Annotated in this window: 47 protein-coding genes and 1 pseudogene (2 of these 48 cut by a window edge); 30 read left to right on the top strand and 18 right to left on the bottom strand. The window is 61.8% G+C overall.

The window, feature by feature from the left end:
* The 8 genes from TX23_RS13335 to glnE form a co-directional block, all read right to left on the bottom strand.
* Positions 1-222: the 5' portion of a lipopolysaccharide kinase InaA family protein gene (locus tag TX23_RS13335; protein ID WP_057702545.1), read on the bottom strand. 1,236 nt of this gene lie to the left of the window's left edge; the window shows 222 of its 1,458 coding nt (coding positions 1-222); its start codon is at positions 220-222; its stop codon lies beyond the left edge, outside the window.
* The gene (locus TX23_RS13330) at positions 222-974 is read right to left on the bottom strand and encodes a lipopolysaccharide kinase InaA family protein (RefSeq protein WP_057702544.1); all 753 of its coding nucleotides are present in this window, start codon (positions 972-974) and stop codon (positions 222-224) included. Before TX23_RS13330 ends, TX23_RS13335 begins: the two co-directional genes overlap by 1 nt.
* Complete coding sequence (locus TX23_RS13325) at positions 971-1,705, bottom strand: lipopolysaccharide kinase InaA family protein (RefSeq protein WP_057702543.1); 735 nt, start codon at positions 1,703-1,705, stop codon at positions 971-973. Before TX23_RS13325 ends, TX23_RS13330 begins: the two co-directional genes overlap by 4 nt.
* Complete coding sequence (gene rfaP, locus TX23_RS13320; protein ID WP_057702542.1) at positions 1,705-2,511, bottom strand: lipopolysaccharide core heptose(I) kinase RfaP; 807 nt, start codon at positions 2,509-2,511, stop codon at positions 1,705-1,707. Before rfaP ends, TX23_RS13325 begins: the two co-directional genes overlap by 1 nt.
* Positions 2,508-3,632 (bottom strand): glycosyltransferase family 4 protein, encoded by a 1,125-nt coding sequence (locus tag TX23_RS13315; protein WP_057702541.1) that lies wholly within the window; start codon positions 3,630-3,632, stop codon positions 2,508-2,510. Before TX23_RS13315 ends, rfaP begins: the two co-directional genes overlap by 4 nt.
* On the bottom strand, positions 3,632-4,693 hold the full coding sequence (gene waaC, locus TX23_RS13310; protein WP_057702540.1) for a lipopolysaccharide heptosyltransferase I: 1,062 nt from the start codon (positions 4,691-4,693) through the stop codon (positions 3,632-3,634). The genes TX23_RS13315 and waaC overlap by 1 nt, the downstream gene beginning before the upstream one ends.
* Before the next feature lies 1 nt (position 4,694).
* Positions 4,695-5,729, bottom strand: a complete 1,035-nt coding sequence (waaF, locus tag TX23_RS13305) for a lipopolysaccharide heptosyltransferase II (protein ID WP_057702539.1) — start codon at positions 5,727-5,729, stop codon at positions 4,695-4,697.
* A 222-nt stretch (positions 5,730-5,951) separates the two neighbouring features.
* The gene (gene glnE / locus TX23_RS13300; RefSeq protein ID WP_057702538.1) at positions 5,952-8,891 is read right to left on the bottom strand and encodes a bifunctional [glutamate--ammonia ligase]-adenylyl-L-tyrosine phosphorylase/[glutamate--ammonia-ligase] adenylyltransferase; all 2,940 of its coding nucleotides are present in this window, start codon (positions 8,889-8,891) and stop codon (positions 5,952-5,954) included.
* Between the two features lie 383 nt (positions 8,892-9,274).
* Between glnE and aceE the strand changes: the two genes are divergently transcribed.
* The 4 genes from aceE (at position 9,275) to msrA (ending at position 17,400) form a co-directional block, all read left to right on the top strand.
* Entirely contained in the window at positions 9,275-11,920 is a 2,646-nt protein-coding gene (gene aceE / locus TX23_RS13295; RefSeq protein WP_003187985.1) for a pyruvate dehydrogenase (acetyl-transferring), homodimeric type, read from the top strand.
* 11 nt (positions 11,921-11,931) lie between these two features.
* Entirely contained in the window at positions 11,932-13,578 is a 1,647-nt protein-coding gene (aceF, locus tag TX23_RS13290) for a dihydrolipoyllysine-residue acetyltransferase (RefSeq protein ID WP_057702537.1), read from the top strand.
* Between the two features lie 408 nt (positions 13,579-13,986).
* On the top strand, positions 13,987-16,680 hold the full coding sequence (locus TX23_RS13285) for a putative bifunctional diguanylate cyclase/phosphodiesterase (RefSeq protein WP_057702536.1): 2,694 nt from the start codon (positions 13,987-13,989) through the stop codon (positions 16,678-16,680).
* Between the two features lie 72 nt (positions 16,681-16,752).
* Positions 16,753-17,400: a peptide-methionine (S)-S-oxide reductase MsrA gene (gene msrA / locus TX23_RS13280; RefSeq protein ID WP_032893900.1), complete on the top strand. Its 648-nt coding sequence runs from the start codon at positions 16,753-16,755 to the stop codon at positions 17,398-17,400.
* Positions 17,401-17,515: 115 nt separating this feature from the next.
* On the opposite strand, the gene TX23_RS13275 is transcribed toward msrA, so the two are convergent.
* The 4 genes from TX23_RS13275 to putP form a co-directional block, all read right to left on the bottom strand.
* Positions 17,516-18,352 (bottom strand): 23S rRNA (adenine(2030)-N(6))-methyltransferase RlmJ, encoded by an 837-nt coding sequence (locus tag TX23_RS13275; RefSeq protein WP_032893901.1) that lies wholly within the window; start codon positions 18,350-18,352, stop codon positions 17,516-17,518.
* A 97-nt stretch (positions 18,353-18,449) separates the two neighbouring features.
* Entirely contained in the window at positions 18,450-19,175 is a 726-nt protein-coding gene (locus TX23_RS13270; protein WP_057702535.1) for a DUF4123 domain-containing protein, read from the bottom strand.
* Complete coding sequence (locus TX23_RS13265) at positions 19,175-21,196, bottom strand: type VI secretion system Vgr family protein (protein WP_057702534.1); 2,022 nt, start codon at positions 21,194-21,196, stop codon at positions 19,175-19,177. The genes TX23_RS13270 and TX23_RS13265 overlap by 1 nt, the downstream gene beginning before the upstream one ends.
* 213 nt (positions 21,197-21,409) lie before the next feature.
* Positions 21,410-22,894, bottom strand: a complete 1,485-nt coding sequence (putP, locus tag TX23_RS13260) for a sodium/proline symporter PutP (RefSeq protein ID WP_043050728.1) — start codon at positions 22,892-22,894, stop codon at positions 21,410-21,412.
* Positions 22,895-23,356: 462 nt separating this feature from the next.
* Between putP and putA the strand changes: the two genes are divergently transcribed.
* A complete protein-coding gene (putA, locus tag TX23_RS13255) occupies positions 23,357-27,310 on the top strand; it encodes a trifunctional transcriptional regulator/proline dehydrogenase/L-glutamate gamma-semialdehyde dehydrogenase (RefSeq protein WP_057702533.1) in 3,954 nt (1,317 codons plus the stop codon).
* Between the two features lie 226 nt (positions 27,311-27,536).
* Positions 27,537-29,339 (top strand): acyl-CoA dehydrogenase, encoded by a 1,803-nt coding sequence (locus TX23_RS13250; RefSeq protein WP_057702532.1) that lies wholly within the window; start codon positions 27,537-27,539, stop codon positions 29,337-29,339.
* Here the strand turns inward: TX23_RS13250 and TX23_RS13245 are convergent.
* Together TX23_RS13245 and TX23_RS13240 are read right to left on the bottom strand one after the other, a co-directional pair.
* Complete coding sequence (locus TX23_RS13245) at positions 29,336-29,626, bottom strand: cell division protein ZapA (RefSeq protein WP_005784113.1); 291 nt, start codon at positions 29,624-29,626, stop codon at positions 29,336-29,338. The genes TX23_RS13250 and TX23_RS13245 overlap by 4 nt on opposite strands.
* Positions 29,623-29,853 (bottom strand): hypothetical protein, encoded by a 231-nt coding sequence (locus tag TX23_RS13240; protein WP_003187970.1) that lies wholly within the window; start codon positions 29,851-29,853, stop codon positions 29,623-29,625. The genes TX23_RS13245 and TX23_RS13240 overlap by 4 nt, the downstream gene beginning before the upstream one ends.
* 279 nt (positions 29,854-30,132) lie before the next feature.
* Here TX23_RS13240 and TX23_RS28780 point away from each other — a divergent pair.
* The 5 genes and pseudogenes from TX23_RS28780 to selO form a co-directional block, all read left to right on the top strand.
* Positions 30,133-30,855: pseudogene (locus TX23_RS28780) on the top strand (MCP four helix bundle domain-containing protein); the annotation flags it as partial.
* A 30-nt stretch (positions 30,856-30,885) separates the two neighbouring features.
* On the top strand, positions 30,886-31,758 hold the full coding sequence (locus TX23_RS28775; RefSeq protein WP_407071382.1) for a methyl-accepting chemotaxis protein: 873 nt from the start codon (positions 30,886-30,888) through the stop codon (positions 31,756-31,758).
* 240 nt (positions 31,759-31,998) lie between these two features.
* On the top strand, positions 31,999-33,741 hold the full coding sequence (locus TX23_RS13230) for a potassium/proton antiporter (protein ID WP_057702530.1): 1,743 nt from the start codon (positions 31,999-32,001) through the stop codon (positions 33,739-33,741).
* A 49-nt stretch (positions 33,742-33,790) separates the two neighbouring features.
* On the top strand, positions 33,791-37,174 hold the full coding sequence (gene mscK, locus TX23_RS13225) for a mechanosensitive channel MscK (RefSeq protein WP_057702529.1): 3,384 nt from the start codon (positions 33,791-33,793) through the stop codon (positions 37,172-37,174).
* A gap of 48 nt (positions 37,175-37,222) precedes the next feature.
* Positions 37,223-38,686: a protein adenylyltransferase SelO gene (gene selO, locus TX23_RS13220; RefSeq protein WP_057702528.1), complete on the top strand. Its 1,464-nt coding sequence runs from the start codon at positions 37,223-37,225 to the stop codon at positions 38,684-38,686.
* A 4-nt stretch (positions 38,687-38,690) separates the two neighbouring features.
* On the opposite strand, the gene TX23_RS13215 is transcribed toward selO, so the two are convergent.
* Together TX23_RS13215 and TX23_RS13210 are read right to left on the bottom strand one after the other, a co-directional pair.
* Positions 38,691-39,092 carry a helix-turn-helix domain-containing protein gene (locus TX23_RS13215; RefSeq protein WP_057702527.1) on the bottom strand — a complete coding sequence of 134 codons (402 nt, stop codon included), beginning with the start codon at positions 39,090-39,092 and terminating at the stop codon, positions 38,691-38,693.
* Positions 39,089-39,385: a type II toxin-antitoxin system HigB family toxin gene (locus TX23_RS13210; RefSeq protein WP_043047206.1), complete on the bottom strand. Its 297-nt coding sequence runs from the start codon at positions 39,383-39,385 to the stop codon at positions 39,089-39,091. Before TX23_RS13210 ends, TX23_RS13215 begins: the two co-directional genes overlap by 4 nt.
* 223 nt (positions 39,386-39,608) lie before the next feature.
* Between TX23_RS13210 and trxC the strand changes: the two genes are divergently transcribed.
* Positions 39,609-40,043: a thioredoxin TrxC gene (gene trxC / locus TX23_RS13205; RefSeq protein ID WP_057702526.1), complete on the top strand. Its 435-nt coding sequence runs from the start codon at positions 39,609-39,611 to the stop codon at positions 40,041-40,043.
* 130 nt (positions 40,044-40,173) lie between these two features.
* On the opposite strand, the gene TX23_RS13200 is transcribed toward trxC, so the two are convergent.
* Both TX23_RS13200 and TX23_RS13195 read right to left on the bottom strand, forming a co-directional pair.
* Entirely contained in the window at positions 40,174-40,386 is a 213-nt protein-coding gene (locus tag TX23_RS13200) for a DUF6124 family protein (protein WP_032893916.1), read from the bottom strand.
* Positions 40,387-41,212: 826 nt separating this feature from the next.
* Positions 41,213-41,983: a ParA family protein gene (locus TX23_RS13195; RefSeq protein WP_057702525.1), complete on the bottom strand. Its 771-nt coding sequence runs from the start codon at positions 41,981-41,983 to the stop codon at positions 41,213-41,215.
* A gap of 314 nt (positions 41,984-42,297) precedes the next feature.
* Here TX23_RS13195 and TX23_RS13190 point away from each other — a divergent pair, with 314 nt between their 5' ends.
* The 18 genes from TX23_RS13190 to fabG form a co-directional block, all read left to right on the top strand.
* Positions 42,298-43,020 carry a beta-ketoacyl synthase chain length factor gene (locus TX23_RS13190; protein WP_057702524.1) on the top strand — a complete coding sequence of 241 codons (723 nt, stop codon included), beginning with the start codon at positions 42,298-42,300 and terminating at the stop codon, positions 43,018-43,020.
* A complete protein-coding gene (locus tag TX23_RS13185) occupies positions 42,996-43,808 on the top strand; it encodes a lysophospholipid acyltransferase family protein (RefSeq protein ID WP_057702523.1) in 813 nt (270 codons plus the stop codon). The genes TX23_RS13190 and TX23_RS13185 overlap by 25 nt, the downstream gene beginning before the upstream one ends.
* Positions 43,786-44,055 (top strand): phosphopantetheine-binding protein, encoded by a 270-nt coding sequence (locus TX23_RS13180; protein WP_010563239.1) that lies wholly within the window; start codon positions 43,786-43,788, stop codon positions 44,053-44,055. The genes TX23_RS13185 and TX23_RS13180 overlap by 23 nt, the downstream gene beginning before the upstream one ends.
* 9 nt (positions 44,056-44,064) lie before the next feature.
* Entirely contained in the window at positions 44,065-44,319 is a 255-nt protein-coding gene (locus TX23_RS13175; RefSeq protein WP_003187949.1) for an acyl carrier protein, read from the top strand.
* The gene (locus TX23_RS13170; RefSeq protein WP_057702522.1) at positions 44,316-44,861 is read left to right on the top strand and encodes a COG4648 family protein; all 546 of its coding nucleotides are present in this window, start codon (positions 44,316-44,318) and stop codon (positions 44,859-44,861) included. The genes TX23_RS13175 and TX23_RS13170 overlap by 4 nt, the downstream gene beginning before the upstream one ends.
* Positions 44,858-46,528, top strand: coding sequence for an acyl-CoA synthetase family protein (locus TX23_RS13165; protein ID WP_057702521.1), 1,671 nt, complete (start codon positions 44,858-44,860; stop codon positions 46,526-46,528). Before TX23_RS13170 ends, TX23_RS13165 begins: the two co-directional genes overlap by 4 nt.
* 149 nt (positions 46,529-46,677) lie before the next feature.
* Positions 46,678-47,412 carry a glycosyltransferase family 2 protein gene (locus tag TX23_RS13160; RefSeq protein WP_057702520.1) on the top strand — a complete coding sequence of 245 codons (735 nt, stop codon included), beginning with the start codon at positions 46,678-46,680 and terminating at the stop codon, positions 47,410-47,412.
* Complete coding sequence (locus TX23_RS13155; RefSeq protein ID WP_057702519.1) at positions 47,409-48,344, top strand: LpxL/LpxP family acyltransferase; 936 nt, start codon at positions 47,409-47,411, stop codon at positions 48,342-48,344. The genes TX23_RS13160 and TX23_RS13155 overlap by 4 nt, the downstream gene beginning before the upstream one ends.
* Positions 48,328-49,869, top strand: coding sequence for an HAL/PAL/TAL family ammonia-lyase (locus TX23_RS13150; protein ID WP_057702518.1), 1,542 nt, complete (start codon positions 48,328-48,330; stop codon positions 49,867-49,869). The genes TX23_RS13155 and TX23_RS13150 overlap by 17 nt, the downstream gene beginning before the upstream one ends.
* Positions 49,862-50,287: an acyl-CoA thioesterase gene (locus TX23_RS13145; protein WP_047712410.1), complete on the top strand. Its 426-nt coding sequence runs from the start codon at positions 49,862-49,864 to the stop codon at positions 50,285-50,287. The genes TX23_RS13150 and TX23_RS13145 overlap by 8 nt, the downstream gene beginning before the upstream one ends.
* The gene (locus TX23_RS13140) at positions 50,284-50,967 is read left to right on the top strand and encodes an outer membrane lipoprotein carrier protein LolA (protein ID WP_057702517.1); all 684 of its coding nucleotides are present in this window, start codon (positions 50,284-50,286) and stop codon (positions 50,965-50,967) included. The genes TX23_RS13145 and TX23_RS13140 overlap by 4 nt, the downstream gene beginning before the upstream one ends.
* Complete coding sequence (locus TX23_RS13135; RefSeq protein ID WP_057702516.1) at positions 50,939-53,269, top strand: MMPL family transporter; 2,331 nt, start codon at positions 50,939-50,941, stop codon at positions 53,267-53,269. The genes TX23_RS13140 and TX23_RS13135 overlap by 29 nt, the downstream gene beginning before the upstream one ends.
* Before the next feature lie 33 nt (positions 53,270-53,302).
* Positions 53,303-54,550, top strand: coding sequence for an NAD(P)/FAD-dependent oxidoreductase (locus tag TX23_RS13130; protein ID WP_057702515.1), 1,248 nt, complete (start codon positions 53,303-53,305; stop codon positions 54,548-54,550).
* Positions 54,547-55,296: a class I SAM-dependent methyltransferase gene (locus TX23_RS13125; protein ID WP_057702514.1), complete on the top strand. Its 750-nt coding sequence runs from the start codon at positions 54,547-54,549 to the stop codon at positions 55,294-55,296. Before TX23_RS13130 ends, TX23_RS13125 begins: the two co-directional genes overlap by 4 nt.
* Positions 55,293-55,775, top strand: coding sequence for a DUF3261 domain-containing protein (locus tag TX23_RS13120; protein ID WP_057702513.1), 483 nt, complete (start codon positions 55,293-55,295; stop codon positions 55,773-55,775). The genes TX23_RS13125 and TX23_RS13120 overlap by 4 nt, the downstream gene beginning before the upstream one ends.
* Positions 55,772-56,938, top strand: a complete 1,167-nt coding sequence (locus TX23_RS13115; RefSeq protein ID WP_057702512.1) for a beta-ketoacyl-[acyl-carrier-protein] synthase family protein — start codon at positions 55,772-55,774, stop codon at positions 56,936-56,938. Before TX23_RS13120 ends, TX23_RS13115 begins: the two co-directional genes overlap by 4 nt.
* Entirely contained in the window at positions 56,935-57,396 is a 462-nt protein-coding gene (locus TX23_RS13110) for a hotdog family protein (RefSeq protein ID WP_057702511.1), read from the top strand. Before TX23_RS13115 ends, TX23_RS13110 begins: the two co-directional genes overlap by 4 nt.
* Positions 57,393-57,671 carry the 5' portion of a 3-oxoacyl-ACP reductase FabG gene (gene fabG, locus TX23_RS13105; protein ID WP_057702510.1) on the top strand. Its footprint extends 450 nt past the window's final position, so 279 of the gene's 729 nt are visible here — the first part of the coding sequence; it begins with the start codon at positions 57,393-57,395; its stop codon lies off the right edge, out of view. The genes TX23_RS13110 and fabG overlap by 4 nt, the downstream gene beginning before the upstream one ends.

Genomic DNA, 57,671 nt, shown 5'->3' with positions numbered 1-57,671 from the left:
CTTGAGCTCACGCTGAAAGTGCTGCGCGGCCTTGCTGCCGACCAACAATTTTGCCAGCACCGGGCGACCACGCCACACCGCCGCTCCCACGTAACGCTGCCCGGGCAATACCCGCAACAGGCTCAGCAGTTGCAACTGCCCCGAGCCTGCCGCATCCGCCAGATCGACGGTCAACGGCAGGCTGGGGCTACGACCGGCATTTTTCAGCTCGGATAAACGCATCAGCGGTTCTCCTTGTGGCTGCGGCGTGCGGTCAGGCGCTGGTGCCAAGTGGACACCAGGTCACTGTCCTCGGCCTGCTCAAGATACGCCGCCAGCAGTTGGCGCACCTGCGCGTCTGACCATTGCGGCGCGCGACGCAGCAGCGGTTCCAGATCCTTCACCCGGTCACGCCAGCCAAACAGCAACGGGCGGGTTTTTTCCAGATCGATCAGCTGCGCGGCATACCCCTCAGCAGTGGCCTGCAGGAAAATATGCTTGGGGTAAAAACAGCCATGCACCTGGCCGACGCTGTGCAGATGACGCGCCAGCTTGCCGCACGCCAACAGGATCGCACGGTGCTGGGCGGCGCTCAATTGCGGCCACTGCTCCAGCAACGAATCCAGGTCATTCCAACCATCCAGCGCACGGGTAAGCAGCATGGCCCGGCGCTCGCCCTCGACCTTGCGTTCACCGAAGAACGCCGCCTGCAATGCAGGGATTCCGAGCTTTCGATACAGGCTGATATTACGGAATTCGCGAGCAAAACTCGGCTCGCCAAACGGCCGGTGCAAGGTACGCGTCAGGTAGTTGCTCTGGCGCTTGAGGTAGTAGCCCTGGCCTTCAATCTCCAGGCGATACACACTGCTCCAGCCACCGTGACTGGTATTGGGCTCATCCACTGCATCCAGTTGCTTGGCCCACAGGGCATCGAACGTCGTCAGACCGTTGCGCTCAAGCAAGGCGCGGTCTTCGGCCGCCAGGAAGTCACTCATTCGCGTCCCTCAAAAAACTTCACCACGTGACGAATTCGCCGCTTGTCCGACGCCGATAAGTGCGCACTCTGGCGGTATTGAAGGTAGAACCGCAGGCGCTGGGTGGCCGACAGGTGATATTTGGCGACCTTGTCCAGACAGGCCAGGTCCTTGGTGATGCGGTATTTGAGCCAGAAACCGCGCCAGAAATCGCCGTTGGGGCAATCGATCAGGTACAGGGTGCGCTGGTCGTCCACCAGCAGGTTGCGCCACTTCAAGTCGTTATGGGTGAAGCGGTGCTCATGCAGGGTGCGCGTGTATTCGGCGAGCTGGCGACTGATGCTATCGACCCACTGGGGGTCTTTCAGGCGCTCGTCATTGCGCTCGGCCAGCACCGACAAGTCTTCAGTCCTGGGCAGCTCACGGGTAATCATCGCCCCACGGTTATAGGCCAAACCCTTGCGATCCAGGCCCCAGGCGACGACATCAGCCGTAGGGATGCCCCATTTGGCAAAGCGCTTGAGGTTCTGCCATTCGGATTTCACCCGCGGCCTGCCCAGGTAACGGCGCAAGCCTTTGCCGGCACCCACGTAGCGCTTGACGTAATAGTTCACGCCTGCGCGCTCGACCCGGATCACTTCCGACAGCGGATCGCGGGTCAGTTGCTCGCCCTGGAGGGCAAATACCGCGTCCAGGCTTCCAAAGTCATCCGCCAGGGCGGCATAGGCAGGTTCCAGGTTCCAACCCGCCATCAGAGCGCATCCCCGTATCGTTGTTTGCGTGCGTAGAGTTTGTCGGCCTTGGCCTGAAGCCACAGCAACAAAGCACTTTCTTCGGCGAGGATCTGACGCAACGGCTGCTGGAAATAACCTTTGAGAAAGCGCAGTTTGTCGCGGCGGGTCAGGCCAATGTCCAACGCCGAGAAATACAGCGCTGCCAGGTCCTTGTCGCGCCAGCGATGGCTGATCTTGTCGCGGGTCTGGGCGCGATGCAGGTCGATCACCGATAGCTTGAAGTTGTCGGCAGTGACCGGTGTATCGGTGTGCAGCAGGAAGTGGCAGATATAGCAGTCCCGATGATTGACCCCGCCGCGATGCATCATGCCGGTCATGCGCGCCACTTCGGCAATCAGCGCATGTTTGAGGCGCGGCTCGGGCGGCTGCTTGAGCCAGTCGATACTGAAATCTTCCAGGCTGACAGTGGGCGCCAACTCTTCGGTGATGATGAACGAGTGCTGGTCGGCGGGGTTGCTACCGCTTTCACCATAGGCAACAGCGGTCATGGTCGGCACGCCCAGTTCCTGCAAGCGCTGGATTGCCAGCCACTCCTGACCCGCCCCCAGCACCGGCAGCTTGGCGGTGACCAGGTTTTTGACGATCTCGCCCCAGCCAATTCCGCGATGAATCTTCACAAAATAGCCACGCCCCTCCACCTCGGTACGCAACGTGCGACGCGCTTCGAGTTCCCGGTACACCTCGCCTTGCAACCCCTCGACAGCGGCGAACGCATCGCGCCCGGCCCAGAGGGTCTTGAATGGTTCGGCAAGCATCAACTTCATGGTTTTGGCTCCGCCAGAATCACATCCGCAGCGTGCTGCGGCATGCTGTAGAGGTCAGCCGTCTCAGCGAAGGCCAACCCATTGCGGCTCCAGGCCGCGCGCTGTGCAGAATCGGTCAACATCCGCGTCAGGTACTCATTGAGCTGCGATTGTTCATACGGCTCACTCAGGACCAGGCCGCTGTCGGCTTCGGCGATGTAATGGGCATAACCACACACAGCCGAGACCAGTACCGGCAACCCAGCAACCAGGGCTTCGAGCAACACCGTGCCGGTATTTTCGTTATACGCCGGGTGGATCAACAGGTCGGCACCCAGCAGGAAGCGCGGAATATCGCTACGCCCCTTAAGGAACTGCACATTATCGCCCAAGCCCAATGTTGCGCTCTGCAGTTGGAATACCTTGGGGTCGTCCTGGCCGATTACAAACAGACGGGTACGTTTCTTCAGCTCGGACGGCAACGCGGCCAGCGCCTTGAGGCTGCGGTCGACGCCCTTGGTCTTGAAGCCCGAGCCTATTTGCACCACCAGCAAGTCGTCATCAGCCAGGCTGAACTCCTTGCGAAATCCCTCGCGAACCGCGGCCGCATCGGGCGGAGCACGCCGGTCCAGGGCAATACCCGGAGGCAGCAAGTGGAAACGCGTGAGCGGGGTATCGTAGTGCTTGATGAACAGCGGCTGCTGCACCTCGGAGATCATCAGGATTTCGGTCTTGGCGTCCCTGGCGAACACGGCGCGCTCATAGTCGGCAAAGTGTTTGTAGCGACCAAAATAACGGTACAGCGAATGACGCAAGTTTTGCGCCTTGTCTTCAAAACAGCCATCGGCGGCGTAATACACGTCCAGACCCGGCATTTTGTTAAAGCCGATCAGACGGTCCACCGGGCGCTTGGAGAGGTCGGCTTCCATCCAGGCGCTGAGCTTCTCGTTGCGTCGATGGTTGAAGAATGCCTTGACCGGCGCCACCAGCACTTCAAAGCCTTCGGGGATGTCGCCTTCCCAGATCAGCGTATAGACACGAATCTTGTGGCCGCGCTGCTGGCACTCCAGGGCAATGCGCATAAAGTCGCGCTGCAAGCCACCGAAGGGAAAGTACTTGTACAGAACAAAAGCCAATTGCATCAGTGCTGCTCCTCAGCCAGTAACAACGTGCTCAGCCGGCTTGCTACACGCTCAGGATTCAAGCGCGTGAAGCACAGGGGCGACTCACGCTTGATGTCGAACCGCCGCAGGTCGTCGGCGGTAGGTTGATAAGTACACTGCTTTTGCAGGCACGGCGCACACGGCCAGTCGCTGGCCAAATGGATCTGACCCTTGCCGTAAGCGCCCGTAAGGCCCGGATTGGTGGGGCCGAACAGGGAAATGGTGGGTACATCCAGCGCTGCCGCCAGGTGACCGAGGCCGGTGTCTACCGCCACACAGGCACGTGCGCCCGCCAACACGCCGGCGACACCCGCCAGGTTGAGTTTGGGCAGCACTTCGGCGTTGGGCAGGCCCTGGGCCAGGCGCTCGGCCCGCGCCTTTTCGGCGGCGTTGCCCCACGGCAGTTTCACGTCCACGCCCAGGCGGCCCATGCGCTCCGCCAGCTCACGCCAATAGGCTTCGGGCCAGTGCTTGGTGTCCCAGGTGGTGCCGTGCAACAGCAACACAAAGGGTTTTTTCGGTGGCAGGCCAAGCAGCTTTTCGACGCTCAAGCCATAGTCGCCCAAGCCTTTGGGCAGGTCGTAGCCCAGGGCCACGGCGAACAGCTGGCGCAAGCGCTCCACCGCATGTTGCCCACGGGCCACGGCCAAACGCCGTGAATAAAAACGCGCAGCGAGCGGCTCACGGGCCGAGTGTTTATCAAACCCGGCCACCGGGGCACGCACATAGCGGGTCAGCCAGGCGCTTTTCAGCAGACCCTGGGCGTCGATCACCAGGTCATACTTGGTCGACTGCACGGCCTGTTTGAAACGCCGCCATTCGCCACTTTTGATGGTCTGCCAAAGGTTTTTGCGCCAGCGGCGGATCGCCACCGGGATCACCTTGTCCACCGCCGGGTGCCAGGTCGGAATTTCGGCAAAGCCTTCTTCCACCGCCCAATCAAAGCGGATGCCGGGGATCGCCCGTGCCGCATCGGTCAACGCCGGCAAGGCATGGATTACATCGCCCAGGGATGAGGTCTTGACTACCAGTACCCGCAACTCAGCGAACCTCGACCACGTCGCCCTGCAACCGCTGCAAGGCATCGGTTACCGGCTGCGGCAGCAATTGGCGCAGGCAGTTGTAGTGGCCGAAGCGGCAGGTGCGGTCAAAACACGGGCTGCAATCCAGGCCCAGGCGCACCACTTCGACCTTGTCGGCCAACGGCGGGGTGAAGCCTGGGGAGGTGGAGCCGTACACCGCCACCAGCGGGCGGTTCAGCGCCGCCGCCACATGCATCAGGCCGGAGTCGTTGGACACCACCGAGTCGGCGCAGGACAACAAGTCGATGGCCTCAGCCAGGGACGTGTCGCCACTGAGGTTCACCGCCTCTTCGCGCAGGCCGGGAATCAGGCGCTGGCGAATGTCCTCACCCACCGAGTGATCATTCTTGGAGCCGAACAGCCACACCTGCCAACCTTCGCGGATCTTGGTCTCGGCGACTTTGGCATAATGCTCCGACGGCCAGCGCTTGGACTCGCCAAACTCGGCACCCGGGCACAAGGCCAATACCGGCCGATCAAGGCTGAGGCCGAACTTGGCCAGCGCCGCGTCGCGGGTCACCGGGTCGATCTGCAAGCTGGGGCGCGGGTACGGCGTGGGCAATTGAGCACCAGGCTCGTAGGCCAGGGCCATGAAACGCTCGATCATCAGCGGGTAGCGGGTTTTATCCAGGGTGCGTACGTCATTGAGCAGCACGTAGCGAAACTCACCGCGCCAGCCGGTGCGCTTGGGGATGCCGGCAAAAAAAGGCACCAGCGCCGACTTGAGCGAGTTGGGCAACAGGATCGCCTGATCGTACTGGCCGGCCATGGATTTGCCGATGCGTCGACGGGTCGCCAGTTCCAGGGCGCCGTGGCCGAGCGGGAAGCTCAAGGCCTTGCGCACCTCTGGCATACGTTCAAGGATCGGTCGGCTCCACTCAGGGGCGAGCACGTCGATCTGGCAATCTGGATAGCGCTGGCGCAGGCACTGGAACAGTGTCTGTGCCATCACCATGTCACCGACCCAACTGGGCCCAACGATCAGAATATTCATGTAGTTTCCACAAACGATGCGGGGAGGCTTATGCCTCCCCGCCTCGATAATGACTGTAGATCGCGGCGCGCCAGGGAGCATCTTTATGTGGGAGCTGGCTTGCCTGCGATTGCATCACCTCGGTATCACAGATAAACCGAGGCGCCTGCATCGCGGGCAAGCCCGGCTCCCACATTAATCCGCATCCCATATAAAAATTGGCGTCGCCCAATCAGTCGAGTTTCAATTTAAGCCCAGCGCTTGCCAGATTCGCATCACCTGTCGCCGCTCGTCGGCAAATTGGTCCCCGGCGACCGTGCCGGCCTCGTTCTGCAAGGCCTGGCGATGGGCGGCGGAGCGGTAGGCCTTATACACCTCACGCAGCAAATGGGCATCGGCGGCGGGCATCAGCCCGACCTGCTCAAGGCCCTCCAGAATGCGAATATTGTCGGTGTAGCGCAGCAACGATGGATGTTGCGCAGACCACGCCAAAGCCGCGTATTGCACCATAAATTCAATATCTACGATACCTCCGGCGTCCTGCTTGAGGTCGAACACCGCCGTGGCCTCGAAGGCATTGGCGCCCCTGCCGGCCGCCGTGGCCCTGGTACCCAGGTTATCGCGCATCTTGGTGCGCATCTCGCTGACCTCCTGGCGCAGCTTCGCCAAGTCCCGTTCACGCCCCAATACCTTGGCCCGTACCTGCTCGAATGCATGGCCCACATCCTGACTGCCCACCAGCACCCGTGCACGGATGAGCGCCTGATGTTCCCAGGTCCAGGCTTCATTTTGTTGATAGCGATCGAAGGCGCCCAGGGAACTCACCAGCAAACCGGATGCGCCGGAAGGTCGCAGGCGCATATCCACTTCATACAGCTGGCCGGAGTTGGTCTGGGTGGTCAGCAGGTGAATGATGCGCTGGCCCAGGCGCGTGAAGAACTGCGCACCGTCAATCGGCTTGGCCCCATCGGTCTCGGCCTGAGGATCGCCATCGTGGATAAACACCAGATCCAGGTCCGAACCATGCCCCAATTCAATGCCGCCGACTTTCCCATAACCGACAATGATGAACCCAGGATCGCACAAGGTGCCGTCCAGCCTTTGGGGTGAACCGTGCCGGGCGACGGTTTGGCGCCAGGCCAGAGCCAGTACTTGCTCAAGAATGGCTTCAGCCAGCCAGGTGAGGTAGTCGCTGACTTTCATTAACGGCAGGCTGCCGGCGATTTCCGAGGCCGCTACCCGCAGGCGGTGCGCCAACTTGAAATGACGCAGGGCTTCCATTTGTTGTTCAAGGTCGTCCTCGGGGATGCGGGTGAGCCGCTCGCGCAGCTCGGCCGCCAGCTCCGGCGCCAGCGGCGGCTTAAACAGGCGGCCCTCGTTGAGCAGCTCATCGAGCAACAGCGGGAAACGGGTGATCTGTTCGGCGATCCAAGGGCTGGCCGCACACAGGGTCAACAGGCGACGCAGCGCATCGGGGTTTTCGGTGAGCAACACCAAATAGGCCGAGCGGCGGGCCACGGCCTCCACCAACGGCAACACGCGTTCGAGCACCAGATCCGGGTTGGCGTGTTCGACCGCCTGAGCCAGCAGGCGCGGAATAAACGCATCCAGGCGCTCACGTCCCAGCCGCTGCATGGCGCGCAACTGCGGGCTGCCGCGCAGGCCGGCCAGAGCCTTGAGGGCTTTGGGTGCATCGGTGAACCCGCCTTCGGCCAGTTGGCGGCACGCGGCGTCGTCATCCTGGGATTCCTCCCACAGCGGCAACCATTCACCACCGACGACCAATTCACTTTCTTCGCCTTCTTCTTCGTCAGGGTCGGCAATCACTTGACGGAAGTGCCAGTCCACGCGGCCACGCCAGTACATCAGACGCTCGTGGAACGCAGCCCAGTCGCTGAAGCCCAGCATGAAGGCGATACGCGCCTGGTCTTCAGGACTGTGCGGCAGCATCTGGGTCTGACGGTCGGCAATTGCCTGGATGGCGTGCTCGGTGTAACGCAGGAATTCATAGCCATTGCGCAGCTCGGTGATCACCGCGCCCGGCAGGTAACCCTGGCCCTCAAGCGTACCCAGCACGTTCAATAGCGGGCGTTGTTGCAGGCTCAGGTCGCGGCCGCCGTGAATCAGCTGGAACGCCTGGGCAATAAACTCCACCTCACGAATACCGCCCGAGCCCAGCTTGATGTTCTCGGCCATGCCCTTGCGCCGCACTTCCTGCTGGATCAACTGCTTCATGGTGCGCAGCGCTTCGATAGCGGAAAAGTCCAGATAGCGCCGGTAGACGAAGGGCCGCAGCATGTCGAGCAACTGCGCGCCTGCCACTTGATCACCGGCCACCACCCGCGCCTTGATCATGGCGTAGCGTTCCCAATCCCGGCCCTGATCCTGGTAGTACTGCTCCAACGCGTTGAAGCTGAGCACCAGCGCACCGGCCGAGCCGTAGGGACGCAGGCGCATATCCACGCGAAAGACAAAACCGTCGACCGTCATGGGGTCGAGGGCCTTGATCAATTTTTGACCAAGACGAATAAAGAATTCCTGATTGTCCAGGGAACGCTTTACACCCACCGTCTCGCCGCCTTCGGGGTAGGCAAAAATCAGGTCGATATCCGACGAGAGGTTCAGCTCCACCGCGCCGAGCTTGCCCATGCCGAGGATAACCATGTGCTGCGCCTCACCGCTTCGCCGCCCGGTTGGCGTGCCGAACTGGGCGCAGTGGCGCTGGTACAGCCATTGGTAGGCCTGATCGATGCTGGCGTCGGCCATGTCGGAAAGGTCGCGACAGGTTTGCACCAGGTCGGCCTGGCGCGTCAGGTCGCGCCAGATGATGCGCACCTGCTGGCGCGTACGCTGGCGACGCAGCACGCGGCCCAACTCATCTTCTGTTTCGGCCTGTTGCACGGCGCCGGCAATCTGGCTGCACAGCTCGCCGGGCGCAAAGCCGCGGTCCAGCTCGCCCCAGGCCACCAGTTCGAGCAACATCAAAGGGTCACGAACACTCTGTTCAATGACAAAATCACTGGCGGCGCACACGCGGGCGAAGTCGGCCCACCGTTGCGGCGTCCACGCAGAAAGGCCATGATCGTCGTCCAGCGCGGCCACCGCGTCACGAAATGACTGCTCGGCCCGCTGGGCATAAGGCAAGAGAATGGCCGGCAGTTCGGCCAGCGTTGGAAGGCTCATGGTCTATCCTTGATCGGCGTGTAATTGGCGTGTAGTTGTGAACGCAAGAGCCATGCTCGATGAAGGACTGTCGAACAAAAGTTAGAAATAGCTGAAATTAAATTAATCTTGGCAGGCAACATCAAAGTTTCACCTTTTCTTGTTCGCAATAGACCAACAATAACGATTATGCTCACCAGCAAGACCGAGCCATACGCTCAGTCTTGTGTAGTTTTACTACTCGTATATACATTCGAAAGGCTGAAATGGCCGACGATTTGTAGTAAAACTACAGGACGCCGAAGCAACCTTCGGCCATCCAAGAATTTATGTCGTCTGCCCACAAGGCCAGTCGCAAACTTCAGGCAACCGATTCTGGTAGCCTTTCCGCCCTGGAGCAAGCCATGCAAGACCTCGATCCCGTCGAAACCCAGGAATGGCTGGACGCCCTGGAATCGGTTCTCGACAAAGAAGGCGAAGACCGTGCTCACTACCTGATGACCCGTATGGGCGAACTCGCGACCCGCAGCGGCTCGCAACTGCCTTACGCCATCACTACGCCATACCGCAACACCATCCCCGTTACCCACGAAGCACGCATGCCTGGCGACCTGTTCATGGAACGCCGCATTCGCTCGCTGGTACGCTGGAACGCCATGGCGATGGTAATGCGCACGAACTTGAAAGATTCGGACCTGGGCGGTCACATCTCCAGCTTCGCTTCCAGCGCAACCCTGTATGACATCGGCTTCAACTACTTCTTCCAGGCCCCGACCGACGAACACGGCGGCGACCTGATCTACTTCCAGGGCCACACCTCGCCAGGCGTCTACGCCCGTGCGTTCATGGAAGGTCGCATCAGCGAAGAACAAATGAACAACTTCCGCCAGGAAGTCGACGGTCAGGGCCTGTCGTCCTACCCTCACCCTTGGCTGATGCCTGACTTCTGGCAGTTCCCGACCGTTTCCATGGGTCTGGGCCCGATCCAGGCGATCTACCAGGCACGCTTCATGAAGTACCTGGAAGCCCGTGGCTTCATCCCGGAAGGCAAGCAGAAAGTCTGGTGCTTCCTGGGCGACGGCGAGTGCGACGAGCCGGAATCCCTGGGTGCCATCTCCCTGGCCGGCCGCGAGAAGCTCGACAACCTGATCTTCGTCATCAACTGCAACCTGCAGCGCCTCGACGGCCCGGTTCGCGGCAACGGCAAGATCATCCAGGAACTCGAAGGCGTGTTCCGCGGTGCTCAGTGGAACGTGACCAAAGTCATCTGGGGCCGCTTCTGGGACCCACTGCTGGCCAAGGACGTCGACGGTATCCTGCAACGTCGCATGGACGAAGTGATCGACGGCGAGTACCAGAACTACAAGGCCAAAGACGGCGCGTTCGTTCGCGAGCACTTCTTCAACACGCCTGAACTCAAGGCGATGGTTGCCGACCTGTCCGACGACGAGATCTGGAAGCTCAACCGTGGCGGCCACGACCCGTACAAGGTCTACGCGGCGTACCACGAAGCGGTCAACCACAAAGAACAACCCACCGTCATCCTGGCCAAGACCATCAAGGGTTATGGCACCGGTGCCGGCGAAGCGAAGAACACCGCGCACAACACCAAGAAAGTCGATGTCGACAGCCTGAAGTTGTTCCGCGACCGCTTCGACATCCCGGTCAAGGACGAAGAGCTGGAGAACCTGCCGTTCTTCAAGCCGGAGCCAAACAGCGCCGAAGCCCGCTACCTGAGCGAGCGTCGCAGTGCACTGGGCGGTTTCGTGCCACAGCGCCGCGCCAACAGCTTCAGCGTACCGACGCCAGACCTGAGCACCCTCAAGGCTATCCTTGACGGCTCGGGCGACCGTGAAATCTCCACCACCATGGCCTTCGTGCGTATTCTGGCGCAGCTGGTCAAGGACAAGGACATCGGCCCGCGCATCGTCCCGATCATCCCGGACGAAGCCCGTACCTTCGGTATGGAAGGCATGTTCCGTCAGTTGGGCATCTACTCCTCCGTCGGCCAGCTCTACGAGCCAGTCGATAAAGACCAGGTGATGTTCTACAAGGAAGACAAGAAGGGCCAGATCCTCGAAGAAGGCATCAACGAAGCGGGCGCCATGAGCTCCTTCATCGCTGCCGGTACTTCGTACTCCAGCCACAACCAGCCAATGCTGCCGTTCTACATCTTCTACTCGATGTTCGGCTTCCAGCGTATCGGCGACCTGGCCTGGGCCGCTGGCGACAGCCGCACCCGTGGCTTCCTGATCGGCGGCACCGCCGGCCGTACCACGCTGAACGGCGAAGGCCTGCAACACGAAGACGGTCACAGCCACATCCTGGCTGCCACCATCCCGAACTGCCGCACCTTTGATCCAACCTACGGCTATGAGCTGGCGGTGATCATCCAGGACGGCATGAAGAAGATGACCGAAGAGCAGCAGGACGTTTTCTACTACATCACCGTGATGAACGAGTCCTACCAGCAGCCAGCCATGCCGGCCGGTGTGGAAGAAGGCATCATCAAGGGCATGTACCTGCTCGAAGAAGACACCAAGGAAGCGGCGCACCACGTACAGCTGATGGGCTCCGGCACCATCCTGCGCGAAGTGCGTGAAGCGGCGAAGATCCTGCGTGACGAATTCAACGTCGGTGCCGACGTGTGGAGCGTTACCAGCTTCAACGAACTGCGTCGCGACGGCCTGGCCGTAGAGCGCAGCAACCGTCTGCACCCTGGCCAGAAGCCAGCCAAGAGCTACGTCGAAGAGTGCCTGGCCGGCCGTAAGGGTCCAGTCATTGCCTCTACCGACTACATGAAACTGTTTGCTGAACAAATTCGCCAGTGGGTCCCGTCCAAGGAATTCAAAGTCCTGGGCACCGATGGTTTCGGCCGCAGTGACAGCCGCAAGAAGCTGCGTCACTTCTTCGAAGTCGACCGTCACTTCGTGGTGTTGGCAGCCCTGGAAGCCTTGGCTGACCGTGGTGAGATCGAACCCAAGGTGGTGGCTGACGCCATCGTCAAGTTCGGGATCAACCCGGAAAAACGCAACCCACTGGACTGCTGAGGAGATTTTTTGTGAGCGAACTCATTCGCGTACCTGACATCGGCAGCGGTGAAGGTGAAGTAATCGAGCTGTTTGTGAAGGTCGGCGACACCGTCGAAGCCGACCAGAGCATCCTGACCCTGGAGTCGGACAAGGCGAGCATGGAAATCCCTGCTCCCAAAGCCGGCGTGGTCAAGAGCCTGAAAGTGAAGCTGGGCGATCGTCTGAAAGAAGGCGACGAACTGCTGGAGCTGGAAATCGAAGGCGCTGCTGATGCAGCCCCTGCGGCGGCTCCTGCTGCCGCTGCTGCCCCTGCCCCTGCCGCTGAAAAGCCTGCCGCTGCCGAGGCTGCTCCAGCCCCGGCCGCTGCACCTGCCGCCGCGACCGTCCAGGACATTCACGTCCCGGACATCGGCTCGTCGGGCAAGGCCAAGATCATCGAGCTGCTGGTCAAGGTCGGCGACACCGTCGAAGCCGACCAGTCGCTGATCACCCTGGAGTCCGACAAGGCTTCCATGGAAATCCCTTCGCCGGCTGCCGGCGTGGTGGAAAGCATTGCGGTCAAGCTGGAAGACGAAGTCGGCACCGGTGACTTCATCCTCAAGCTCAAAGTACAAGGTGCTGCGCCAGCCGCCGCACCAGCACCGGCTGCTGCTCCGGCTGCCAAGGCTGAAGCGGCACCTGCCGCTGCTGCCCCTGCACCTGCCGCAAAAGCCGAAGCGGCGCCAGCCCCTGCGGCTGCAGCACCTGCGCCAAGCGGTGCCAAGGTTCATGCCGGCCCAGCCGTGCGTCAGCTGGCCCGTGAATTCGGCGTCGAGCTGAGCGCTGTTGCAGCCAGCGGCCCTCACGGCCGTGTGCTGAAGGAAGACGTGCAGGCTTACGTCAAAGCCATGATGCAAAAAGCCAAGGAAGCTCCGGCTGCTGGCGGCGCTACCGGTGGTTCGGGCATTCCGCCGATCCGTACCGTGGATTTCAGCCGTTTCGGCGAAATCGAAGAAGTGCCGATGACCCGCCTGATGCAAATCGGCGCGGCAGGCCTGCACGCCAGCTGGCTGAACATCCCGCACGTGACTCAATTCGACCAGGCCGATATCACCGACCTGGAAGCGTTCCGCGTTGCGCAGAAAGCCGTGGCCGAGAAGGCTGGCGTGAAGCTGACCGTGCTGCCACTGCTGCTCAAGGCCTGCGCCCACCTGCTCAAGGAACTGCCGGACTTCAACAGCTCGCTGGCACCAAGCGGCAAGGCGATCATTCGCAAGAAGTACGTGCACATCGGCTTTGCGGTCGACACCCCGGATGGCCTGCTGGTGCCGGTCATCAAGAACGTCGATCAGAAGAGCCTGCTGCAACTGGCTGGCGAAGCGGCTGCGCTGGCGGCCAAGGCCCGCGACAAGAAGCTCACTCCGGACGACATGCAGGGCGCCTGCTTCACCATCTCCAGCCTCGGCCACATTGGCGGCACTGGCTTCACGCCAATCGTCAACGCGCCGGAAGTGGCGATCCTGGGTGTGTCCAAGGCCACCATCCAGCCTGTGTGGGACGGTAAAGCGTTCCAGCCCAAGCTGATGCTGCCACTGTCATTGTCTTACGATCACCGTGTGATCAACGGCGCCGCGGCTGCGCGCTTCACCCAGCGCCTGAGCCAGTTGCTGAACGACATTCGCACCATCCTGCTGTAAGTCGCAGGGCCTTCCTGTGACCGGGAAGGCCCTTGCCACACCGATTTCCGAGCGCCACGCTCGTACCTCAACCCCGCCACTTGGCGGGGCTTTTTTTGCCTGTGTTTTTGTAGGAGCGAGCTTGCTCGCGAAGATCGTCAACGATGATGAGGGTCTTCGGGATAAACGCGGTGCCCTGGCGTTTTTCGCGAGCAAGAACTAGGCGTCCCCCTCGCTCCTACAGAGGACAGGCGTGAACCACCGATCACCCCAATTACAGAAATCCCCCGCGCGGCCGATAACAGGCTTATAGCACTTAGCCTTCATCCTCTCTTGTCAGTGCGTGCCGCATGATGCAACCTTGCCGCAGGCAACAGTCAAGAGGGCGTGAGCCCGGCGCCGTGCGCATTTTTCCAAGCGAGTCTCCCCATGAAAAGCCAACCCGATGTCGCCCGTATGGCGGCCGAGGTAGTGACGCAATTACCGGTGCCTTCGCGCCTCGGTATGCTGCGTTTCGAGCGGCTTAATGAGGCAAGCTGGGCCCTGCTTTACCTCGACCCCAATTGCGAACGTCAATTCGGTCTGCCGGCGGTAGAGCTCTGCGCCCTGATCGGTACGCCCTACGCCAGCCTGATGGAACCCCAGGCGCGCTATCAGTTGCATGATGCAATTCAGCAGCAACTGACCCAAAGCCCCCATTACCTGGTGCGCTACACCCTGCACACACATGATGGCCCGCTGAGCCTGCTGGAAATGGGCGAGGCTTACAAACAACACAACCGCCATCTGCTGCGCGGTTACCTGATGGTGGTTGACGGGCTGTTTGGTGAAACCGCCGCGCCCGCCCCGACCGCCGACCTGGAAAACCAGAACAGTCGCCTGCAAATCGCCCTGGAGCTCAACCAGCGTGCGCAGCAGGAACAGTTGCAACACCTGGAACGGGTGCGCGCCCAGCAGGAACTGATCCTGCTGCTGGCCCGACAGCGCTACACCACACCCAATTCGCTGCAAGAAGCCGCCGAGCTGATCACCCGCAGCGCGTGCGACATCTACCAGATCGACTGCGCCAGCATCTGGCACCTGGAAGGCCAACATCTGGTGCCTATCTCGGCGTACCACCGCGCCGACCAACAGCACCGCCTGCCCAAGGCCATCGATGCCAGCGGTTTCCCGGATTACCTGGAAGCCCTGCACTCCAGCCGCGCCATCGACGCCACCCATGCCCAACGTGACCCGCGTACCCGGGAAATGGCCGAGAGCCTGCGCGCCAACAATATTCACGCGATGCTCGACGCCAGCATTCGTGTCGACGGCCAGGTCGTCGGCGTGCTGTGCCTGGAACAAAGCGGCAGCTCACGTGCCTGGCAGTCCGATGAAATTGCGTTTGCCGGCGAGCTGGCAGACCAGTTCGCCCAAGTCATCAACAACCACAACCGCCGCACCGCCACCAGCGCCCTGCACCTGTTCCAGCGTGCGGTGGAACAAAGCGCCAACGCGTTTCTGCTGGTCAATTGCGACGGCGTGGTGGAGTACGTCAACCCAAGCTTCACTGCAATAACCCAGTACAGCGCCGAAGAAGTCCACGGCCACCGCCTGGCGCAACTGCCGGCCCTGGAAAACCTCAGTGAATTGCTGTTCGACGCGCCTTCGGCCCTGGCCAAGAGCAACAGCTGGCAAGGTGAGTTCAAAAGTCGGCGCAAGAATCTGGAGCCCTACTGGGGCCAATTGTCGATTTCCAAGGTGTATGGCGATAACCGTGAATTGACGCACTACATCGGCATCTACGAAGACATCACCCAGACCAAGCTGGCGCAACAGCGCATCGAGCGCCTGGCCTACACCGACAACCTGACCAACCTGGGCAACCGGCCGGCGTTCATCCGCAACCTCGACGAACGCTTTGCCCGCGACAGCGACAGCCCCATCAGCCTGCTGCTGGTAGACATCGACAACTTCAAGCGGATCAATGACAGCCTCGGGCACCAGACCGGCGACAAGCTGCTGATCAGCCTGGCCCGCCGCTTGCGCAACAGTTTGAGCAGCGGCGGCAGCCTGGCGCGCTTTGCCAGTAACGAGTTCGCAGTGCTGCTCGACGACGCAGACCTTGAGACCGGCCAGCAGGTCGCCAGCCAGTTGCTGGCCACGCTCGACAAGCCGATGTTCGTCGACAACCAGTTGATCAGCGTCACCGGCTCCGTGGGCCTGGCCTGTGCGCCGCTGCATGGCCGCGACCCGCAGACCTTGATGCGTAACGCAGGGTTGGCGCTGCACAAGGCCAAGGCCAACGGCAAACACCAGGTGCAGGTGTTTACCGAAGCCTTGAATGCCGAAGCCAGCTACAAGCTGTTCGTGGAAAACAACCTGCGTCGCGCCCTGACCCAGAACGAGCTGGACGTGTTCTATCAGCCCAAACTGTGCCTGCGCAGCGGCCGTCTGCTGGGCATGGAAGCCCTGTTGCGCTGGAACCACCCGGAAAAGGGCATGATCCGTCCCGACCAGTTCATCAGCGTGGCAGAAGAAACCGGGCTGATCATTCCCATCGGCAAATGGATCGCCCGCCAGGCGTGCCGCATGAGCAAGCAGTTGAGCGCCGCCGGCATGGGCAATCTGCAGGTGGCGATCAACCTGTCGCCCAAGCAGTTTTCCGACCCGGACCTGGTGGCCTCGATTGCCACCATCCTCAAGGAAGAACAGCTACCGGCCAACCTGCTGGAGCTGGAGCTGACCGAAGGTTTGCTGCTGGAAGCCACCGAAGACACGCGCCTGCAGCTGGACCAGCTGAAAAGTTTTGGCCTGACCCTGGCCATGGACGACTTCGGTACCGGTTACTCGTCGCTGAGCTACTTGAAAAAATTCCCCATCGACATCATTAAGATTGATCGCAGCTTTATCCATGAAATCCCGGATAACCAGGACGACATGGAAATCACCTCGGCGGTGATCGCCATGGCCCACAACCTCAAGCTCAAGGTGGTGGCCGAAGGCATCGAGACAGCCGAGCAGTTGGCATTTCTGCGCAGGCATCGCTGTGATGTGGGCCAGGGCTACCTGTTTGACCGCCCGATTCCCGGCGCAGAGCTGCTGACAATGCTTAAACGCTACCCGCGCGGGCCAATCGCCTGACAGCGCTGTAACACTCGGGCACACTGACTGTCTGACAATTTACTGTTACTCAACCTGACGAGAGGACTGATCATGGTCTTGCGCTCGGAAATTCTGGTGAACAAAAACGTGCTGCCTACTCAAGAACAAGCTTTGCCTGGCCGTGAAACCCCAATGAAGCTACCGGAAACCCACTTCGTCAACGGCAACCCACTGCTGGGCCCTTTTCTGGATGACGTCGGTTTTGCGATCTTCGGACTGGGTTGTTTCTGGGGCGCGGAACGCAAGTTCTGGCAACGCGACGGCGTGGTCAGCACCGTGGTCGGCTACGCCGGCGGCTTCACGCCTAACCCGACTTACGAAGAAGTCTGCTCGGGCCTGACCGGCCACAGCGAAGTGGTGCTGGTGGTGTATGACCAGGCCAAGGTCAAGTACGAAGACCTGTTGAAGATGTTCTGGGAACTGCACAACCCGACCCAGGGCATGCGCCAGGGCAACGACATCGGCAGCCAGTACCGCTCGGTGATCTACGCCACCACGCCTGAGCAACTGGCGGCGGCCAAGGCCAGTGCTGCGGCGTATCAGCAAGAGCTGAGCAAGGCCGGCCTGGGTGAGATCACCACGGAAATCGAAGAGGCCCCGACGGTGTACTTCGCCGAGGCGTATCACCAGCAGTACCTGGCGAAGAATCCCCAGGGTTACTGTGGGATCGGCGGCACGGGCGTGACCTGCCCGATCTGACGCCGACCTCTGTAGGAGCGAGCTTGCTCGCGAAAAACCTGAGAGCGCCGCAGGGCGCCAGGTTTCCCGCGTTATCGTTAACGATTTTCGCGAGCAAGCTCGCTCCTACAGTGGATTATTCGGCGATGAGCCAATCCATCTGCCAGCCACCTTGGGTCTGGCCCAGTTGCTTGGACAACCATGGCAGCAACTCACGCAATTCCTCTTCCAGGCCCCACGGCGGGTTGGCAATCGCCAGGCCCGAGCCGGTGAGGGTATTGGGCGTGTCCAGCGGATGCACCAGCAACTCCACACGCAGCAGCTTCGGCGCACCGGTGCCAGCCAAGTCCTGGTAGAAACGGCGCAACATGCGCTGGTCTTTTACCGGGTACCAAATCGCCGCCACCGTCTGGCGCATACGGCTGACAGCTTCCTTGAGGGACGCGGCGCAACGCTGCATTTCGTCGAGCTTCTCGAACGGCGGATCGATCAGCATCAACGCGCGTTTTTCCGGCACCGGCAACAGCGCACGCGGCACATGCCAGCCTTCGCCCAGGTGCACCTTGACCCGGCGATCACCCTTCATATTGTCCTTGAGCAGCACGCCATCTTCGGGGTGCTTCTCGTTGAGCAGCACACGGTCCTGTGGCCGCGTGAGGCGTCGCGCCAGCTCCGGCGAGCCCGGGTAGTAGCGCAACTGGCCATCCGGGTTCATCTCGTGCAGCACGCGCATGTAGTCGGCGGTAAGCGGCGGCAGGTCGCTTGCGCCCCACAGGCGGGCGATGCCTTCCAGGTATTCACCGGTGCGGTTGGCCTGGTCGCCCTGCAAGTCGTACAAGCCAATGCCTGCGTGAGTGTCGAGGTAGGCGAACGGCTGTTCCTTGCGCGACATCAGGGCGATGAGGCGGGTCAAGGTCAGGTGTTTGAAGACATCGGCATGGTTGCCGGCGTGAAAGGCGTGACGATAATTCATGGTTGCTCCTGCGCAGGGGGCGAAGTTTACCTTCTACCGGCGCAAAGGTGCAGGGCCGCAGGGCGGGCGGTACGGATATCACGCAAGCCTCATGGGTTTAACTCAGTTGCGCGGCAAGGTAGTCCGCCAACTCGGCATGGCCGATACCCGGCCTGCGCACGAAGTAGGCGACCTTGTGCTGCAAGATCGCTGGCGAAAACGCGGTGTACAGGTCCGGGCGCTGCTCCTGGAGCCATTGGAGCAGGTTGTCGATCAGCACCTGTGGCGACTGTTGCGCGAGGTGTGCCAACAATGGCGCCGGCACTCGCCACCAAGGGCTGGGTTTGGTCGCAGACAACGGGCACGGCGAGACTGCCAACGACTGGCCATTGATTAAATAACGCTGGAACACCGGCAGCATCGTTGCGGCATCGTCACCCAAGTGCTGCAGCATCGGCAAAAACTGCGTGCCATCCCAGAAGCGCAAAAATACCGGCTGATCTTCAGGCAGGTACACCTGGGTCAAGCCTTTCAAGTGATTGAGCACAACCTCCTGCGGGCACGAAGACACCGCCAGCCAGCCCCAGTCCACGGCCCGGGTGTTGGCCACCCAATCGAGAAAGGCACTCCCAGGCTCGACGACGCCAACATAAGGCATCACCTCATTCCAACCGGCATAGGGCGTGCCCGCCCACACCGGTTGCGGCGGTTTCGCGCCCGCCACGGTTTGCCAGGCTGCAAACGGCTTGGCCTCGCTGGCGCTGCCCATGACGACATAGAGCTGCTCGTCCGGCTGCATTGGGCTATCGGCCAGCCAGGCGCTGGGCGTCAGGGGTGTGGCCATCAGGGAAAACTCCGTGCGTGGGCACTGATATCACACTGCCCGTTTTTGCAGCGCTCACATTCTTCGCAAAACGGCGCACTGCGCTTGAGGCTGGCCACTTGCGCAGGGCTTAGCGGCGCGGGAATAACGGCCAGTAATGTTTCCGTCACCCCAGGCATTAACGGTGCCGCCGCCGCAACAGGCGCACCGCCGAGCTGGATCGGCACACTGCTGAATATCCCGCCCGCCGACAGCGTGATCGATTGCCCGCCCGCTTGAATCGTCACACTGGCCCCGGCATCAACGACAATATTTTGCCCAGCGCCCAAATGGATGGTTTGCCCGGCACGCATATGCTGCGAACCGCCGACCGCCAGGTGATCATCCTGCTTGAGCTCGGTCAGGCGATTGCCGTGGGTGACGCGCTGTTCTTCGCCCTGCAATTCATGATGCGACTCGCCGCCCACCCGCACACGGCGCTGGTTATCGACCTGCACCTGCTGGTCGTGCAGCACATGCTGGGTCCAGTCCCGCTGGGCGCGCAGGTAGATTTCCTCCGCGCCTTTGCGGTCTTCAATGCGCAGTTCGTTGTAGCCTCCACCGCCCGGGCTGCTCTGGCTACGCAGGATGCTGCGGGTTTTGTCCGCCGGCAGGTCGAGGGGCATTGGCGTGGCGGCATTGGGCAGGCAGCCCACCACCAGCGGCATGTCCAGGTCACCATTGACGAAACCTACCAGCACCTCCATGCCGACCCTGGGGATCAGCACCACACCATAGCGGTCATGGGCCCAGCCACTGGCCACCCGCAACCAGCAACTGGCGTGGTCGTTGTGCTCGCCGATACGGTCCCAGGCCAGTTGCACCTTGACCCGGCCGTATTCATCGCAATGGATTTCACTGTCGACCGGGCCGGTGACCACGGCGCTTTGGTAACCCGCTATGGTCGGGCGCGGCGACTCAGGCAAGGGCGGGCGAAAGATTGCATCCCATGGCGCGGCAACAAAGGTGTTGCTATAGCCCTGACGAAACGCCCCGCCTGCCACCTCGGTGACCGCCTCCTCCAGCACCTGAGGCTGTTTGCCTTCGTGGGTGACATGGGTGACCAGCCATAAGTCATTCCAGTCCTCGCGCGGGTGCTCGCTCAACTGCAGGAACCGGCCACTGGCAAGGGCCGACTCGTCGCTTTGCCCCTGGGCGATGCGGTAGTCACTGCGGTGCCGCTCCAGGCTGCGCTGAGCGAGATACTTGCCGTGGGCCCGGTCGGAAAACCGGCCAGGGAATTGCTGGGCCTCTAACCTGGGCAACTGCCCGTCGACCGCCGTGCTCTCCAGCTCAAGGTGCGGTTTGCAAAAATCGTAATCGCGCAGATTGACCGCCGTGGTGCGGGTTGCCAGTTGCAGCGTGAAGCGCTTGATCGCGGGCGCCTGGGCAACCATGCCCGACCCAGGCCGGTACGGCGTGGGCCGATCGACCTGGGCAAAAACCGTCTGGTCATCACCAAACACCAGCAAATGAGCGTCGGGGCAATGCTGAAAGTGATAGTGAATGCCGACTTCGGCACACAGGCGCTGGATAAACGCCAGATCCGTCTCACCGAACTGCACACAGTACTCACGCTCAGGGTAATGACCGCTCAGCCGGAACTCAAACCGGTCACTGTGAATGCCCTGCCCCGCCAACACCTGTGCAACGATCTGCGGCACCGTCTGATGCTGGAAAACCCGTTGGTGGCTGCTGTGCGCCAGATACGCCAGGTGCGGCGCCAGGCTGAGCTGGTAGCGCGTCAGGCGGCGGCCGGAATCGCCCTGGGCGACCCGATACACCAGGCCATGCACCCCATGGCCGCGATCATCGAAACCCAGGTACACCTGGCGATGCAGCAGGCTCTCCAGGTCGATATCCGGCTGCTCGCTGACCAGCTCAAGTTCAAAACGGTATGGCTGGCTGATAGCCTCGGTGCCGCTGAATTCATACACCTTGAGGTCACTGGGCGCCCCATCCAGGGCCAGGGTAAATGCAGGTTGGTTGGCAGGAGCGAACATCCGGTGTTTCTCTGCGAAGGGTGGCCGCCGATTCTGCACCAGCTTTTTGCCGGGCCGGGAGCATCGCCGGCAAATCAGTAAGGTCCTACCGCTGCCTTCACCCAGTCCTCCTCGAAGGCAATGAGCTTGACCTGCGGAAACAAAAACGGCCCGCCATCCAAAGGACGCGGGCCGCTTTTTTTCAACTGGAGGGGCGTTCAGCGCCCATCGCAATTACTTGTTGAGGTTGTAGTCTTTTTCCGCCGCATCAAAGCGCTCGACCATACCGGCAGTCGGTGCGCCCATCTTGCTCACGAAGTAGATCGCCAGGCTGGCGAAGATGAAGCCAGGGATGATTTCGTACAGGCCCAGCAGTTCGAAGTGTTTCCACACGATCACGGTGATCGCACCAACCAGGATGCCGGCCAGTGCGCCGTTGCGGGTCATGTGTTTCCAGATTACCGAGATCAGTACGACAGGGCCGAAGGCCGCGCCGAAACCGGCCCAGGCGTAGCTGACCAGGCCCAGTACGCGGTTTTCCGGGTTGGCAGCCATGGCGATGGCGATCAAGGCCACGACCAGCACCATGATGCGACCGACCCACACCAGCTCAAGCTGGGACGCGCCTTTGCGCAGGAACGCCTTGTAGAAGTCTTCGGTCAGGGCGCTGGAGCACACCAGCAGCTGGCAGCTCAGGGTGCTCATCACCGCCGCGAGGATCGCCGACAGCAATACACCGGCAACCCATGGGTTGAACAGGATCTTGGCCAGTTCGATAAACACACGCTCAGGGTTTTCGGTCACCGGACCTGCCACTTCAGGGTGCGCCGAGAAGTAGGCGATGCCGAAGAAGCCCACTGCCACGGTACCGCCCAGGCACAGGATCATCCAGGTCATGGAGATGCGACGTGCCTTGGCGATCGACTTCACCGAATCGGCCGCCATGAAACGCGCGAGGATGTGCGGCTGGCCGAAGTAGCCCAGGCCCCAGCCCATCAGCGAGATGATGCCGATGAAGGTGGTGTTTTTCAGCATGTCGAAGTTGGTCGGGTCCTTGGCTTCGATGGCCAGGAAAGTGGTGTCTACACCGCCGGTCGCCAGCAGCACGATGATCGGCGTAAGGATCAGCGCGAAGATCATCAGCGTGGCTTGCACGGTGTCGGTCCAGCTCACCGCCAGGAAACCACCGATAAAGGTGTAGGCAATCGTTGCCGCAGCACCGGCCCACAGCGCCGTCTCGTAGGACATGCCGAAGGTGCTTTCGAACAGGCGGGCACCGGCGACGATGCCGGAAGCACAGTAGATGGTGAAGAACACCAGGATCACCACCGCGGAGATGATCCGCAGCAGGCCGCTTTTATCTTCGAAGCGGCTGGAGAAGTAGTCCGGCAGGGTCAGGGCGTCGCCGTTGTGTTCGGTCTGCACCCGCAGGCGGCCGGCCACGAACAGCCAGTTGAGGTAAGCACCGACGATCAGGCCGATGGCAATCCAGCTTTCCGACAGGCCGGACATGTAGATGGCGCCCGGCAGGCCCATCAACAACCAGCCGCTCATGTCGGAAGCACCGGCCGACAAAGCTGTCACCACGCTACCGAGGCTGCGACCGCCGAGGATGTAATCGGAAAGGTTGTTGGTGGAGCGATAGGCCATCAAGCCGATCAGCACCATTGCTGCGATGTAGATCACGAACGTGATCAGGGTTGGATTGCTAACGCTCATATGAGTGACGCCCTGGCTTTGTTTTTATGTAGCGACGGTCTGTCAGTTCGCTACGGGTTGATAACCTAAGTAGACGAGCCTGCTAGCCGCGCATTTATGACTGGCGTTTCCCCAGGAAAGCCGCCAGCCGATGAACCAAACCTTAGAGGTGGTTGCACCTTGGTGCGCGAATGCTATTCAACAAAGCAAATAAGGTGCAACCAGTTTCTTGCGAATAAGTTGCACCCAAGCGTGATTTAGGACAAACGCCCTGTTTTTGCTCCTTTTCGGAGCAAGAACAGCCGATCTCAGAAGCAAATGCACCAATGCAAAGCGGATTTTGTCGAAGGCCTGTTTTTTTCCGATCAACCGTCGAAAATTTCCTGAACAAAAGGGTTGCACCCGGTTGCACCTCTGCATGGGCAAAGCTAATCTTGCCGCCAGCAGATGCCACTCGGTAGTGGCACCCATGAGGATAAGAAAATGGCAACGACCACCCTTGGGGTCAAACTCGACGACCCGACCCGCGAACGCCTCAAGGCCGCCGCGACCTCCATTGATCGCACGCCGCACTGGCTGATCAAGCAGGCAATTTTCAATTACCTGGAGAAACTCGAGGGTGGTGCAACCCTGTCCGAGCTCAATGGCTTGAGCAGCAAGGACGCCGAAGACGCGGGCGAGATCCAGGCTGACCACGCCCACCAGTGCTTCCTTGAGTTCGCTGAAAGCATCCTGCCGCAATCGGTACTGCGCGCGTCGATCACCGCCGCTTACCGCCGCCCGGAACCGGAAGTGGTGCCGATGCTGATCGAGCAGGCGCGCCTGCCGGCAGACATGGCCGAAGCCACCAACAAGCTGGCCGCCACCATTGCCGAAAAACTGCGCAACCAGAAGAGCGCCGGTGGCCGTGCCGGTATCGTCCAGGGCCTGCTGCAGGAATTCTCCCTGTCGTCCCAGGAAGGCGTGGCGCTGATGTGCCTGGCCGAAGCGCTGCTGCGCATCCCGGACAAAGGCACCCGTGACGCGCTGATCCGCGACAAGATCAGCACCGGCAACTGGCAACCGCACCTGGGCAACAGCCCATCGCTATTCGTTAACGCCGCCACCTGGGGCCTGCTGCTGACTGGCAAGCTGGTATCGACCCACAACGAAGCGGGCCTGACCTCGTCCCTGAGCCGCATCATCGGCAAAAGCGGCGAGCCGATGATTCGCAAAGGCGTCGACATGGCCATGCGCCTGATGGGCGAGCAGTTCGTCACCGGCGAAACCATCGCCGAAGCCCTGGCCAATGCGAGCAAGTTCGAAGCCAAGGGCTTCCGCTACTCCTACGACATGCTCGGTGAAGCCGCCCTCACCGAACACGATGCCCAGAAGTACCTGGCCTCGTACGAACAAGCCATTCACTCCATCGGCAAAGCCTCCCATGGCCGCGGGATCTATGAAGGCCCGGGGATCTCCATCAAGCTTTCCGCCCTGCACCCGCGCTACAGCCGTGCGCAGTACGAGCGCGTGATGGACGAGTTGTACCCGCGCCTGCTGTCGCTGACCTTGCTGGCCAAGCAGTACGACATCGGCCTGAACATCGACGCCGAAGAAGCCGACCGCCTGGAACTGTCCCTGGACCTGCTGGAGCGTCTGTGCTTCGAGCCGCAACTGACCGGCTGGAACGGCATCGGTTTTGTGATCCAGGCTTACCAGAAGCGTTGCCCGTATGTGATTGACTACGTCATCGACCTGGCCCGCCGCAGCCGCCATCGCCTGATGATCCGTCTGGTAAAAGGCGCGTACTGGGACAGCGAAATCAAGCGCGCCCAGGTCGAGGGCCTGGAAGGCTACCCGGTATACACCCGCAAGGTGTACACCGACGTTTCCTACATTGCCTGTGCACGCAAACTGTTGTCGGTGCCGGAAGCCATCTACCCGCAGTTCGCCACGCACAACGCCCACACTCTGTCGGCCATCTACCACATCGCCGGTCAGAACTATTACCCCGGCCAGTACGAGTTCCAATGCCTGCACGGCATGGGTGAACCGCTGTACGAACAAGTGGTGGGCAAGGTTTCCGAAGGCAAGCTGAACCGTCCGTGCCGTGTGTACGCGCCGGTCGGTACCCACGAAACGCTGCTGGCCTACCTGGTACGCCGCCTGCTGGAAAACGGCGCCAACACCTCGTTCGTCAACCGCATCGCCGACCAATCGATCTCGATCCAGGAACTGGTGGCCGATCCAGTGGCCAGCATTGAGCAGATGGCCACGCTGGAAGGCGGCTTCGGCCTGCCGCACCCGCGTATTCCGCTGCCGCGTGACCTGTATGGCAGCGACCGCGCCAACTCGGCCGGTATCGACCTGGCCAATGAACACCGCCTGGCGTCGTTGTCCTGCGCCCTGCTGGCGACCGCCCACAACAACTGGAAAGCCGCGCCGATGCTCGGTTGCGCCTCCAGCCAGGAAGCCGCACAGCCGGTACTGAACCCGTCCGACCTGCGTGATGTAGTCGGTCATGTTCAGGAAGCCACCGTCGAAGACGTCGACAATGCGATCCAGTGCGCCATCAGCGCCGCGCCGATCTGGCAGGCCACCCCGCCCGCCGAACGCGCCGCGATCCTGGAACGCGCCGCCGACCTGATGGAAGGCGAAATCCAACCGTTGATGGGCCTGCTGGCCCGCGAAGCCGGCAAGACCTTCGCCAACGCCATTGCCGAAGTGCGTGAAGCCGTGGACTTCCTGCGTTACTACGCGGTGCAGGCGCGTAACGACTTCACCAATGACGCCCACCGCCCACTGGGCCCGGTGGTGTGCATCAGCCCGTGGAACTTCCCGCTGGCGATATTCAGCGGCCAAGTCGCGGCGGCCCTCGCTGCCGGTAACCCGGTGCTGGCCAAGCCTGCCGAGCAAACCCCGCTGGTCGCCGCCCAAGCCGTGCGTATCCTGCTTGAAGCCGGTATTCCCGAAGGCGTGTTGCAACTGCTACCGGGCCAGGGCGAAAGCGTCGGTGCCCGCCTGGTGGGTGATGAGCGCGTCAAAGGCGTGATGTTCACTGGCTCCACCGAGGTTGCACGCTTGCTGCAACGCAATGTCGCCGGTCGCCTGGATGCCCAGGGTCGCCCGATTCCGCTGATCGCCGAAACCGGTGGCCAGAACGCGATGATCGTCGACTCCTCAGCGCTCACCGAACAAGTGGTGATCGACGTCGTGTCGTCGGCCTTCGACAGCGCCGGCCAGCGTTGCTCGGCCCTGCGTGTACTGTGCCTGCAGGAAGATTCGGCAGATCGCGTAATCGAAATGCTCAAGGGCGCCATGGCTGAATGCCGCCTGGGTAACCCGGAACGCCTGTCGGTCGACATTGGCCCGGTGATCGACGCCGAAGCCAAGGCCGGCATCGAGAAACACATCCAGGCCATGCGCGACAAAGGCCGCAACGTCTATCAGGTTGCGATTGCCGACGGTGAAGAGATCAAGCGCGGCACCTTCGTGATGCCAACCCTGATCGAGCTGGAAAGCTTCGACGAGCTGCAACGCGAGATCTTCGGCCCGGTACTGCACGTGGTGCGCTACAAGCGCAAAGAAATCGACCAGTTGATCGGCCAGATCAATGCGTCGGGCTACGGCCTGACCCTGGGCGTGCATACCCGTATCGACGAAACCATCGCCAAGGTGATCGACAACGTCAACGCCGGTAACGTCTACGTCAACCGCAATATTGTGGGTGCCGTGGTCGGCGTGCAGCCGTTCGGCGGCGAAGGCCTGTCGGGTACTGGCCCGAAAGCCGGTGGCCCGCTGTATCTGTACCGCCTGCTGTCGACTCGTCCTACCGATGCGATCGAGCAATCCTTCGTACGTGGCGACGCATTGACTGCACCGGACGTACGCCTGCGCGATGCCATGAGCCAACCGCTGACCGCTCTGAAAACCTGGGCTGACAGCCATAAGTTCAGTGAGCTGAGCGCGCTGTGCACGCAGTTCGCGGCGCAGTCGCAAAGCGGTATCACTCGCCAACTGGCCGGCCCGACCGGCGAACGCAACAGCTATGCGATCCTGCCACGTGAACACGTGCTGTGCCTGGCTGACGTGGAAGGCGATCTGCTGACTCAACTGGCGGCAGTGTTGGCCGTCGGCGGTTCGGCGGTATGGCCGGAAACCGAGCTGACCAAGGCCCTGTTCCCACGCCTGCCGCGAGACATTCAGACGAAGATCAAGCGCGTGGCCGACTGGACCAAGGACGACGTGGTGTTTGACGCCGTCCTGCATCACGGTGACTCCGACCAACTGCGTGCGGTGTGCCAGCAAGTGGCGCAGCGTGGTGGGGCGATTGTTGGGGTGCATGGCATGTCTCAAGGTGAGACGGCGATTGCCCTGGAGCGCCTGGTGATCGAGCGAGCGTTGAGCGTTAACACTGCTGCGGCAGGCGGTAACGCCAGCTTGATGACCATCGGCTAACTGACACAACGCGGTAAAAGTGTGGGAGCTGGCTTGCTTGCGATAGCGGTGAGCCAGTGACCTAGATGTCGACTGGCACAGCCTCATCGCAGGCAAGCCAGCTCCCACACTGATCGCGCTCCACCTTGCGCCAGCGTTCTGCCCTTCCATCACCCAGATCAATCTTGCTATCCAGCCTCTATTCACGCGCTTAGACTCGGGCCAATTCCTTCAAAGGTAATCCGCCATGTCCGAGACGCTGCTCAGTTCCCGCAATCTGGCTTTCGAGCTGTACGAAGTCCTCGATGCCGAGGGCCTGACCCAGCGTGAGCGGTTTGCCGAGCACAACCGCGAAACTTTCGACGCTGCAATCAGCACGGCGCGCAGCATCGCCGAAAAGTACTTCGCCCCCCACAACCGCAAGAACGACGAAAACGAACCGCGTTATGAGAACGGCCAAGCAATCCTGATCCCGGAAGTCAAACCCGCCGTAGACGCCTTCCTGGAGGCCGGTTTCCTCAACGCAGCCCGCAGCTTCGAAGCAGGCGGCATGCAACTGCCGACCTTGCTGTCCCAAGCCTGCTTCGCCCACTTCCAATCTGCCAACGCCGCTTCAACCTCCTACCCGTTCCTGACCATGGGCGCTGCCAACCTGATCGAAAGCTTCGGCACCGAGGAGCAGAAACAACGCTTCCTGCAACCGATGATCGACGGGCGCTTCTTCGGCACCATGGCCCTGACCGAGCCCCATGCCGGCTCCTCCCTGTCGGACATTCGCACTCGCGCAGAACCAGCGGCTGACGGCAGTTATCGGCTCAAGGGCAACAAGATCTTTATCTCCGGCGGCGACCACTCGCTGTCGGAAAACATCGTGCACATGGTGCTGGCCAAGTTGCCGGATGCACCTGCGGGCGTGAAGGGCATTTCGCTGTTTATCGTGCCCAAGTTCCTGGTCAACGAGGACGGCAGCCTGGGCGCTCGCAATGATGTGCTGCTGGCGGGGCTGTTCCACAAGATGGGCTGGCGCGGCACCACGTCCACGGCACTTAACTTCGGCGATAACGGCAACTGTGTCGGTTATCTGGTGGGCAAACCGCACCAGGGCCTGAGCTGCATGTTCCAGATGATGAACGAGGCACGTATTGGCGTGGGCATGGGCGCGGTGATGCTCGGTTACGCCGGTTACCTCTACTCGCTGGACTATGCCCGTGAACGGCCTCAGGGGCGCCTGCCCGATAGCAAAGACCCGAGCACCACACCGGTGGCGATCATTCAGCACGCCGACATCAAGCGCATGTTGCTGACCCAGAAAGCCTATGTAGAAGGCGCCTTTGACCTGGGCCTCTACGCAGCACGACTGTTCGACGACACCACCACCCTGGCAACCGACACCGAGCGCAAGCAAGCCCACGAACTGCTCGACCTGCTCACTCCCATCGTCAAATCCTGGCCGTCGGAGTTCTGCCTCAAGGCCAACGAACTGGCGATCCAGATTCTCGGCGGCCACGGCTACACCCGCGAATACCCGGTGGAGCAGTACTACCGCGATAACCGCTTGAATCCGATCCACGAAGGCACCCACGGCATCCAGTCCCTGGACCTGCTCGGGCGCAAATTGGCGCAGAACGGCGGCGCCGGCTTGAAGCAATTGATTCGCCTGATCGCCGAAACCGGAGCCCGGGCGCAAAAGTACACCTCACTCACGGCACTGCGAGAGCCCCTGGAGCAACTGGTAAACCGGCTGCAAAGCGTCACGATTGGCCTGCTGACCGATCTCGCCCAGGGCAAGGTCAACAGCAGCCTGGCGAACTCGGCACTGTACTTGAAAGTGTTCGGGCACACGGTGATTGGCTGGCGCTGGCTGGAACAGGCGATCCGCGCCGAAGAAGGGCTGGCCAAGGATGACGCGGCCGATGCGGCCTTCTACAAGGGCAAGCTCCAGGCTGCCCGGTACTTCCTGACCTGGGAAGTACCGAGCTGCCATCATGAACTGGCGATTCTGGAGGCACGCGACGATACGTGCCTGGGGATGCAGGATGGGTGGTTCTAAGGCTGGATCGCCTTGGAAATCACCTCGACCGTGGCGCTGACTTGCTCTTGGTAACGGTCGAGTTCCTGCTGGTGAGCCTGTTGCATTTCGATCTGCTCGGCGCACAGGTTCAGCGCGGCCAATACCAATAATTTGTCACCGATCAGGGTCGGGTACTTTTTCTTGGTAACCGCCAGGGACGCCTTGAGCATGGTCACGGCATGCATCAGGGTCTGATCTTCGCCGGCCGGTGCCTTGATCGAGTAATCCTCTCCGAGAATCGAAACGACCTTTATCCCCTCATTCATGCGCTGACAGGCCCTGCACTCACACGCTCAACCAGTGCCTGGATGCGTGCGGCGGTGGCGCCGTGCTTTTCTTCCTGTTCCATCAGGTTCAGTTGCAGGCTGTCGTTTTCGTCCTTGGCGCGAGCCAGTTCGGCCTTAAGGGATTCGTTGCTGCCCAGCAGCTCTTGATTCTGCTGTACCAGGTCGCTGACCAGTTGTTCCAATTGACTGAGAGATGCTTCTAACATTTTGATTTCCAGGGCTTTTAAAAAGGGCGGTGACGATAAAGAAAATTCACCTCGGATGCCAGGGTTATCCCCCGGCGTGCAGCCCGATTTATCGGGGCCGGGCCGCACTATCGAGCCTTAGTGACTGCAATTACCCGATCTGGTTCCTCCAAGCCCCCCAACCCTTCGTCTGATGCGACAAAAGCGCGCAGCCCCTTAAGACTTTAGTCGCAGGGCCGATAACGCAGGCACACCTCGTCTCATGGCCGCACGGATCGCGCTTCCCTCCAGGATTCCAGCATGTCTCTTCGTAATATGAATATCGCCCCGAGGGCCTTCCTCGGCTTCGCGTTTATTGGCGCCCTGATGTTGTTGCTCGGTGTGTTCGCCCTGAACCAGATGAGCAAGATTCGCGCAGCCACCGAAGACATCACCTCTGCCAGCGTGCCGAGCATTCGTGCCCTCGACGAATTCACCCAATTGACCCTGCGCCTGCGCGTGTTGTCGTACCGCTTGCTGACCAACCGCGAGCCGGATGTACAGCAAAAGACCCTGGAAGCCTTCGAATTGCGCAATCAGCAGATTCGCACGGCCCAGGGCGTTTACGAAAAACTGATCGCCAGTACGCAAGAACGCAACGCCTACGAGGAATACGTGCGCCTGCTGGGCCAGTACCGCCAGATTGAAGAGCACATGAAGAGCCTGTCGCGCGCCAATCAGATTGACGAGCTGCGCAGCCTGCTGAACAACGAGCTGCTGAATAACTCCGAGCAGGTCAACGTGGTCTTGACCCGCTTGCTGGATATCAATAACGACGACGCCAACGCCACCAACCAGCGCGCCAAAGACCAATACGACATGGCCTTCAACCTGGTGGTGGGCCTGTTGGTGGTTGCCACGGCGCTGACCGTGTTGTTTGCCTGGCTGCTGACCCGCAGTATTACCCTGCCCATTGCCCGCGCCCTTGAAGCCGCCGAAGAAGTGGCTGAAGGCAACCTCACGCGCCCGATCACCGTGGACGGCAACGATGAAGCCGGGCGCCTGCTCGCCGCCATGTCCAAGATGCAGAACAAGCTGCGCGACACCCTGCAACGCATCGCCGGCTCTGCCACCCAGTTGGCGTCTGCCGCCGAAGAGCTGAACGCCGTCACCGACGAAAGCGCCCGTGGCCTGACCCAGCAAAACAACGAAATCGAACAAGCCGCCACCGCCGTCAACGAGATGACCAGCGCCGTTGAGGAAGTCGCGCGCAACGCCGTGAGCACTTCCGAAGCTTCGCGCAACGCCACTACCTCTGCCGGTGACGGCCGTGACCTGGTGCAGGAAACCGTCAGCGCCATCGAACGCATGAGCGCTGATGTGCAGGCCACCGCCTCCCTGATTGGCGACCTGGCCAATGAATCGCGGGATATCGGCAAAGTGCTGGACGTGATCCGCGGCCTGGCCGACCAGACCAACCTGCTGGCCCTGAACGCAGCGATTGAAGCTGCGCGCGCCGGCGAAGCCGGACGTGGTTTCGCCGTGGTGGCCGATGAAGTACGGGCCCTGGCCCATCGCACCCAGCAGTCCACCAGCGAGATCGAACGCATGATCGGCAGTATCCAGACGGGTACCGAACACGCGGTGGATTCGATGCGCAACAGCACCGAGCGGGCCGAATCGACGCTGAATATCGCCAAAGGCGCGGGCATGTCGCTCGATACCATCAACACTGCGATTGTCGAGATCAACGAGCGCAACCTGGTGATCGCCAGCGCGGCGGAAGAACAGGCCCAGGTGGCGCGGGAAGTGGACCGCAACCTGGTGAATATCCGCGACCTGTCGGTGCAATCGGCCACCGGCGCCAGCCAGACCAGCGCAGCGAGCAACGAACTGTCGCGCCTGGCCGTGGACCTGAACGGGATGGTTGGCCGTTTCCGCCTCTGAAATAAGCCTTTGCTCACACCGCATACCTTGTGGGAGCTGGCTTGCCTGCGATAGCAATCTGTCATCTGACGCCCATGGCGCTTGGCACACCGCAATCGCAGGCAAGCCAGCTCCCACATTTGAGCGATGTGCAGCTACAAAAGCTTTTTGACAGCGCAGCAATTCAACAGGTTAGAATCGCTGGCACGCAGACTGCATGGTCAGTTTGCGCCCCGTCTTCCCTGCTCTGGAGTACTGCCTTTGAATGCGACGACCATCAACAGCCTGTTCTTGATCGGCGCGTTGCTGGTAAGTGCGAGCATTCTGGTGAGTTCCCTTTCGTCCCGCCTGGGCATCCCGATCCTGGTGATCATCCTGGCCGTGGGCATGACCGCCGGTGTCGATGGCGGCGGCATCATTTTCGATAACTACCCAACTGCCTACCTCGTGGGCAACCTCGCCCTGGCCGTGATCCTGCTTGACGGCGGTTTGCGCACACGGGTGGCGAGTTTCCGCGTGGCGCTGTGGCCGGCCTTGTCCCTGGCCACGGTGGGGGTGTTGATTACCACCGGCCTCACCGGCATGGCCGCGGCCTGGCTGTTCGACCTTAATATCATCCAGGGCCTGCTGATCGGCGCCATTGTTGGCTCAACAGACGCCGCGGCGGTGTTCTCGCTGCTGGGCGGCAAGGGCCTCAACGAACGGGTCAGCGCCAGCCTGGAAATCGAATCCGGCAGCAACGATCCGATGGCGGTGTTCCTTACCGTCACCCTGATCGACATGCTCGCCAGCGGCCAGACCGGCCTGCACTGGAGCCTGTTGACCCATCTGATTCGCGAGTTCGGCATCGGTGGCCTGCTGGGCCTGGGCGGCGGCTGGCTGATGTTGCAGTTGGTCAACCGTATCAACCTGGCCAACGGTCTGTACCCGATTCTGGTGATCGCCGGCGGCCTGTTCGTTTTCGCCCTGACCAACGCCCTGCACGGCAGCGGCTTCCTCGCCGTGTACCTGTGCGGCTTGGTCATCGGCAACCGCCCGGTGCGCAGCCGCCATGGCATCCTGCATATGCTCGACGGCATGGCCTGGCTGGCGCAGATCGGCATGTTCCTGGTGCTGGGCCTGCTGGTCACGCCTCACGATTTGCTGCCCATCGCCTTGCCCGCCCTGGGCCTGGCGCTGTGGATGATCCTGTTTGCGCGGCCTCTTTCGGTGATGGTTGGCCTGTTGCCGTTCAAGGCCTTCCACGGTCGCGAAAAAGCCTTTATCGCCTGGGTCGGCCTGCGCGGCGCGGTACCGATCATCCTCGCGGTGTTCCCGCTGATGGCCGGCCTGCCCCATGCCCAGCTGTACTTCAACCTGGCGTTCTTTATCGTGCTGGTTTCGCTGCTGGTGCAAGGCACCAGCCTGCCGTGGGTGGCCAAGTTGCTTAAAGTCACCGTACCGCCGGACCCGGCGCCGATTTCCCGGGCAGCGCTGGAAGTGCACGTCACCAGCGAGTGGGAGCTGTTCGTCTACCGCCTCGGTGCCGAGAAATGGTGCATCGGCGCGGCCCTGCGCGAGCTGAAAATGCCCGAAGGCACGCGCATCGCCGCGCTGTTTCGTGGCCAGCAACTGCTCCATCCGTCGGGTAGTACGGTGCTGGAAGTCGACGATTTGCTCTGTGTGATCGGCCATGAACACAACCTGCCGGCCCTGGGCAAACTGTTCAGCCAGGCACCGCAACGGGGCCTCGATTTGCGCTTCTTCGGCGACTTCGTACTGGAAGGGGACGCCCAGCTGGGCGCGGTTTCCGCCTTGTACGGGCTCAAGCTTGAGGGTATCGACCCGGACATGCCGCTGAGCCGTTTCATCACCCAGAAGGTTGGCGGCGCACCGGTGGTGGGCGACCAGGTGGAGTGGAACAACACCATCTGGACCGTCGCGGTCATGGACGGGAACAAGATTGGCAAAGTCGGCGTCAGATTCCCCGAAGGAAGTCGCCCGGGCCCCGGACTCTTCCTCTAAACTGCGGGGCTATTACGCCCCGATTCTTCACCTTGCAAGACCGGTCTCTATGCCAACCCTGCGCACTTTTATCGCCACTGCCCTGCTGGGCCTGACCCTTTGCGTCGGCAGCGTTCACGCTGCCGACCCGCCCAGCGCCGACGCCATCCAGCAAACCCTGGATAAACTGCCCGACCGCAAGCTGCCCGACGCTGACATGAAGGCGTTGCAGGGCATCCTGCAGCAGACCCTGACGTACCTGGCGAACCAGCAGGATTACGAGCAGCGCCTGGCCGATCTCAAGCGCCAGCTGGAAGAGGCACCGCGCCAAACCAATGAGAACCAGCGTGAGCTGGCGCGCCTCAAGGCCACCAAAATCATCCCCGTGGCCCAACGCTATGCCTCCCTGCCCGTGCCGCAGCTGGAGCAATTGCTGGTGCAACGCAGCACCCAGCAAGGCGACCTGCAAAAAGAGCTGGCCGACGCCAACAGCCTGACCATCGCCGCCCAGACCCGCCCAGAGCGCGCCCAGACCGAAATCAGCAGCAGCCAGACGCGCATCCAGCAGATCAACGCCACGCTCAAGCTCGGCAAAGACAACGGCAAAGCCCTCAGCGGCGACCAGCGCAACCAGTTGAACGCTGAACTGGCGGCCCTGAATGCGCTGATCCCCCTGCGCCGCCAGGAGTTGGCCGGCAACAGCCAGCTGCAAGACCTGGGCAACAGCCAGCACGACCTGATCCAGGAAAAAACCGCACGCCTGGAGCAGGAAATCCAGGACCTGCAAACCCTGATCAACCAGAAACGCCTGGCCCAGTCCCAGCAAACGGTGACCCAACAGTCCATCGAAGCCCAGAAAGCCGGGGGCAGTAGCATCCTGGCCAAGGAAAGCGCAGACAACCTCAAGCTCTCCGACTACCTGCTCAAAAGCACTGACCGCCTCAATGACCTGACCCAGAAAAACCTGCAGACCAAGCAGCAACTGGACACGGTCAACCAGAGCGATTCGGCCCTGGACGAGCAGATCAACGTGCTCAAGGGCAGCCTGCTGCTTTCCAAGATTCTGTATAAGCAAAAACAGGCCCTGCCGCGCCTGACCGTCGACCGCGACCTGGCTGACGATATCGCCAACATTCGCCTGTATCAGTTCGAGGTCAACCAACAGCGTGAGCTGATCAGCTCCCCCAGCGCCTATGTGGATAACCTGCTGGCCAACCAGCCACCGGATGAAGTCACGCCGCAACTGCGTCGCACCTTGCTGGAACTGGCGATCACCCGCAGCGACCTGCTGGAGCGCCTGAGCCGCGAGCTGAGCGCGCTGCTGAACGAGTCCATCACCCTGCAACTGAACCAGAAACAACTGCTCAGCACCGCCACCACCCTGCGCGCCACGCTGGATGAGCAGATGTTCTGGATCCCGAGCAACAAGCCGCTGGACACCGAATGGCTGGAAACCGTGCCGGCGCACCTGAGCAAGCAAGTCGCCACCCTGCCCTGGGCATCCAGTGTCAGCGAATTGTATGACGGCCTGACCCAGCGCCCATTGCTCTTCCTGCCGCTGCTGCTGTTGATCGGCGCGCTGTTGTGGCGGCGCAAGGCCTTGTACCAGCGCCTCAACAAGGTCCACCTGGACATCGGTCACTTCAAGCGCGACAGCCAGTGGCATACGCCGCAGGCGATCCTGATCAATATCTTGCTGGCAATGCCGGTGTCTCTGGGCCTGGCGCTGTGCGGCTATGCGTTGCAGATCGACGCCCGCGGGCAAAACGCCAACCTGGGCTCGGCCCTGCTGCAGATCGCCCAGGCATGGCTGGTGTTCTATACCGCCTACCGCATCCTGGCGCCGGGCGGCGTGGCCGAACTGCACTTTCGTTGGGAGAAACCCCAGGTCCAGTTCCTCCAGGGCTGGGTACGCAAGCTCGGGCTGGTGGTACTGGCCCTGGTGGCGGTGGTGGCGATTGCCGAACACCAACCGGCGGCACTGGCCGAAGACGTGCTGGGCATCGCCGTGGTGCTCACCTGCTATGGCTTGATGGCGTGGCTGCTGGGTCGCCTGCTGCTCAACAGCCCTACACATGAAAAGGCCTCGCTGTTTCGCAAGGCCATCGGGGTGGTGTTCACCGCCCTGCCCATCGCGCTGTTTATTGCCGTGTGCTTTGGCTATTACTACACCGCGCTGAAACTCAGCGACCGGCTGATCAACACCCTGTACCTGCTGATGTTCTGGCTGGTGATCGAAGCCACCTTCGTGCGCGGTCTAGGCGTGGCCGCCCGGCGCCTGGCCTATGCCCGCGCCCTGGCCAAACGTCAGGCGGCCAAGGAAGCCGGGGATGGCGAAACGGTGATCGAGGAGCCGACCCTGGACATCGAACAGGTCAACGAACAGTCCATGCGCCTGATCCGCCTGGCCTTGCTCGGCGGCTTTATCGCGGCGCTGTACTGGGTGTGGTCGGACCTGATCTCGGTGTTTTCGTACCTGGATAACGTCACCCTGTACGAATACACCAGCGGTACGGGTACCAATATCAGCATGGTGCCCATCAGTATCGGCGACCTGCTCGGCGCGTCGATCATCATCGGCATCACCTTCGCCCTGGCGCGCAACCTGCCCGGCCTGCTGGAAGTGCTGGTGCTGTCCAAGCTGGACCTGGCCCAGGGCAGCGCCTACGCCACCACCACCTTGCTGTCCTACATCATTGCCGGCGTGGGGTTTGTCACCACGCTGTCTACCCTCGGCGTGAGCTGGGACAAGCTGCAATGGCTGGTGGCGGCGCTGTCGGTGGGCCTGGGTTTCGGTATGCAGGAGATCTTTGCCAACTTCATCTCCGGCATCATGATCCTGTTCGAACGCCCGGTGCGCATTGGTGACACCATCACCATCGGCAACCTGTCGGGTACGGTCAGCAAGATCCGCATTCGTGCCACCACCATTACCGACTTCGACAATAAAGACATCATTGTCCCCAACAAGACCTTCATTACCGGGCAGTTGATCAACTGGTCGCTGACCGACACCATCACTCGGGTGACCCTCAAACTCGGCGTGGACTACGGCTCCGACCTGGACCTGGTGAAGGAATTGCTACTCAAGGCGGCGCGAGAAAACCCACGGGTACTCAAAGAACCGGAACCCCACGTGTACTTCCTCAACTTCGGCGAAAGCACCCTCGACCACGAACTGCGCATGCATGTTCGCGACCTGGGCGACCGCAACCCGGTGTTGGACGAGGTCAACCGCTACATCAATCGTGAGTTCAAGAAACAGCACATCAACATCTCGTTCCGGCAGATGGAAATCTACCTGAAGAATCTTCACGGCCAGGAATACAAATTGGTGCCGGCCGAAGACGAGCGCAAGACCATTGCCGAGCCGCTCGACAAGCCCGACGCCCCCGAGCCTCCAGCAGGCAAAGTGGTGGATGCGCCGGAGCCGCCACCCAGCAAACTCGACTAAACGCCCTATCCCCAGCAGAATGCTCGGACATTCTGCTGGAGATGGCCGGTGAAAGCCCTCGACGAACTGACCTTCGACAATCGCTTCGCACGCCTGGGCGATGCGTTCTCGACCCACGTTCTGCCCGAACCTCTGGACGCACCGCGCCTGGTGGTGGCGAGCAAGGCCGCCATGGCGCTGCTCGACCTCGACCCGGCCGTGGCCGAAACCTCCGTGTTTGCCGAACTGTTTGGCGGCCACAAACTGTGGGCCGAAGCCGAACCACGGGCGATGGTGTATTCCGGGCATCAGTTTGGCGGCTACACCCCGCAATTGGGCGATGGCCGCGGGTTGTTGCTGGGCGAGGTCTACAACGAGGCCGGCGAACATTGGGATTTGCACCTCAAGGGCGCCGGGATGACGCCTTACTCGCGCATGGGCGACGGGCGTGCGGTGTTGCGCTCTTCGATCCGCGAATTCCTCGCCTCCGAAGCGCTACACGCGCTGGGCATCCCCAGCAGCCGCGCTCTATGCGTGATCGGCTCCAGCACCCCGGTCTGGCGTGAGAAACAGGAACGTGGCGCCATGGTGTTGCGCCTGGCCCATAGCCATATCCGCTTCGGACATTTCGAATACTTCTACTACACCAAAAAGCCCGAACAGCAGGCCGAGCTGGCCGAACACGTGTTGAATCTGCATTACCCCGAGTGCCGCGAGCAGCCCGAACCTTACCTGGCGATGTTCCGCGAAATCGTCGAGCGCAACGCCGAAATGATCGCCAAATGGCAGGCTTATGGTTTTTGCCACGGCGTGATGAACACCGACAACATGTCGATCCTGGGCATCACCTTCGACTTCGGGCCCTTCGCGTTTCTCGATGATTTTGACGCGCACTTCATCTGCAACCATTCCGACCATGAAGGGCGCTACTCCTTCAGCAACCAGGTGCCGATCGGGCAGTGGAACCTCAGCGCCTTGGCCCAGGCGCTCACGCCGTTCATCAGCGTTGACGCGCTGAAAGAAGCCCTCGGTCTGTACCTGCCGCTGTACCAGGCCCACTACCTGGACCTGATGCGCCGCCGGCTGGGGCTGACCACCGCCGAAGAAGACGACCAGACGCTGGTGGAGGGTTTGCTCAAGCTGATGCAGAACAGCGGTGTGGACTACACGCTGTTCTTGCGCCGCCTGGGCGATGAGTCCGCGGAGCTTGCAGTGAAGCGGTTGCGCGATGACTTCGTCGACCTGGCCGGGTTTGATGCCTGGGCCGAGCGCTACAAGGCCCGCGTTGCGCGGGACGGGGATTACACCCAGGGACAGCGCCGCGAGCGCATGCATGCGGTGAACCCGCTCTACATCCTGCGCAACTACCTGGCACAAAACGCTATTGCCGCCGCCGAGTCCGGGGACTACAGCGAAGTGCGGCGGCTGCATGAGGTGCTTTGCAAACCGTTTGAGGAACAAGCGGGAATGGAGCAGTACGCGCAGCGGCCGCCGGATTGGGGCAAGCATCTGGAGATCAGTTGTTCGTCTTGACCTCTTAGATAAAGGTCTCCACCGACACCCCGAAACGCTCGGCCAGCCAACGAATCTGGCGCACGTTGAGCTGGCGTTTTCCGCTCAATATCTCCGAGACAACTGATTGCGCCCCAACGCCCGGAAGGTCACTCTGGGTGAGGTTGTGCTCGCGCATCATGTAGCGCAGCACATCGACCCCGCTGGCGACGGGCATTGGGCGATGCTCACGATCATAAGCTTCAATCCAGTCGCTCAAAATATCGACCAGGCTCATCAGCGGGCTGTCCTCGTCTTCACCCACCAGACTCAGTAGCTCATCCAAACCGCATACCAGCGCGTCGTAGTCTGCCTCGTTTTCCGGCTTGCGCAGCACAGGCGAAACGAACTGCCAGTGCTCTGCTGCAACGTGTATAAGTGCGCTCATCTGATTTTTTCCTTCCATTTGTCCTTCTCATAATCGCGATGGTCAAGCAGGTGCTTGATGTAAACGCGCTGCATTCGATACTGCACCGACGCAATCAACCTCAGCTTGTTACCGCCAATATCAAACACATGAAATTCACCCACCTTGTCCGTGGCGGGAAACATGGCTTTCATCGCAGCGAAGTCCTTGGGGGCGTTGCGCTTGATCACGCGATACCACTGATCCAAAGCCGTTGCCGAGCGCGGCCATTTTCCCTTTGCTTCCCAGATCCTGCTTTCACTGATGACTCGCATGCAACGTCCTTATCGCATCTTGCTATGAAGGTTAAACCTGAATTCGAACTATCGCAATTTGCTATAGCCGCAAACAGACCGGTGGCGCACAACGAAAGCCTAGTCACACGATTTATCCCGGCGCGGGCGAAACTGTGAGCGAATAAGTCCCCTGCACCCAGCCTTGATAAATCCCAGTTCCGGCACCAAATACACCTATTGGCCAGACCCCAAGGAGCCTCCGATGTCCGAACCTCTTGTCATCCCCTGCCCACATTGCAACGGCCTCAACCGCATCCCCAGCGAACGCCTGGGTGACGCGCCCAAGTGCGGGCGTTGCAAGCAGCCGGTGTTGCTGAACAAACCCTTTGATTTGAAACAGGGCGACTATGCCAGCCAGATCAAGGGCGACCTGCCGCTTTTGGTCGATGTGTGGGCCGACTGGTGCGGGCCGTGCAAGTCGTTTGCGCCGGTATTCGAACAGGCAGCCGGGCAGCTGGAGGGTAAGTGCCGGCTGGCGAAGCTGGACAGTGAGGCTAACCAGCAGCTGTCAGCCCAGTTGGGGATTCGCTCGATTCCCAGTTTGATCCTGTTCAAGAACGGCCGCGAAGTGGCGCGCCAGAGCGGGGCATTCCCGTTGCCGCAGTTGATGAGTTGGTTGCGTAGCCAGGGGGTGTAAACATCCCCCTCCATCAACTCGGTCAATGTGGGAGCTGGCTTGCCTGCGATGCAGGCGACTCGGTCTGCCTGGTACACCGAGGTGATGCCATCGCAGGCAAGCCAGCTCCCACATTGAATGCATTTCAGCTTCAGGTCAGCGGGGCTTCGCGGTCCATCATCTGGCTGACCAGCATGACGCCCAGTTCGCTTAACTGGTGGATGGCCAGCGCTACGTCGCGGTGTTCGCCGGTGAGGTCGTTGGACAGGTTGAGTAAGAGCGTGCGCACGGAAGAGAAGGTTTCGTAGCTGTTGAGCACGAGTGTTTCGGTGGGGAGGTTGGGTGAAACGGTGAATAAATTCATATTTTCGTTCTCTGCTGGGGCCATCGCCTGCTTGCTACTAAACAAGGGGCGGCAGCTGTACGCAGGTTAGTAGACCGGTAGAACGAAAGCAAAACCCGGCGCACCCTAAGGTGCCCTGCGCACAGCCACCATCAGATAGGCAAGAAACGCCATGCTTTGGGAGCGGTGCACATGCTTTCGTCTGAGTGGGCTACTAAACCCGATCACTGAACATTCAGCGACCGGCAAACCTTAGAGACGCCCATCCAGACGCACAAGCCGGCGGATTCTGGCGTAGCTGTAGGCAAGGTTACAAGGCACAAGCCCCATTGCCAGACCCGTCCTACAGACCCTGTGGGACAAATCCAACTCACCTGCCGAAATGCCCCCCCACAATTAACCGCGCCCGACCACCCACTCCACGATGCGAAGCGAGTCGCTCTTGATCTTGCTTTTGATCTTAGGCGCCCCGTTAAACCACGCTGGCCGGAATTCGACAGGGATTTGGGGGGTAAACCGGCAGGGATGCCGGTTTAGCCGCCCCGCGCCATGGATGGCGCGTGGCGGCGGCCCCCCAAATCACTGGCGGATTACGGGCACACCGAGCCTAAGCGAGGTGCCGAGTGGTGGGGCAAGAGCGTTTTGCTTACTTTTGCGCTTTTCAAAAGTGAGCCGCTGTCAGAGCGGAACCCTAAGTGGCCGTTACCTAAATAACGGATATGTACCCGGTCCAACTGTGTTGCCTGTCAGGCCGTCTTCGCAGGCAAGCCAGCTCCCACATTTGGATCATGGTGCCTCAGCTAGATCAGCGTCGGCTGTGAGGCCGTAACGGCCCGAGTGCTCGAGGTCAGGCGCTTTCCAGCAGGTTATGCAACTCCACAAACTGCTGCGTCAGCTTATGCCGTGGATCCAGATGAATCAGCGGCTTGCTCTCCTGGTGCGACTCGCGCATTCGCACCGAGCTGGCCAGGTACACGGGCAGCACCGGCAGCCCTTCGGCAATCAACTCATCGAGAATCTGCTGCGGCAAGCTCGCCCGGGCCTGGAATTGGTTGACCACGATGCCTTCCACTTCCAGGCCTTCGTTATGGTCGTCCTTCAATTCTTCGATCTCGGCCAGCAGGCCATACAAAGCCTGGCGCGAAAAGCTGTCGCAATCGAAGGGGATCAGCACACGATCAGCCGCAATCAGCGCAGAAACCGCATAGAAGTTCAACGCGGGTGGGGTGTCGAGGTAAATCCGGTCGTAATCCTCGCTCAACTCATCCAGCAGCTTTCGCAGCTTGTTGATCTTGTGCTTGGCTTCGAGCTTGGGCTGCAGGTCTGCCAGCTCGGCGGTGGCGGTGATGACGTGCAGGTTGTCGAACGGCGTTTCGTAGATATCAACCTTGTTCTTCTTCGAAAACGGCCCGGAAGACAATGTTTGCTTGAAAAAATCCGCGATCCCCATGGGGATGTCTTCGCCCGTCAGCCCAGTCAGGTACTGGGTTGAGTTGGCTTGTGCATCGAGGTCCACCAACAGGGTTCGGTAACCTTCGCTGGCGCTGACCGCCGCCAGGTTGCAGGCGATGCTGGACTTGCCCACGCCGCCTTTTTGATTGAACACCACGCGCCGCATGGAAAAACCTCCGTGTATCAATGAATGACCGAGTGTAGAGCGCAAAAGCGCCAGTTAGCTACCTCGTTCATCCGGGCGCCGCATCTGGCTAACAAACAAATAGGAGTGTGCCTATTCCACGGTCGGCCAGCGATGACTAACAATCTGTAAGTTCTTCCAACTTATTTGTGATCAATAGTGAACAAATTTTCACCAGTATTTGCTAGAACCCTGCGGCACCGGGATAATGCGCGCCATTCGGCCATTGCTCTCTGTCCCGGAATCCGGGGCCATTGGCCGCACATGGAAGCCCGCAGGGGCGGGATAACTTCTCAGTGATCAACTTCAACATCGCCCAATGGCGCGCCTGGGCCCCTGGCCTTGAGAGTGCGGACCACTGGCACGCCTGGTGCCGGGCCCCGGTGTTGCTGCCCGCCAGCGAAGCCTGCCCCGACGTGTCATTTTTGCCAGCGATGCAGCGCCGCCGCTTGAGCCGGCTGGCGCGCATGGCGTTCAGCGTCGGCTGGCCGCTGGCCGAGGGCCTTGCAGAGCTGCCACTGGTGTTTATTTCCCGCCACGGTGAAACCCCGCGCACCCTGGATATCCTCAGCGACCTGGCCAACGAGCAGCCGCTGTCGCCGACCCAGTTCAGCCTGTCGGTGCACAACGCGGTGATCGGCCTGTGGTCGATCCTGCGCAATGAAACCAGCGAGATGACCGCCCTCGCCGCCGTGGGCGATGGCCTGGAGCACGGCCTGCTCGAAGCCGCCGCACTGCTTAACGAAGGCGCCCCGGCGGTGCTGCTGGTGATCACCGAAGAACAGCCGCCCGAAGCCTACGCCGGCTGGATCCACGACGTACCGTTCCCCTATGCCCTGGGCCTGTTGCTCACACCGGGCGACGAGTGGCAGCTGGAACTCACCACCGGCACTGTCCAACCCACCACCATCACCCAGTGGCCCCACGCCCTGAACCTGCTGCGCACCCTGCTGACCGAACAGGGCGCCTGCCAACATGCCTGGAAGAACCGAGTATGGAACTGGCAACGCAAGCCCTGACCGACAAGCCTCGGGACGCCTATTACTGGCGCCTGTTCGCTACCGCCGCGAGCTTTTTCCTGTTCGGCGTGGGCGGCCTGTGCCTGCGTTTGCTGGTGTTTCCGCTGCTCAGTTGCCTGCCGGGGGACGCTATCGAGCATCAGCGGCGCGCACGCCATACCATCAGTTGCCTGTTCTGGTTCTTTATCCGCTTGATGAAATCCCTGGGCATCCTCACGTTCAGTGTCGAGGGCGCCGAAAAACTTGGGCGTCCTGGGCAGATGATCGTTGCCAACCACCCTTCGCTGATCGATGTGGTGTTCCTGATCGGCCTGATGCGCCAGACCAACTGCGTGGTCAAGCAGAGCCTGTTCCAGAACCCCTTCACCCGCGGGCCAGTGCGTGACGCCGGCTATATCAGCAACGACGGCAGCGCCGACATGCTTGATGCGGCGGCCGATGCCCTGCGCGCCGGCCAAACCCTGATCATCTTTCCCGAAGGCACCCGCACCACGCCAGGCGCGGCGCCCGCCTTTCATCGCGGCGGCGCGGCCATTGCCCTGCGGGGTGCGACAATCATCACCCCGGTGGTGATCAAGGTCAGCCCCACCACCCTGACCAAAGCCGAACCCTGGTATCGCATCCCCAAGCGTCGATTCCACTTCAGTTTGCGTGTGGGCGCCGATATAGAGCCACAGGCGTTCGCCGCGCTCGGCGCCGCGCCCCAGGCTTCACGCAAGCTCAACGATTACCTGCACCATTATTTCATTAAGGAGCTCGCCGAAGATGAGCGACCAACACCGCCTTGAGCACGACATAAAGACGCTGATCATCGAGGCCCTGGGCCTGGAAGACATCAGCGCCGACGACATTGGCAGCGACCAGACCCTGTTTGGCGAAGGCCTGGGCCTGGACTCGGTCGACGCCCTGGAATTGGGTCTGGCGATTCAGAAGAAGTACGGCATCAAAATCGATGCCGACGCCAAGGACACCCGCAATCACTTCACCAACGTGGCCAGCCTTGCGGCGTTCGTCACGGCCCGACAGGCAGCTTGAGACCGTACCATGCAAACTCGTGACGATATTTTCAACACCCTGCGCGACGCCTTGGTGGAACTGTTTGAACTGCCCCCGGAACGCGTCACCCTGGACGCCAACCTGTATCAAGACCTGGAAATCGACAGCATCGACGCCGTGGACCTGATCGACCACATCAAGCGCCAGACCGGCAAGAAGATCGCCGCCGAAGAATTCAAGGCGGTGCGTACCGTCAACGACGTGGTTGAGGCGGTGTACCGTCTGGTCCAGCCCGCCGCATGAGCCGGCTGATCGGCCTTGGCCTGTTGTTGGCGGGGCTGCTGTACCCCTTTGCGGTGTATTACGGCACCGAGCATTTTGCCCCTTGGCAATTCGGTCTGCTGCTGGGCAGCCTGTGGCTGTTGCGCGCTCTGACCGCTGCGCGGCGCCCGGGCAGCCGCTGGATGGCGGTGACGGTCATCGTGTTCTGCGTGCTGCTGGCCTGGTTCGATAACCCGCAGTGGCTGCGTTGGTACCCCAGCCTGGTCAGCGCGTTCATGCTGGCGCTGTTCGGCCTGAGCCTGCACTACGGCCCGCCGATGGTCGAGCGCCTGGCACGCATGACCGACCCGCACCTGCCGCCCCACGCGATGGTGTATACCCGCCGGGTCACCGTGGTGTGGAGTGTGTTTTTTCTGTGTAATGGCCTGCTTGCCGCCGCGCTCACCCTGTGGGCACCGCTGAGCTGGTGGACGTTGTACAACGGCTTGATCGCCTACGGGCTGATGGGGCTGTTGTTTGCCGTGGAATGGCTGGTACGACAAAGGGTTCGAGGCCGCGTATGAATGGGTTGAAACTTGAGCACTTGCTGCTTGAGCCGCTGCAAAATCGTTGGGTAACCACTGAGCCCGAGATGAACCACGCGCAACTGTGGGAGCAGTCGCTGAGCCTGGCGGCGGGCCTGCAAGCCCGGGGCATCCGGCGTCTGGCCGTGCACCTGGAAGACGCCGGGCTGCTGGCGATTGCGCTGCTGGGCGCCTGGCGCGCAGGCGCGAGCGTGCTGCTGCCCGCCGACCTGCAACCCCAGACGCGCCAACGCTGGGCCGACGCCGTGGATGCCTGGCTGGTCGAAGCCAGCGACCTGGACGCGCTGTATCAAACGCCCTTGAGCGCCGCCGCCCTCAACCTGGACACTTGCCAACTGAGCCTGTGCACCTCCGGCTCCAGCGGCGAGCCCAAGCGCATCGACAAGTCCCTGCGCCAGCTGGCCAATGAAGTCGAGGCGCTGGAGGCCCTGTGGGGCAAAGACCTCAAGGATGCCTGCATCATCGGCAGTGTCGCCACCCAGCATATCTACGGCTTGCTGTTTCGCGTGCTGTGGCCGCTGTGCGCAGGTCGCACCTTTGTGCGCAAACAACTGGCGTTCCCCGAAGACATGCAGCGCGCCAGCCGCGAACATCCACAATTTGCCTGGGTGGCCAGCCCGGCGTTGCTCAAGCGCATGGGCGACAACCTCGACTGGCCGGCACTGAGCCAGGTTGCGCGAGTGTTTTCCTCCGGCGGTGCATTGCCGATTGAAGCTGCCGGCAGCCTCTACGACCGTTTGCAACAATGGCCGACGGAAATCCTCGGCAGCTCGGAAACCGGTGGCATCGCCTGGCGCCAGGGCGCGCAACCCTGGCAGCCGTTTGCCGACGTGCAACTGAGCCAGGATGCCGACGGCGCTCTGCGTATCGCCTCAAAATACCTGCCCGAAGGGCACATCGAACAGACTGCCGACGCTGCACGCATCCATGCCGATGGCCGTTTTGAGTTGCTGGGGCGCCTGGACCGTATCGTCAAGCTGGAAGAGAAACGCATCTCCCTGCCGATGCTCGAACAGGCGTTGATGACCCACCCGTGGGTCGCCGAAACCCGCTTGGGCGTGGTGCAGGAAAACCGCGCCTCCCTCGGCGCGCTGGTGGTGCTCAGCAGCGATGGTTTGCACGCCCTGCGCAACCAGGGCCGACGCACGCTCACCCAAACCCTGCGCCAGCACCTGAGCCAACATTGCGAAGCCCTTGCCTTGCCACGCCGCTGGCGTGTGCTGCGCCAACTGCCGCTGAACAGCCAGGGCAAGCTGCCCCAGGCCGATATCGAAGCTCTGCTACTGGCGCCTCGCCCCAAGAGCCCGGAAGTGTTGGCGCAAGTCGAAACAGAGGGTGAATGGACCTTGCAACTGAGCGTTCCGCCGGACCTGGCCTATTTCAGCGGGCACTTCCCGGTCACGCCGGTATTGCCCGGCGTGGTGCAAGTGGAATGGGCCTTCAACCTGGGCCAGCAACTGCTCGACTTGCCGAGCACCTTCGCCGGCATGGAAGTGCTCAAGTTCCAGCAACTGGTACGCCCGGGCGATCACGTCGAACTGCACCTGCGCTTTGATCGGGAGCGTAGCAAGCTGTACTTCGCCTATCGCAATGGGGTTGCTGCCTGCTCAAGCGGGCGGATAGTGCTGGAGGCCGCGCATGCATAAGCCGGGTGAGCACTTCGTGCTCAATCGCGGGCAAGCCCGCTCCCACACTGGATCGGTGTCGGCCAACAATCTTATGAGCACAGCAAGTCCAATGTGGGAGCTGGCTTGCCTGCGATGCAGGCGGCCCGGTGTATCGGGTGCCCCCCATCATGCATAACCCCTGCGCTTTAATCCCGGTGTACAACCACGAAGCCGCCGTGCCAGCCGTGGTCCACAGTGTGCTGAAAAGCGGCCTGCCCTGCCTTTTGGTGGACGATGGCAGCAGCGCCGCGTGCGCAGCCGTGCTGGCGCAGTTGGCGACGCTGGACAACGTCACCCTGTTAACCCTGCCCAGCAACCAGGGCAAGGGCGGTGCGGTGATGGCCGGATTCCGCGAAGCGGCGCGCCTGGGCTACACCCACGCTCTGCAAGTGGACGCCGACGGCCAGCACGACTTGCGCGAAGTCGAGACCTTTATCGACACCTCGCACCGGCACCCTGACGCCGTCATCTGCGGCTACCCCGAATACGACGACAGCGTGCCCAAAGGCCGCTTGTATGCGCGTTACCTCACCCACGTATGGGTGTGGATCAACACGCTGTCGTTGCAGATTCGCGACTCGATGTGCGGCTTTCGCGTGTACCCGCTGGCGCCAACCCTGGCCTTGATGGACTCGGCTTACATCGGCACGCACATGGATTTCGACTCGGACATCCTGGTGCGCCTGGCCTGGCGCAACCAGCCGATGCGCTGGCTGCCGACCCAGGTGCACTACCCCGCCGATGGCCTGTCGCACTTTCGCTTGTTTCGCGACAACCTGCGCATCAGCGCCATGCATACGCGCCTGTTCTTCGGCATGTTGGTGCGGGCGCCAATGATCCTGTGGCGACGGTGGCAGGCATGAGCGACAGCACCAGGCACTGGGCCGACCGCGAGGAACGCGGCAGCTTCTGGCTGATGAAACTCACGGCGCTCGCCGCAAAAATCCTTGGCCGTCGCCTGTTGAGCCCCTTGCTCTACAGCATCGTTTTCTACTTCTTTCTGTTTGGCCGCACGGCGCGTCACAGCGCCTGGCAGTATCAACAGCGCCTGGCCCAATGGAGCGGGCGCGATGAACTGCTTCCCACCCACCGGAGAGTCTTTGGCCAGTTCATGGCCTTCGCCGACTCCCTGCTCGACAAGCTCGACGTGTGGAACGGCAAGCTGCGCCTGGAGCAGATCGAAATCAACGACCCGGCGCAATTGCGCGGGCAACTGCGTGGCGCACGCGGGCAGATGCTGGTGGGCGCGCACCTGGGCAACCTGGAAGTGTGCCGTGCCCTGGCGGAAATCGGTGAACAGGTCACCATGAACGTATTGGTGCATACCAAACACGCCGAACGCTTCAACCGCCTGCTGGGCGAAGCCGGGGCCAGCCATTTGCGCCTGATCCAGGTCAGCGAGCTGGACCCGGCCACCATGCTGCTGCTCAGCCAGCGCCTGGACGACGGCGAATGGCTGGCAATCGCCGGTGACCGCATCCCGTTGCACGGTGGGCGCACGGTGCGCGTGGATTTCCTCGGCCACCCCGCCGCGTTTCCCCAAGGCCCGTGGCTGCTGGCCGGGCTGCTCAAATGCCCGGTTAACCTGCTGATGTGCCTCAAGCATGAAGGCCGCTACCGCTTGAGCATCGAGCCCTTTGCGCAATTGGTCGAATGGAAGCGCAGCACCCGTGAGCAAGTCATTGCCCAATGGACCGCACGCTACGCCGCGCGCCTGGGCCAGTTTTGCCTGCAAGCGCCCCAACAATGGTTCAACTTTTACCCTTTCTGGAAGACCGATGACGACGCCTCTTGAGCCCATCACCTTTGGTGAACGCCCCCTGCGCATCGAAGACGTGCTGGCCCTGGCCAACCGCCAGGTGCCCACGCAATTACAGGGTGACGCTGCCTATCGCCAGCGCATCGCCAAGGGCGCGCAGTTCCTCGACTCGCTGCTGGACAAGGAAGGCGTGATCTACGGCGTGACCACCGGCTACGGCGACTCCTGCGTGGTAGCGGTGCCGCTGGAACATGTCGAAGCCTTGCCGCGTCATCTGTACACCTTTCACGGTTGCGGCCTGGGCAAGTTGCTCGACGCCCAAGCCACCCGTGCCGTGCTGGCGGCGCGTTTGCAGTCGCTGTGCCATGGCGTATCGGGCGTACGCGTGGAGCTGCTGGAGCGCTTGCAGGCCTTCCTCGAACACGATGTGCTGCCACTGATCCCGGAAGAAGGTTCGGTGGGCGCCAGCGGTGATCTGACGCCGCTGTCTTACGTGGCCGCGACCTTGTCCGGCGAACGTGAAGTGCTGTTCCGTGGTGAACGCCGCCAGGCGGCCGATGTACACCGCGAACTGGGCTGGGAGCCGCTGGTATTGCGGCCCAAGGAAGCCCTGGCCCTGATGAACGGCACCGCCGTGATGACCGGCCTGGCCTGCCTGGCCTTCGCCCGCGCCAACTACCTGTTGCAACTGGCCACGCGCATCACCGCGCTCAATGTGGTGGCGCTGCAAGGCAACCCGGAACACTTCGACGAACGCCTGTTCGCTGCCAAGCCGCACCCTGGTCAGATGCAAGTGGCCGCGTGGCTGCGCAAGGACCTGGCCATCGACGCGCCCACCGCACCGCTGCATCGCCTGCAAGACCGCTATTCGCTGCGCTGCGCACCCCATGTGCTCGGCGTATTGGCAGACAGCCTGAACTGGCTGCGCTCGTTCATCGAGATCGAACTGAACAGCGCCAACGACAACCCGATCATCGATGCCGAAGAAGAACGTGTGCTGCATGGCGGGCACTTCTACGGCGGGCATATCGCCTTCGCCATGGACAGCCTCAAGACCCTGGTCGCCAACGTGGCCGACCTGCTCGACCGTCAGCTCGCGCTGCTGGTGGACGTGCGCTACAACCATGGCCTGCCGAGCAACCTGTCGGGCGCCCCGGCTGACCGCGCGATGATCAACCACGGCTTCAAGGCCGTGCAGATCGGCACCAGCGCCTGGACCGCGGAAGCACTGAAAAACACCATGCCGGCCAGCGTGTTCTCGCGCTCCACTGAGTGCCACAACCAGGACAAAGTGAGCATGGGCACCATCGCCGCCCGCGATGCGATCCGCGTGCTGGAGCTGACCGAACAGGTCGCCGCCGCGACCCTGCTCGCCGCCAACCAGGGCGTGTGGCTGCGCGCCCAGGCCGAGGATGCCCGGCCACTGCCACCGGCACTGGCCGCGATGCACGCCGAACTGGCCCAGGACTTTGCGCCGGTCATCGAAGACCGCGCCCTGGAAGGCGAACTGCGCCTGTGCCTGCAACGTATCGCCGCGCAACACTGGAGGCTGCATGCGTAGCCCCGGCGTGTTGCACAGCGACACTGAAATCCTTGTGCCGTTTTTCGACATCGACACCATGAACGTGGTGTGGCACGGGCATTACGTGAAATACCTGGAAGTGGCGCGTTGTGCGTTGCTGGACAAGATCGGGCATAACTACACGGCGATGCTTGAGTCCGGCTACGCCTGGCCTGTGATCGACATGCAGCTACGCTATGTGCGTGGCGCGACCTTCGGCCAGACCATCAATGTGCGCGCCAGCCTGGTGGAGTGGGAGAATCGTTTGAAGGTCAATTATTTGATCACCGACCTGGCCAGCGGCGAGCGTTTGACCCGCGCCAGCACGGTGCAAGTGGCGGTGCAAATCGCCAGTCGCGAGATGCAACTGGCCTCGCCCAAAGTCTTCACCGACGCCGTAGAGAGAGCCCTGAAATGAGCCCCCCTGTAGGAGCGAGCTTGCTCGCGAAGATCGCCAACGATAACGCTGGGTACCTGACAGCCCGTGGGGCCCTCAGGTTTTTCGCGAGCAAGCTCGCTCCTACAGGGGCGGCGTTGTTGTTGAGCTTCAGTGCCCAGGCCTTTGAGCTGCAGCAGTTGAGCGATCAGCTTGCCAAACCCTCCGTGATCCACGGCAACTTCACCCAGGAAAAACACCTGCGCGCCCTGCCCCAGCCGCTGGTGAGCAAGGGCACCTTCGTGCTCGCCAAGGACCACGGCCTGTTGTGGCTGCTCAAAACCCCGCTGCAACAGGACTACCGCATCACCGGCAAGGGCATCGCTCGCCGTGACGCCAACGGCTGGCAACCGCTGCCGAACAAGAGCGCCGGGGCCGAGCAAAATCGCCTGTTTCTCGCCGTACTCCAGGGCGACAGCAGCGGCTTGCAACGCGACTTTGACCTGCAACTGCAAGGCGAGGCCCAACAGTGGAAGCTCACGCTGACCCCGCGTTCGCTACTGCTCAAGCAAGTGTTCACCCAGATCAATATCGACGGCGGCGCACTGGTGCGCACCATTGAACTGCTGGAAACCCAAGGCGACAGCACGCTGTTGCGCATGCAGGACAGTACCGCCGATCAGCCGTTGAGCGATGCGGAGCAACACGACTTTGCCCAGTGAACGCCTGCTGCCACGCCTGTTCCTGATCCTGCTGGTGGCCGTGCTGGCCCTGGCCGGCTGGCAGTGGCGCCATGGCGCGCCATTGTCGGCCAACCTGATGGAACTGGTGCCGGGCAGCACGCCAAACGCCCTGGAACAGCAGGCCGAACAGCGTATGCAAGAGCCGCTGAACCGCGAAATGCTGGTGCTGGTGGGCCATGCCGACCGCCAGCAAGCGCTGTCCGTGGCGCAGCAATTGGGTGAGCGCTGGCAGGCCAGCGGCTTGTTTGAACAGGTGCAATGGAACCTGCAAGCCGACTTGCCGGCGCTGCGCGAGCAACTGCTGCGTGGGCGCTTGTCGATGCTTTCGGCCAACGACCGTGAGCAACTGATCGAACACCCCGACGCCTTCATCCAGCAAAGGGTGCAAGCGCTGTTCGACCCCTTCACAGGTTTCAGCCTGGTGCCGAGCCAGGACGACTGGCTGGGCCTGACCGGGCGCATCCAGAACAGCCAGCCGCAACACGGTGCGGTACAGCTGGACGTCAGCAGCGGCGCCTTGATCGCCGAAGCCGACGGCCAAAGCTGGGTGTTGCTGCGGGCACGTACCACCGGCAATGCTTTCGATATGAAACTGCCGCTGCAAGTAGCGGACTTGCTCCAGGCCAGCCGCGAGCAAGCTGGCGAGCACGGCGCGCAATTGCTCGCCGCCAGCGGCTTGCTCTACGCGGCCAATGGGCAGCAGCAAGCCACCCGGGAAATCACCTGGGTCGGCGGTGGCGCAACCGTCGGCATCCTGTTGTTGCTGTTGCTGGCTTTCCGCCGCTGGCGGGTGTTGCTGGCGTTCGTGCCGGTGCTGGTGGGCATGTTGTTTGGCGCAGTCGCCTGTGTGGCGCTGTTTGGGCATATGCATGTGATGACCCTGGTGCTGGGCTCCAGCCTGATCGGCGTGGCGGTGGATTACCCACTGCACTACCTGTCCAAAAGCTGGAGCCTGCAACCCTGGCGCAGTTGGCCAGCGTTGCGCCTGACCCTGCCGGGCCTGAGCCTGAGCCTGGCCACCAGTTGCATCGGCTACCTGGCGCTGGCCTGGACACCGTTTCCGGCGCTGACGCAAATCGCGGTGTTCTCCGCCGCCGGGCTGGTAGGCGCTTATTTGTGTGCGGTGTGCCTGCTGCCCGCGCTGCTCAAGGGCGTGGAGCTGCGCCCGGCGCAATGGCCGCTGCGTGTCGCCCAGACTCTGTGGCAACTGCGTACGGCCTTGATCAAACGCGTGCCCGGTTCAGTGCTGCTGGTGGGGGTGCTGGTGTTCTGCGCCGCCGGCCTGTGGCAGCTCGACAGCAAAAACGATATTCGCCAATGGATCGGCGCGCCGCCGCAATTGCTCCAGGAAGCCCAGGCCGTAGCGCGTATCACCGGGTTCCAGCCCACCAGCCAGTTTTTCCTGGTGCGGGCGGATAATCAGCAGCAGTTGCTGGAGCGCCAGGCCGCCCTGGGCAAACGCCTGGATCAGTTGGTGAATATGGACAAGCTCCAGGGCTACCTGGCGCTCAGTCAGTTGGTGAACCTGCCCGAAGAGCAGCAACAACTGCGCGATGCGCTGAACACTCTGGCGCAACACTGGCAACCGCTGCTGGACCTCGGCGTGCCCGCCAGCGCCTTGCAAGCCGAAGTCGCGCAATTGCAGGCGCTACCCACCCAAGACATCGACGCGGCCCTGCAAGGCCCGCTGGCCGAACCCTGGCGCACGCTGTGGCTCGGCCCGGTAGAGGGCGGCGTGGCGGCCATGGTCAGCCTGCAAGGCTTGAACAACCCGGCGTTGCTGCGGGTACAGGCGCTGGACTTGCCCGGCGTGCAACTGGTCGATCGCCTGGGCGACTTGAACCGCGTATTTGCCGACACGCAAATCAGCGCTGCCGAATTGAAGTTGTTGTCGTGCGGGCTGATCGTAGTGTTGCTGATTGTGCCCTTCGGTTTTGGCGGCGCCTTGCGTATCGTCGCCCTGCCGTTGCTGGCCGCGCTGTGTAGCCTGGCCAGCCTCGGTTGGCTGGGCCAGCCGCTGACCTTGTTCAGCCTGTTTGGCCTGCTGCTGGTCACGGCCATCAGCGTGGACTACGCGATCTTGATGCGCGAGCAGATCGGCGGCCCGGCCGTCAGCCTGTTGGGAACATTGCTGGCAGCGTTGACAACCTGGTTGTCGTTCGGCCTGCTGGCGGTATCCAGTACACCGGCGGTGAGTAATTTTGGTTTGTCGGTCAGCCTGGGCCTGGCATTCAGCTTTATGCTGGCGCCCTGGGCCGGCCGGCAGAAACACACCTTATGAATGCGATTTTCGCCCATGCGGCAAGGAGCCCTCGTGCCCACAGTTGAAATGGAACGTCGCCAGGTAGTGGTGATCGGTGCCGGGCCATCCGGTGCCATCGCGGCCGCGCTGTTAAAGCGCAAGGGGCATGACGTATTGATCATCGAGCGCGAGCACTTCCCGCGCTTCTCGATTGGCGAAAGCCTGCTGTCTCACTGCATCGACTTTATCGAAGAAGCCGGGATGCTCGACGCTGTAGAGGCGGCCGGATTCCAGCTCAAAACCGGCGCCGCGTTCGCCTGGGGCGAGCGCTACAGTGCGTTTGATTTTGGCGACACCTTCAGCAACGGCAAGCCCACCACCTTCCAGGTGCAGCGCGGCGAGTTCGACAAGTTGCTGGCCGACCAGGCGGCGCTGCAAGGCGTGGAAATCCGCTACGGCCAAAGCATTGTCGGCGTGGATTTTTCCGGCGAATGCCGTTACCTGCATGTGCGCCGAGACAATGGCAGCACGTACCACATCAAGGCCAGGTTCGTACTGGATGCCAGCGGCTATGGCCGCGTGCTGCCACGCCTGCTGGACCTGGAGGCGCCGTCAAACTTCCCGCTGCGCCAGGCCGTGTTCACTCACGTCGAAGACCGCATCGAACACCCAGGCTTTGATCGCAGCAAAATCCTGGTCACCACCCACCCCACCCAGCGCGACATCTGGTTCTGGACCATCCCGTTCAGCAATGGCCGCTGCTCAGTAGGCGTAGTTGCGGCCAAGGAGCATTTCGATGGCCGCGACAGCGACCTCGACGCCTGCCTGCGCAGCTTCATCGAGCAAACCCCAAGCCTGTGCGCCGTGCTGCAAAACGCCGTATGGGACACTCCGGCGCGCAGCATCGGCGGCTATTCGGCCAACGTCAAAACCCTGCACGGTCCGGGCTTTGCGCTGCTGGGCAATGCGGCGGAATTTCTCGACCCGGTGTTCTCGTCCGGTGTGACCATCGCCATGCGCTCGGCCAGCATGGCCGCCGCTGTCCTGCACCGCCAGCTCAACGGCGAAACCGTGGACTGGCAAAGCGAATTTGCCGACCCCTTGAAGCGCGGTGTCGACACTTTCCGCTGCTACGTCGAAGGCTGGTATGCGGGCACGTTCCAGGACGTGATTTTCCATCCTGGCAGCTCCGCGGAGATTCGCCGCATGATCAGTTCGATCCTGGCCGGTTACGCCTGGGATGAGCGCAACCCGTTTGTCAGCGAGCCGAAACGACGGTTGCGGATGCTGTCGGAAATCTGTGCGAGTGAGCCGGTATGAACAGCCCTGCCGTTGGAAAAAACTACCTGAGCAAAAACTACGTCGAAGAAACCCGTTTCGGCTTCTGGTTCCTGCGCAGCCACACCTGGCAGCATCACGTATTGCGCGTGGCGATCAACGACCTGCGCAGCCTGTTCAGCGAGCCGCTGCCGGTGGCGCCGGTGCTGCTGGACGCCGGTTGTGGCCAGGGCAAATCCTTCCGGTTGCTGCAGCAGGTGTTTGCGCCTGCACGCCTGATCGGCCTGGATGCCGACCCCCACAGCCTGGAGCTGAGCCGTGAAGAGGCTGCGCGCCAGGGCCTGACTGTCGAGCTGATCGGCAGTGACTGCGCCACCCTCGATGTACCGGACGCCAGCGTCGATATCGTGTTTTGCCACCAGACCTTTCACCACTTGGTCGAGCAACATCGCGCACTCAAGGAGTTCTATCGGGTGCTCAAACCGGGCGGCTATCTGCTGTTTGCCGAATCCACCGAAGCCTATATCGACACTTGGGTGATTCGCTGGCTGTTCCGCCACCCGATGCATGTGCAAAAAAGCGCCGAAGAGTACCTGGAGATGCTGCGCGAGCAGGGTTTTGAATTCGACTCGCAGAATGTCTCGTACCCCTACCTGTGGTGGAGCCGCTCCAGCGACTTCGGCCTGTTGGAACGCTGGGGCCTGCGCAAGGCGCCGCCGGTGGGCCAGCGTGAGGAAACCCTGGTCAACTGCGTTGCACGCAAACCTTTGGAGACCGCCGCCCCATGATGCGCCTGCTGTTAATGGGCTGCCTGTTGCTGCTGAGCGCCTGCGCCAGCCAGGCACCGTTGCCGGAACAAATCCCGGCCCTGGCCTTGCCGATGCAACTGCATGTGCAGCGCCAGGCGGACGACCAGCACCAGGACTGGCTGCTGGTGATCCAGCGCGAAGGCAACGCGATTCGCTGGTCGATGATGGACCCTTTGGGCATCCCTCTGGCCCGGCAAAAACTGCTCGATGGGCAGTGGCAGGCCGACGGGTTGCTGCCGCCCAATCCCCAGGCGCGGGAGTTGTTTGCCGCGCTGCTGTTTGCCCTGACCCCGGCCGGTGATGTGCCGGCATTGTATCCGCACGCCCAGGCGATGGACCTGACGCGCACGCTGCCGGGCCACTGGCAAATCATCTATCAGTCTTCCGAGGTGTTCAGCGTGAACATGGCCGGCCAGCCGTTGAGTTATCGCATCACGCCGCTGGGTGTCAGCCGATGACCGCCTACCTCAATGCCCTCGGTGTGATCTGCGCCCTTGGCCGCGGCCAGGCCGAAGTCAGCCGCAACCTGTTTGCCGGCGACTGCTCAGGGATGCGTGCCGAAAGCGGCTGGGTGCCGGAGCGCGTGGTGCCGGTGGCTGGCGTCCAGGGCGAACTGGCACCTCTGCCGGTGGAGCTGGCTCAACACAGCAGCCGCAATAACCAGTTGTTGCTGGAAGCGGCGTTGCAGATCGACGATCAGATCCGCCAGGCCATTCAAACCTATGGCCCCGGGCGCGTCGGCGTGGTGCTTGGTACCAGCACCTCGGGCATCGACGAAGCCAGCCGTGGCATTGCTCATTACCTGCGCGACCAGCAGTTCCCTGCCGACTACGACTACCAGCAACAGGAACTCAGCGCCCCGGCAAACTTCCTTGCCGACTGGCTGCAATTGAGCGGCCCGGCCTATGTAATTTCCACCGCCTGTACCTCCAGCGCCCGTGCCTTGATGAGCGCCCAGCGCTTGCTGAACCTGGGGGTGTGCGATGCGGTGATCTGTGGCGGCGTGGACAGCCTGTGCAAGCTGACCCTGAATGGATTTACCTCGCTGGAGGCGGTATCCAGCGAGCGCTGCAACCCGTTTTCGGTGAACCGCAACGGTATCAATATCGGTGAGGCGGCCGTGCTGTTCCTGATGAGCCGCGAACCGGCACCGATCGCCTTGCTGGGCAGCGGCGCCAGTTGCGACGCCCACCATATCTCCGCACCCGAGCCCAGCGGCAAGGGTGCACTGCAGGCGATGCGCAAAGCCCTGGCCAGCGCAAAGCTGGCCCCCGAGCAGATCGGCTACCTGAACCTGCACGGCACCGCCACCCAACACAACGACGCCATGGAAAGCCTGGCCGTCGCCAGCCTGTTCCCCGGCGGCGTGGCCTGTTCATCGACCAAGCCCATGACCGGCCACACCCTTGGCGCCGCCGGAGCGCTGGAAGCGGCGTTCTGCTGGCTGAGCCTGGCTCACGGCCAGTTGCCGCCTCACGTGTGGGACGGTCACGCCGATCCGGCGCTGCCCGCCTTGCAATGGACGCACAGCGGCGACACCTTGAAAAAACCCTGCCTGATGAGCAACTCGTTTGCCTTCGGCGGCAATAACGTCAGCCTGATAATCGCAGAGGCCCCATGAACGATTGGCCACTTGCCGAACTGCTGCCCCACGCGGGCGACATGATCCTGATCGACCAGGTGCTGTCGTTCGATGATGAGCAGATCCGCACCCGCGTCACCGTCAAGCCCGACGGCCTGTTCAATCGTGCCGACGGCAGCCTGCCGGCCTGGGTCGGTATTGAGCTGATGGCGCAAAGCGTCGCCGCCTTTGCCGGTTGCCATGCACGCCAGCAAGGCCGTGCGGTGGAACTGGGCTTCCTGTTGGGTACACGTAAGTTCGAGTGCAACGTGGAGCACTTCCCGGCGGGCGCCGAGCTGAATATCCACGGCCTGCGCTCCCTGGAAGACGACAACGGCATGGGTGTGTTCGAATGCCACCTCACCGGCGACGGCATCCAGGCCAGTGCGCGCCTGAACGTATTTCGACCGCCCCAGGCGGCCAACTATTTAGATGAATCGAAGGACCCAACGTCATGACTGAATCCGTACTGGTCACCGGCTCCAGCCGTGGCATCGGCCGCGCCATTGCCCTGCGCCTGGCCCAGGCCGGCCATGACATCGTACTGCATTGCCGCAGTGGCCGGGCGCAAGCCGAGGCGGTGCAGGTGGAAATCGAGGCACTGGGGCGCAAGGCGCGGGTGCTGCAATTCGACGTGTCTGACCGTGCCAGTTGCAAAGCCATGCTTGAGGCCGATGTAGAGCAGCATGGCGCCTATTACGGTGTGGTGCTCAATGCCGGCCTGACCCGCGAC

Origin of the sequence: Pseudomonas paralactis, assembly GCF_001439735.1 — a bacterium.
Classification (GTDB): Bacteria; Pseudomonadota; Gammaproteobacteria; order Pseudomonadales; family Pseudomonadaceae; genus Aquipseudomonas; species Aquipseudomonas paralactis.
The sequence above is the reverse complement of the archived record's forward strand: the minus strand, read 5'-3'. Positions and strand labels throughout refer to the sequence as shown.

Excerpts from the sequence above, each read along its gene's own strand:
- TX23_RS13195 (WP_057702525.1), bottom strand. The coding sequence starts at position 41,983 with ATGCGGCGCGTGGTGTTCAATCAAAAAGGCGGCGTGGGCAAGTCCAGC.
- TX23_RS13240 (WP_003187970.1), bottom strand. The coding sequence starts at position 29,853 with ATGTTAGAAGCATCTCTCAGTCAATTGGAACAACTGGTCAGCGACCTG.
- putP (WP_043050728.1), bottom strand. The coding sequence starts at position 22,894 with ATGAGCGTTAGCAATCCAACCCTGATCACGTTCGTGATCTACATCGCA.
- waaF (WP_057702539.1), bottom strand. The coding sequence starts at position 5,729 with ATGAATATTCTGATCGTTGGGCCCAGTTGGGTCGGTGACATGGTGATG.
- TX23_RS13330 (WP_057702544.1), bottom strand. The coding sequence starts at position 974 with ATGAGTGACTTCCTGGCGGCCGAAGACCGCGCCTTGCTTGAGCGCAAC.
- aceE (WP_003187985.1), top strand. The coding sequence starts at position 9,275 with ATGCAAGACCTCGATCCCGTCGAAACCCAGGAATGGCTGGACGCCCTG.
- msrA (WP_032893900.1), top strand. The coding sequence starts at position 16,753 with ATGGTCTTGCGCTCGGAAATTCTGGTGAACAAAAACGTGCTGCCTACT.
- TX23_RS13160 (WP_057702520.1), top strand. The coding sequence starts at position 46,678 with ATGCATAACCCCTGCGCTTTAATCCCGGTGTACAACCACGAAGCCGCC.
- TX23_RS13185 (WP_057702523.1), top strand. The coding sequence starts at position 42,996 with ATGGAACTGGCAACGCAAGCCCTGACCGACAAGCCTCGGGACGCCTAT.
- TX23_RS13175 (WP_003187949.1), top strand. The coding sequence starts at position 44,065 with ATGCAAACTCGTGACGATATTTTCAACACCCTGCGCGACGCCTTGGTG.
- TX23_RS13245 (WP_005784113.1), bottom strand. The coding sequence starts at position 29,626 with ATGAATGAGGGGATAAAGGTCGTTTCGATTCTCGGAGAGGATTACTCG.
- TX23_RS13200 (WP_032893916.1), bottom strand. The coding sequence starts at position 40,386 with ATGAATTTATTCACCGTTTCACCCAACCTCCCCACCGAAACACTCGTG.
- TX23_RS13285 (WP_057702536.1), top strand. The coding sequence starts at position 13,987 with ATGAAAAGCCAACCCGATGTCGCCCGTATGGCGGCCGAGGTAGTGACG.
- TX23_RS13155 (WP_057702519.1), top strand. The coding sequence starts at position 47,409 with ATGAGCGACAGCACCAGGCACTGGGCCGACCGCGAGGAACGCGGCAGC.
- TX23_RS13165 (WP_057702521.1), top strand. The coding sequence starts at position 44,858 with ATGAATGGGTTGAAACTTGAGCACTTGCTGCTTGAGCCGCTGCAAAAT.
- TX23_RS13270 (WP_057702535.1), bottom strand. The coding sequence starts at position 19,175 with ATGGCCACACCCCTGACGCCCAGCGCCTGGCTGGCCGATAGCCCAATG.
- TX23_RS13150 (WP_057702518.1), top strand. The coding sequence starts at position 48,328 with ATGACGACGCCTCTTGAGCCCATCACCTTTGGTGAACGCCCCCTGCGC.
- TX23_RS28775 (WP_407071382.1), top strand. The coding sequence starts at position 30,886 with ATGTCCAAGATGCAGAACAAGCTGCGCGACACCCTGCAACGCATCGCC.
- TX23_RS13315 (WP_057702541.1), bottom strand. The coding sequence starts at position 3,632 with ATGCAATTGGCTTTTGTTCTGTACAAGTACTTTCCCTTCGGTGGCTTG.
- TX23_RS13265 (WP_057702534.1), bottom strand. The coding sequence starts at position 21,196 with ATGTTCGCTCCTGCCAACCAACCTGCATTTACCCTGGCCCTGGATGGG.
- mscK (WP_057702529.1), top strand. The coding sequence starts at position 33,791 with ATGCCAACCCTGCGCACTTTTATCGCCACTGCCCTGCTGGGCCTGACC.
- TX23_RS13275 (WP_032893901.1), bottom strand. The coding sequence starts at position 18,352 with ATGAATTATCGTCACGCCTTTCACGCCGGCAACCATGCCGATGTCTTC.
- TX23_RS13215 (WP_057702527.1), bottom strand. The coding sequence starts at position 39,092 with ATGAGCGCACTTATACACGTTGCAGCAGAGCACTGGCAGTTCGTTTCG.
- TX23_RS13115 (WP_057702512.1), top strand. The coding sequence starts at position 55,772 with ATGACCGCCTACCTCAATGCCCTCGGTGTGATCTGCGCCCTTGGCCGC.
- TX23_RS13125 (WP_057702514.1), top strand. The coding sequence starts at position 54,547 with ATGAACAGCCCTGCCGTTGGAAAAAACTACCTGAGCAAAAACTACGTC.
- TX23_RS13145 (WP_047712410.1), top strand. The coding sequence starts at position 49,862 with ATGCGTAGCCCCGGCGTGTTGCACAGCGACACTGAAATCCTTGTGCCG.
- trxC (WP_057702526.1), top strand. The coding sequence starts at position 39,609 with ATGTCCGAACCTCTTGTCATCCCCTGCCCACATTGCAACGGCCTCAAC.
- rfaP (WP_057702542.1), bottom strand. The coding sequence starts at position 2,511 with ATGAAGTTGATGCTTGCCGAACCATTCAAGACCCTCTGGGCCGGGCGC.
- TX23_RS13170 (WP_057702522.1), top strand. The coding sequence starts at position 44,316 with ATGAGCCGGCTGATCGGCCTTGGCCTGTTGTTGGCGGGGCTGCTGTAC.
- TX23_RS13250 (WP_057702532.1), top strand. The coding sequence starts at position 27,537 with ATGTCCGAGACGCTGCTCAGTTCCCGCAATCTGGCTTTCGAGCTGTAC.
- TX23_RS13140 (WP_057702517.1), top strand. The coding sequence starts at position 50,284 with ATGAGCCCCCCTGTAGGAGCGAGCTTGCTCGCGAAGATCGCCAACGAT.
- TX23_RS13180 (WP_010563239.1), top strand. The coding sequence starts at position 43,786 with ATGAGCGACCAACACCGCCTTGAGCACGACATAAAGACGCTGATCATC.
- glnE (WP_057702538.1), bottom strand. The coding sequence starts at position 8,891 with ATGAGCCTTCCAACGCTGGCCGAACTGCCGGCCATTCTCTTGCCTTAT.
- putA (WP_057702533.1), top strand. The coding sequence starts at position 23,357 with ATGGCAACGACCACCCTTGGGGTCAAACTCGACGACCCGACCCGCGAA.
- TX23_RS13210 (WP_043047206.1), bottom strand. The coding sequence starts at position 39,385 with ATGCGAGTCATCAGTGAAAGCAGGATCTGGGAAGCAAAGGGAAAATGG.
- TX23_RS13120 (WP_057702513.1), top strand. The coding sequence starts at position 55,293 with ATGATGCGCCTGCTGTTAATGGGCTGCCTGTTGCTGCTGAGCGCCTGC.
- TX23_RS13325 (WP_057702543.1), bottom strand. The coding sequence starts at position 1,705 with ATGGCGGGTTGGAACCTGGAACCTGCCTATGCCGCCCTGGCGGATGAC.
- TX23_RS13110 (WP_057702511.1), top strand. The coding sequence starts at position 56,935 with ATGAACGATTGGCCACTTGCCGAACTGCTGCCCCACGCGGGCGACATG.
- TX23_RS13135 (WP_057702516.1), top strand. The coding sequence starts at position 50,939 with ATGCGGAGCAACACGACTTTGCCCAGTGAACGCCTGCTGCCACGCCTG.